General features: G+C 58.2%; 51 protein-coding genes and 1 pseudogene (1 of these 52 only partly in view). 6 read left to right on the forward strand and 46 right to left on the reverse strand.

Annotation, left to right across the window (positions count from 1 at the left end; translation table 11 throughout):
• The 11 genes from QZ177_RS02825 to QZ177_RS02875 all read right to left on the reverse strand — a co-directional run.
• Positions 1–323 carry the 5' portion of a DUF1934 domain-containing protein gene (locus tag QZ177_RS02825; RefSeq protein ID WP_265071696.1) on the reverse strand. It extends 121 nt beyond the left edge of the window, so the window shows 323 of its 444 coding nt (coding positions 1–323); it begins with the start codon at positions 321–323; its stop codon lies off the left edge, out of view.
• Positions 324–399: 76 nt separating this feature from the next.
• On the reverse strand, positions 400–882 hold the full coding sequence (locus tag QZ177_RS02830; RefSeq protein ID WP_294175464.1) for a hypothetical protein: 483 nt from the start codon (positions 880–882) through the stop codon (positions 400–402).
• On the reverse strand, positions 875–1,918 hold the full coding sequence (locus QZ177_RS02835) for a cupin domain-containing protein (RefSeq protein ID WP_265071697.1): 1,044 nt from the start codon (positions 1,916–1,918) through the stop codon (positions 875–877). The genes QZ177_RS02830 and QZ177_RS02835 overlap by 8 nt, the downstream gene beginning before the upstream one ends.
• A 60-nt stretch (positions 1,919–1,978) precedes the next feature.
• The gene (locus tag QZ177_RS02840; protein ID WP_265071698.1) at positions 1,979–2,929 is read right to left on the reverse strand and encodes a patatin-like phospholipase family protein; all 951 of its coding nucleotides are present in this window, start codon (positions 2,927–2,929) and stop codon (positions 1,979–1,981) included.
• Positions 2,930–2,944: 15 nt separating this feature from the next.
• A complete protein-coding gene (locus QZ177_RS02845) occupies positions 2,945–3,166 on the reverse strand; it encodes a DUF5348 domain-containing protein (RefSeq protein WP_265071699.1) in 222 nt (73 codons plus the stop codon).
• A gap of 93 nt (positions 3,167–3,259) precedes the next feature.
• Positions 3,260–4,966 (reverse strand): proline--tRNA ligase, encoded by a 1,707-nt coding sequence (locus tag QZ177_RS02850; RefSeq protein WP_265071700.1) that lies wholly within the window; start codon positions 4,964–4,966, stop codon positions 3,260–3,262.
• A 93-nt stretch (positions 4,967–5,059) separates the two neighbouring features.
• Complete coding sequence (gene ispG / locus QZ177_RS02855; RefSeq protein ID WP_265071701.1) at positions 5,060–6,127, reverse strand: flavodoxin-dependent (E)-4-hydroxy-3-methylbut-2-enyl-diphosphate synthase; 1,068 nt, start codon at positions 6,125–6,127, stop codon at positions 5,060–5,062.
• Between the two features lie 30 nt (positions 6,128–6,157).
• Positions 6,158–7,195 (reverse strand): RIP metalloprotease RseP, encoded by a 1,038-nt coding sequence (gene rseP / locus QZ177_RS02860; RefSeq protein ID WP_009645685.1) that lies wholly within the window; start codon positions 7,193–7,195, stop codon positions 6,158–6,160.
• Position 7,196: 1 nt separating this feature from the next.
• On the reverse strand, positions 7,197–8,354 hold the full coding sequence (locus tag QZ177_RS02865) for a 1-deoxy-D-xylulose-5-phosphate reductoisomerase (RefSeq protein WP_009645627.1): 1,158 nt from the start codon (positions 8,352–8,354) through the stop codon (positions 7,197–7,199).
• Between the two features lie 3 nt (positions 8,355–8,357).
• Positions 8,358–9,188, reverse strand: a complete 831-nt coding sequence (locus QZ177_RS02870) for a phosphatidate cytidylyltransferase (RefSeq protein ID WP_294175465.1) — start codon at positions 9,186–9,188, stop codon at positions 8,358–8,360.
• Positions 9,189–9,218: 30 nt separating this feature from the next.
• Positions 9,219–9,995, reverse strand: coding sequence for an isoprenyl transferase (locus tag QZ177_RS02875; protein WP_294175466.1), 777 nt, complete (start codon positions 9,993–9,995; stop codon positions 9,219–9,221).
• A 442-nt stretch (positions 9,996–10,437) separates the two neighbouring features.
• On the opposite strand from QZ177_RS02875, the gene QZ177_RS02880 reads away from it, so the two are divergent.
• From QZ177_RS02880 to QZ177_RS02890, 3 genes are all read left to right on the forward strand, one after another.
• Positions 10,438–10,866 (forward strand): transcriptional repressor, encoded by a 429-nt coding sequence (locus QZ177_RS02880; protein WP_294175467.1) that lies wholly within the window; start codon positions 10,438–10,440, stop codon positions 10,864–10,866.
• 92 nt (positions 10,867–10,958) lie between these two features.
• The gene (locus QZ177_RS02885) at positions 10,959–11,891 is read left to right on the forward strand and encodes a metal ABC transporter substrate-binding protein (RefSeq protein ID WP_294175468.1); all 933 of its coding nucleotides are present in this window, start codon (positions 10,959–10,961) and stop codon (positions 11,889–11,891) included.
• Positions 11,892–12,059: 168 nt separating this feature from the next.
• Entirely contained in the window at positions 12,060–13,040 is a 981-nt protein-coding gene (locus QZ177_RS02890; RefSeq protein WP_009645647.1) for a site-specific integrase, read from the forward strand.
• 105 nt (positions 13,041–13,145) lie between these two features.
• Here QZ177_RS02890 and pyrR read toward each other — a convergent pair whose 3' ends face one another.
• From pyrR to QZ177_RS02970, 16 genes and pseudogenes are all read right to left on the reverse strand, one after another.
• A complete protein-coding gene (gene pyrR / locus QZ177_RS02895; protein WP_294175497.1) occupies positions 13,146–13,700 on the reverse strand; it encodes a bifunctional pyr operon transcriptional regulator/uracil phosphoribosyltransferase PyrR in 555 nt (184 codons plus the stop codon).
• A gap of 76 nt (positions 13,701–13,776) precedes the next feature.
• On the reverse strand, positions 13,777–14,682 hold the full coding sequence (locus QZ177_RS02900; protein WP_294175469.1) for an RluA family pseudouridine synthase: 906 nt from the start codon (positions 14,680–14,682) through the stop codon (positions 13,777–13,779).
• 1 nt (position 14,683) lies between these two features.
• A complete protein-coding gene (gene lspA, locus QZ177_RS02905) occupies positions 14,684–15,130 on the reverse strand; it encodes a signal peptidase II (RefSeq protein ID WP_009645640.1) in 447 nt (148 codons plus the stop codon).
• A gap of 45 nt (positions 15,131–15,175) precedes the next feature.
• Positions 15,176–15,961 (reverse strand): YlmH/Sll1252 family protein, encoded by a 786-nt coding sequence (locus tag QZ177_RS02910; protein WP_294175470.1) that lies wholly within the window; start codon positions 15,959–15,961, stop codon positions 15,176–15,178.
• 7 nt (positions 15,962–15,968) lie between these two features.
• Positions 15,969–16,766 (reverse strand): pyrroline-5-carboxylate reductase, encoded by a 798-nt coding sequence (proC, locus tag QZ177_RS02915; protein WP_294175471.1) that lies wholly within the window; start codon positions 16,764–16,766, stop codon positions 15,969–15,971.
• Between the two features lie 10 nt (positions 16,767–16,776).
• Positions 16,777–17,256: a cell division protein SepF gene (sepF, locus tag QZ177_RS02920; protein ID WP_006192948.1), complete on the reverse strand. Its 480-nt coding sequence runs from the start codon at positions 17,254–17,256 to the stop codon at positions 16,777–16,779.
• 12 nt (positions 17,257–17,268) lie between these two features.
• Complete coding sequence (locus QZ177_RS02925) at positions 17,269–17,961, reverse strand: YggS family pyridoxal phosphate-dependent enzyme (protein ID WP_294175472.1); 693 nt, start codon at positions 17,959–17,961, stop codon at positions 17,269–17,271.
• Positions 17,962–17,980: 19 nt separating this feature from the next.
• A complete protein-coding gene (gene pgeF, locus QZ177_RS02930; protein ID WP_294175473.1) occupies positions 17,981–18,790 on the reverse strand; it encodes a peptidoglycan editing factor PgeF in 810 nt (269 codons plus the stop codon).
• Positions 18,771–20,531, reverse strand: coding sequence for a TIGR03960 family B12-binding radical SAM protein (locus QZ177_RS02935; protein WP_294175474.1), 1,761 nt, complete (start codon positions 20,529–20,531; stop codon positions 18,771–18,773). Before QZ177_RS02935 ends, pgeF begins: the two co-directional genes overlap by 20 nt.
• The gene (nrdR, locus tag QZ177_RS02940) at positions 20,528–20,992 is read right to left on the reverse strand and encodes a transcriptional regulator NrdR (RefSeq protein WP_009645711.1); all 465 of its coding nucleotides are present in this window, start codon (positions 20,990–20,992) and stop codon (positions 20,528–20,530) included. The genes QZ177_RS02935 and nrdR overlap by 4 nt, the downstream gene beginning before the upstream one ends.
• A complete protein-coding gene (locus QZ177_RS02945; protein WP_294175475.1) occupies positions 20,993–22,843 on the reverse strand; it encodes a YgiQ family radical SAM protein in 1,851 nt (616 codons plus the stop codon).
• A gap of 3 nt (positions 22,844–22,846) precedes the next feature.
• Complete coding sequence (locus tag QZ177_RS02950) at positions 22,847–23,641, reverse strand: RodZ domain-containing protein (protein ID WP_294175476.1); 795 nt, start codon at positions 23,639–23,641, stop codon at positions 22,847–22,849.
• Between the two features lie 168 nt (positions 23,642–23,809).
• Positions 23,810–25,879 (reverse strand): polyribonucleotide nucleotidyltransferase, encoded by a 2,070-nt coding sequence (locus QZ177_RS02955; RefSeq protein WP_294175477.1) that lies wholly within the window; start codon positions 25,877–25,879, stop codon positions 23,810–23,812.
• A 109-nt stretch (positions 25,880–25,988) separates the two neighbouring features.
• Positions 25,989–26,255 (reverse strand): 30S ribosomal protein S15, encoded by a 267-nt coding sequence (gene rpsO / locus QZ177_RS02960; protein ID WP_006192940.1) that lies wholly within the window; start codon positions 26,253–26,255, stop codon positions 25,989–25,991.
• Positions 26,256–26,337: 82 nt separating this feature from the next.
• Positions 26,338–26,487: pseudogene (locus QZ177_RS02965) on the reverse strand (secretion protein HlyD).
• A gap of 95 nt (positions 26,488–26,582) precedes the next feature.
• On the reverse strand, positions 26,583–27,434 hold the full coding sequence (locus QZ177_RS02970) for a pyridoxamine kinase (protein WP_294175478.1): 852 nt from the start codon (positions 27,432–27,434) through the stop codon (positions 26,583–26,585).
• Between the two features lie 491 nt (positions 27,435–27,925).
• On the opposite strand from QZ177_RS02970, the gene QZ177_RS02975 reads away from it, so the two are divergent.
• Together QZ177_RS02975 and QZ177_RS02980 are read left to right on the forward strand one after the other, a co-directional pair.
• Positions 27,926–28,156 (forward strand): hypothetical protein, encoded by a 231-nt coding sequence (locus QZ177_RS02975; protein WP_264919271.1) that lies wholly within the window; start codon positions 27,926–27,928, stop codon positions 28,154–28,156.
• Positions 28,149–28,406 carry a Txe/YoeB family addiction module toxin gene (locus tag QZ177_RS02980; protein WP_009645629.1) on the forward strand — a complete coding sequence of 86 codons (258 nt, stop codon included), beginning with the start codon at positions 28,149–28,151 and terminating at the stop codon, positions 28,404–28,406. Before QZ177_RS02975 ends, QZ177_RS02980 begins: the two co-directional genes overlap by 8 nt.
• A gap of 85 nt (positions 28,407–28,491) precedes the next feature.
• On the opposite strand, the gene QZ177_RS02985 is transcribed toward QZ177_RS02980, so the two are convergent.
• The 15 genes from QZ177_RS02985 to QZ177_RS03055 all read right to left on the reverse strand — a co-directional run bounded on the left by QZ177_RS02985 (position 28,492) and on the right by QZ177_RS03055 (position 40,766).
• Complete coding sequence (locus QZ177_RS02985) at positions 28,492–29,052, reverse strand: 3'-5' exonuclease (RefSeq protein ID WP_294175479.1); 561 nt, start codon at positions 29,050–29,052, stop codon at positions 28,492–28,494.
• A gap of 113 nt (positions 29,053–29,165) precedes the next feature.
• Positions 29,166–30,572: an NADPH-dependent glutamate synthase gene (gene gltA / locus QZ177_RS02990; RefSeq protein WP_294175480.1), complete on the reverse strand. Its 1,407-nt coding sequence runs from the start codon at positions 30,570–30,572 to the stop codon at positions 29,166–29,168.
• A gap of 1 nt (position 30,573) precedes the next feature.
• Complete coding sequence (locus QZ177_RS02995) at positions 30,574–31,416, reverse strand: sulfide/dihydroorotate dehydrogenase-like FAD/NAD-binding protein (protein ID WP_294175481.1); 843 nt, start codon at positions 31,414–31,416, stop codon at positions 30,574–30,576.
• 56 nt (positions 31,417–31,472) lie between these two features.
• The gene (locus tag QZ177_RS03000) at positions 31,473–32,219 is read right to left on the reverse strand and encodes a methylenetetrahydrofolate reductase (protein ID WP_006192933.1); all 747 of its coding nucleotides are present in this window, start codon (positions 32,217–32,219) and stop codon (positions 31,473–31,475) included.
• A gap of 5 nt (positions 32,220–32,224) precedes the next feature.
• Positions 32,225–32,626 (reverse strand): HI0074 family nucleotidyltransferase substrate-binding subunit, encoded by a 402-nt coding sequence (locus QZ177_RS03005; protein WP_006192932.1) that lies wholly within the window; start codon positions 32,624–32,626, stop codon positions 32,225–32,227.
• Positions 32,613–32,924, reverse strand: a complete 312-nt coding sequence (locus QZ177_RS03010; protein ID WP_294175482.1) for a nucleotidyltransferase domain-containing protein — start codon at positions 32,922–32,924, stop codon at positions 32,613–32,615. Before QZ177_RS03010 ends, QZ177_RS03005 begins: the two co-directional genes overlap by 14 nt.
• A 48-nt stretch (positions 32,925–32,972) precedes the next feature.
• Complete coding sequence (locus QZ177_RS03015) at positions 32,973–34,640, reverse strand: formate--tetrahydrofolate ligase (protein WP_294175483.1); 1,668 nt, start codon at positions 34,638–34,640, stop codon at positions 32,973–32,975.
• Between the two features lie 12 nt (positions 34,641–34,652).
• A complete protein-coding gene (gene folD, locus QZ177_RS03020; protein ID WP_294175484.1) occupies positions 34,653–35,516 on the reverse strand; it encodes a bifunctional methylenetetrahydrofolate dehydrogenase/methenyltetrahydrofolate cyclohydrolase FolD in 864 nt (287 codons plus the stop codon).
• A gap of 14 nt (positions 35,517–35,530) precedes the next feature.
• Positions 35,531–36,379, reverse strand: coding sequence for a 4-hydroxybenzoate octaprenyltransferase (locus tag QZ177_RS03025; protein WP_294175485.1), 849 nt, complete (start codon positions 36,377–36,379; stop codon positions 35,531–35,533).
• Positions 36,372–37,832 (reverse strand): menaquinone biosynthesis decarboxylase, encoded by a 1,461-nt coding sequence (locus QZ177_RS03030; RefSeq protein ID WP_009645724.1) that lies wholly within the window; start codon positions 37,830–37,832, stop codon positions 36,372–36,374. The genes QZ177_RS03025 and QZ177_RS03030 overlap by 8 nt, the downstream gene beginning before the upstream one ends.
• Before the next feature lie 12 nt (positions 37,833–37,844).
• Entirely contained in the window at positions 37,845–38,687 is an 843-nt protein-coding gene (tatC, locus tag QZ177_RS03035) for a twin-arginine translocase subunit TatC (protein WP_294175486.1), read from the reverse strand.
• Positions 38,684–38,887, reverse strand: a complete 204-nt coding sequence (locus QZ177_RS03040) for a twin-arginine translocase TatA/TatE family subunit (RefSeq protein ID WP_009645737.1) — start codon at positions 38,885–38,887, stop codon at positions 38,684–38,686. Before QZ177_RS03040 ends, tatC begins: the two co-directional genes overlap by 4 nt.
• A gap of 3 nt (positions 38,888–38,890) precedes the next feature.
• Positions 38,891–39,211: a twin-arginine translocase TatA/TatE family subunit gene (gene tatA / locus QZ177_RS03045; RefSeq protein ID WP_009645664.1), complete on the reverse strand. Its 321-nt coding sequence runs from the start codon at positions 39,209–39,211 to the stop codon at positions 38,891–38,893.
• 56 nt (positions 39,212–39,267) lie between these two features.
• Positions 39,268–40,242 (reverse strand): polyprenyl synthetase family protein, encoded by a 975-nt coding sequence (locus QZ177_RS03050; RefSeq protein ID WP_265071730.1) that lies wholly within the window; start codon positions 40,240–40,242, stop codon positions 39,268–39,270.
• A gap of 92 nt (positions 40,243–40,334) precedes the next feature.
• On the reverse strand, positions 40,335–40,766 hold the full coding sequence (locus QZ177_RS03055) for an Rrf2 family transcriptional regulator (protein WP_009645666.1): 432 nt from the start codon (positions 40,764–40,766) through the stop codon (positions 40,335–40,337).
• 198 nt (positions 40,767–40,964) lie between these two features.
• Here QZ177_RS03055 and deoD point away from each other — a divergent pair, with 198 nt between their 5' ends.
• Positions 40,965–41,678 (forward strand): purine-nucleoside phosphorylase, encoded by a 714-nt coding sequence (deoD, locus tag QZ177_RS03060; RefSeq protein WP_294175487.1) that lies wholly within the window; start codon positions 40,965–40,967, stop codon positions 41,676–41,678.
• Positions 41,679–41,743: 65 nt separating this feature from the next.
• Here the strand turns inward: deoD and QZ177_RS03065 are convergent, their stop codons facing one another.
• The 4 genes from QZ177_RS03065 to QZ177_RS03080 all read right to left on the reverse strand — a co-directional run bounded on the left by QZ177_RS03065 (position 41,744) and on the right by QZ177_RS03080 (position 45,065).
• Complete coding sequence (locus QZ177_RS03065; protein WP_294175488.1) at positions 41,744–42,580, reverse strand: hypothetical protein; 837 nt, start codon at positions 42,578–42,580, stop codon at positions 41,744–41,746.
• 144 nt (positions 42,581–42,724) lie between these two features.
• Positions 42,725–43,978: a helix-hairpin-helix domain-containing protein gene (locus tag QZ177_RS03070; RefSeq protein ID WP_294175489.1), complete on the reverse strand. Its 1,254-nt coding sequence runs from the start codon at positions 43,976–43,978 to the stop codon at positions 42,725–42,727.
• Positions 43,979–44,245: 267 nt separating this feature from the next.
• Entirely contained in the window at positions 44,246–44,839 is a 594-nt protein-coding gene (locus QZ177_RS03075) for a 4Fe-4S single cluster domain-containing protein (RefSeq protein WP_294175490.1), read from the reverse strand.
• Complete coding sequence (locus QZ177_RS03080; protein WP_294175491.1) at positions 44,829–45,065, reverse strand: DUF2997 domain-containing protein; 237 nt, start codon at positions 45,063–45,065, stop codon at positions 44,829–44,831. The genes QZ177_RS03075 and QZ177_RS03080 overlap by 11 nt, the downstream gene beginning before the upstream one ends.
• Between the last annotated feature and the right edge of the window lie 200 nt (positions 45,066–45,265).

A 45,265-nucleotide genomic window follows, 5' to 3' on the forward strand; every position in this document is an offset into this window, starting at 1 on the left:
CCGTAGGCGATGTCGAGACGCTGCGTCGCAACGCAGAGGTCGAGATCGCCGAAGGGCGTGCGGTAGCGGCTGCGGCTCTCGCTCTGCGGTGAGAAGCGCTGCTTCTGCTCGACGGCGCCGCGCCGCGTCAGCGTCAGGGAATCTGCCGCGACCTTAAGCATCGTCGAGGCGGGCGCGCCTTCGGCAAGGGATGTGTCCTCATAGATGATGTAGTGCTTGCCGTTGCGAAAGTAATGTTCGCCCATGGCCGTCATCTCTATGCGGCTGACATCGCCTGCCGCATCCTTCTGCTCTCCCGTGACTTTTACGATCACCCTGTTCACGCTGTCTCTCCTCTTCCCGTCGATTCTTAAATCCAAGTATAAAGGCTACCATGTCTGCCAGATTTTTTCCATAAGACTAAGGAAGTACTTTCGCCTCCGCATCGATTGTGACCGCATTCTCACGCGCCAAGCGTGCAAGCTCGTAGCAGTCCTCGATATACTGGCGTGCGAACCAGCGCATCATGCCATACCCAGCGGTCGCTGCGATTCCCTGTCCGATGAAAGGCACATACTTCGCCGTCGTCTTGCCGAGGTAGCGCTTGCCGAAGCTTTTCAAAACGATCATCACGCCCTCCTTCGTCGCGAAGTCAAACACCTTCTTGACGAGCGGTACGAGGACATCGTAGTGGCGCAGCTTGCTCTCGGCTTCCTTGGACAACCCGAAACGTGCGCGCATATCCGCCATCATGCGCAGGCAGAGTCCCGCATCAACGCCGATGTCGAGTCCAGGAATCGGATTGACCGCATTCGCCGCACCTAGCACGGCATACCGCTTGACACTCTTATGGCAGCCTTCGCGGATCTCTTCCAAAGTTTCCATGCGCACCATTTCAGCCATGAATATCGCCTCCCGCCTGTGCCGTCTCCTGCGTCCGAGCCGCTCCCCATGGCGCATCGGTGTAGCGCTCGATCGCTTCCTTCGCCTGCGGATACCTTGCCAAAAGCTCCTCACGCTGCCAGACGCGGATTCCCGCCGTCTCCAAGGCAGGAATCGTCATGCAGCTGATGAAGCTGTAGCCCGCAGAGTCAACATTCTCCGCTGCGAAGATCTGTCCCTTGGGAATCAGAACCATCGGCATAGCCGCGCCGCCCACGCCAAGCTCGAAGGTGCGCACCGTGCCGTCGGCGCCGAGCACCGTCAGCCTCATGCCGCAGCCTTCATGAAAGTACCATACTTCATCGCAGTCAAAGGACTGGAAGCGCAGGTTTTCCGAGCCGGCGAGCAGGAAGTAACTGCTGCCCGCCGCCGGGCGGCTGATGGCTTCCGCCGTCCACGTCGGCGACGTGTAGACCCAGCTGTAGGCACCGCTTCGCGGATTGCCCGAGAGTCGGAACTTCTGCATGATTTCCTGCACGCGTGCTGGCGCATTCGGAACTGCCGTCGTCTTTGCTGCCTGAACCTCGGGCGGCGTCATCTGTACGACCGCGCTTTCCTGCTGCATCTGCTGCGCAGGCTGCACCTGCTGCATCGCTGCGCCTCCATCGGACGTCACCGCCGCCTGCGCTGCATCAGACTTTTCATTTGCTGTCGGTGACTCAGCAGGACGCTCCGCTTGAGCTGCGCCCGCATTTGCCGCTGGCGTAACATCCGCCTTGCCAGCGGCCGCACTCGCATCCGGCGTCGCTTGCGCTGCAGCCGGATCCGGCGTCACCGTCCCATGCACAGCACTGACCGTCGCGCCTGCAGCCAAGGCGGCTTCCCACGCCGCCTCATCCATCGCCGTCCCCGCAGTATTCGTCTTGCCGTCCGCACCTTGGGCAGCGGACGAAGCCGGCGGCTTCGACTGAGCCGCCGCATCAACCGTCTGCACCGTCGGCGACATCCCTGCCAAGATTCCCGTCAGAAGCCAGACCGCAGCCTTTTCATACCGCATGCGCCTCCACCTTTCACACAAATTCAAAAGAAAAGCGGCAGCAGAAAAGCGCCGCCCGCCTCATTTTTCCGTCAAAAGTTCCATGATCTCACTGCGCTTTCGCTCGGCTTCGCGATCCTCCGTCCGCTTCGCCTGCTTGAGGAAGTCCCCTTCTTTCGCCTTGACCTCCTTGATCTTATCACCGATGGGGCAGCTTACGACGCCCTCCTTCATGAGCTTCTGAATCAAGTCGACCATATCGCCGTAGCCTTCCTTCATGCGCTTTTCGACAGCGAGGCGTGTGAAATCGACGCAGCCCGGGCGATCGGAGAAATCGGGGCGCGGAAAAAGCTCGTAAATCTTCGCATCGGGATAAAGGTTCTTCTGCACAGTGCTCCTCTGTGACAGGTGCAGCACGAAGATCAACCGCACGCCCGCCTCGTAGACGGGCAGGAGCGGCGAGAGATCCGTGAAGCTTCCCTCCCAGAGCACGACGCCGTTGGAAAAACGCAGCTGCGAGTAGAGGATCGGCAAAGCATTCGCCGCAGTCAGAAGAACCTTGCGCATCTTCTCCGGATAGCGCAGGATATCGTAGTAAGAAGGCTCGACCGTCGGAAACTTCGTTGCTCCGATAAAGATGTGCTCGATGCTTTCACGCACCTTGGAAAGATCCAGATGCTCTTCCAAGAACGCAGCGAAACTCTTTTCATCGAAAAGACCATGCCCGAAAAGTGCGAGAAACTGCTCGAACGATACGCCGGAAAGCCCGCTCGTCACGATGATGTCGTAGATTTCCTTGAGCTTCGTGATCGGCACGTTGGAAATCTTGAGCTTCGCGGCATTCTGCCACATGTCTTCCGCCTTCTCGTAGCCGTCGCTCGCGAACATCATGGCGTTCAGTGCACCGAAAGACGTTCCGGAGACGACGCTGACGGAAGACTCAAGCTCGTAGCTGCGCAACGCCTTCCATGCGCCCATCTGATAAGCGCTGTTGCCGTTGCCGCCGGCGAACACTATGCCCATCTTCTCCATGCTCATCGCCTCCGGCTACTTCTTCTCAAAACGCGCCTGGCAGCCGATACCGTCGCCATAGCCGACGCCGACGAGAACCGGCTCGCCGTTCTTCGCCTCCACCTTCACCTTTTTCCATGCGTCGTTGACGAGGACCTCGATCTCATCGCCCAATGCCAGCGACTGCAGATGTTCATCGCCATCCTCGAAGTAACGTATGGCGTAATGATCCTTCTTCCAGAGGATTTCTCCTTCCATGATGTTCCCTCTCCTTTCTCAGCAGTCTCCCATGTCAAAGAAGCACTAATAAATTCAGTCGCCCATCTTCACACATCTGCGCTTCCTAAAAATTCAAAGATCTTTCAAAAGCTCCTGCACCTTCGCCAAGCACTCCGCCTTCGTGCAGTCGAAGCTCTCGCCCGAGCGGCGCACCTTCAGCTCGATCTTTCCCTCTTCCAAGGCTTTCGGTCCGATCGTGATGCGCAGCGGATAGCCGATGAGGTCGGCGTCTTTGAACTTCACGCCCGCGCGATCCTTGCGATCATCGAGAATCGCGTCGACACCTGCGGCCAGAAGCGTCTCATACACCTCTTCAGCAAGCGCCAGCTGCTCGGACGCCTTCGCATTGACGGGAACGACCACGACCTCGTAGGGCGCAATGGCACGCGGCCAGATGATGCCGTGCTCGTCATTGTGCTGCTCGATGGCCGCCGCCATCGTTCTGCCGACGCCAATGCCGTAGCAGCCCATGAAGAGCGCCTTCTCCTTGCCGTTCTCATCGAGGAAGGTCGCGCCGAGCGCCTCGCTGTACTTCGTGCCGAGCTTGAAGACCTGTCCCGCCTCGATGCCTCTCGTGATCTCAACGGGCGCACCGCAGTGCGGGCAAGGATCGCCCGCCGTCATCAAGCGGATATCTGTGGTGAGGACATCCGTGAAATCGCGCACGGGATTCACGCCCGTATAATGCACGTCGACCTCGTTCGCACCCGCAACGGCATTCTTTATCTTCATGACCGTGCTGTCGACGACGATCTTCGTGCCCTTCTTGATGCCGATGGGACTCATGAAGCCCGCGACGCCGCCCGCTGCCGAAATCGCCGCCTCATCCGCCATGCGCAGTTCAAGCGCCCCCACGGCATTCTGCAGCTTCACATCGTTGACTTCATGGTCGCCGCGCACGAAAGCGAGCACGAGGGCGTCATTTTCATCCTGAAAGGCGACCGCCTTGATCGTCTTTTCGAGCGGCACGCGCAGGAAATCGGCAACAAGCTCGATGGTCTTGCAGGCAGGCGTCTCGACCTTCTTCAAAGGCTGCGCCTCTTCTTCGGATGCGTCGATAGGAAGAAGCTCCGCCTTTTCCACGTTCGCCGCGTAGTCGCACGCCGTGCAGCACGCAATTTCTGACTCGCCGGCGGCAGCGAGCACCGTGAACTCATGCGTGTGATTGCCGCCGATCGCACCCGCGTCCGCCTCGACGGGACGGAACTTCAGGCCACAGCGCGTGAAGATGTTTGTATAGGCGTCGTACATTTTCTTGTAGGACACATCGGCTCCCGCCTCGTCCTTGTCGAAGGAATAGAGATCCTTCATGATGAACTCGCGGCTGCGCATGAGTCCGAAGCGCGGACGAATCTCGTCGCGATACTTGTTTTGAATCTGGTACAGAAGGAGCGGCAGCTGTTTGTAGGAGCGCACCTCATCGCGCACGAGCGTCGTGATCATCTCCTCGTGCGTCGGGCCGAGGCAGAATTCACGGCCATGGCAGTCCTTCAGGCGGAACATCTCCTGTCCGAATACGCTCCAACGCCCCGACTCCTGCCAGATCTCCGCCGGCTGCATGATCGGCATGCACAGTTCCTGCCCGCCCGCCGCATCCATCTCCTCGCGGATGATCTGCTCGATCTTTTTGATCGTGCGCCACGCCAGAGGCAGATACGTATAGACGCCGCCCGCCGCCTTGCGGATCATTCCCGCACGCAGCATGAGACGATGACTCGTGATCTCAGCGTCGGAAGGCACCTCGCGCAACGTCGGCGCGTATAACTTCGATGTAAGCAATGAAAACTTCCTCCTCTTAGGGCGTGCGCTTCGTTCGCTGCATTCCCCATCTATGAAAGCACTTTGCCGCTCAAGGCAAGCGGACGCTTTTATTCAAACCTGCTCTTCCTCCAAGATACTGTCTATCTCGCGGAACAGTTCTTCAACCAGCTCTTCTTCCTTGACTCGCCGCACGACCTCGCCCTTTCTGAAGACGAGGCCGACGCCCTTGCCGCCCGCGATGCCGACATCGGCGCCGCGCGCTTCGCCCGGGCCGTTGACGACGCAGCCCATGACGGCGACCTGGATGGGACGCGCGATGCCGCTGAGCCTTTCCTCCACACGCTCGGCAATCGAAGGAAGGTCGATGGCCGTTCTGCCGCACGTCGGACAGGAAATCAGCGTCGGGCCATAATCCCTGAGCCCCAGGGACTTTAAAATCTCTCGCGCGACGCGCACCTCGACTATCGGATCGCCCGTCAAAGATACGCGCAGGGTGTCGCCGATGCCTTCAGCGAGAAGTGCACCGATGCCGACTGCCGATTTGATGATGCCCGAGCGTACGGTGCCCGCCTCCGTGATGCCGAGATGCAACGGATAGTCGCATCTCTCACTCATCAGGCGATATGCCGCGAGCGTCAATGGTACGTCATGCGCCTTGAGCGAAATTTTCATATCATGAAAATCCTGCTCCTCCAACAGGCGCACATGCTCCAATGCGGATTCTACGAGAGCTTCCGCCGTGACGCCACCGTACTTTGCCAGAAGACGCTTGTCCAACGAACCCGCATTGACGCCGATGCGGATCGGTATGCCGCGCGCCTTTGCCGCCTCAGCGACGCGGCGCACGTTCTCCGCTCCGCCGATATTGCCGGGATTGAGTCGGAGCGCATCAATGCCCTGCTCGATGGCCTGAAGCGCCAAGCGATAGTCAAAATGGATGTCGGCGACGAGCGGCACCTTCGTCTGCGCCTTGATCTTTCCGATGTTCGCTGCCGCTTCCTTGTCGGGCACGGCAAGGCGCACGATGTCGCAGCCTGCAGCCGCGAGCGCCTCGATCTGGCGAACCGTCGCCTGTGCGTCCTGCGTCTTCGTATTCGTCATGGACTGCACGGAGACAGGAGCCCCGCCGCCGATGGCGACAGCGCCGATATGAATCTGCCGCGTGATCTTCCTCTGCATGGTCTACCCTTCTTTTTTCAACAAAAAATATCAACCGCCAACGAAGATGCGCATGATGTCATTCTTCGTCGCGTAGAGCATCAAGAGCACGAGAAGCGATACACCAAACATCTGCGCGTAGTGCATCGCCTTCGCTGAAAGGGGCTTGCCGCGCACGGCCTCGACGACGAGCGTCAGGAAGTGACCGCCGTCGAGCGCCGGAATCGGGAACAAGTTGATGATCGCGAGATTGAGGCTCAAGAGAGCCGTGAGACTCAAAAGCGGCACGACGCCGATCTGCGCCGCCTCGCCTGCGATCTGCGCGACACCGATGGGCCCCGCGAGATCGGCCTGCTGTGCGCCTGTGACCATCTGCCCGAGCATCGAGAGCATCATCATGAGCGTCGTGCCCGTGCGCGTGACGGCAAGCTCAGCGGCTTCGAAGAAGCCCGGCATGCGCGTCGTGACGGACGAACTGACGCCGATGAGCGAGCGCTTCTCCTGCGCGTTGTAAGCAGGAATGACGCTCACCGTCTGATGCTCGCCTGCGCGTTCGTACTCGACGTGCAGGACCTTGCCGTCCGCGTCCTTAATGAGGCTCGTAATGTCCTGCCACGAGTTCACGGGCGCACCCTCGATGGCGACGATGCGATCGCCCGCAAGGAGTCCCGCATTGGCAGCAGGATGCCCCGGTACCACCGTGCCGAGCACAGGCTCGCTCGAAGGCGTAGAAACGCCGGCGAAAAAGAAAATGCCGAAGAAAAGGAAGATCGGCAGGATGAGATTCATGAAAGAGCCGGCAAGGATGACGATCATGCGCGCGGGAATCGACTTCGCGCAATAGCCGCGCTCACCCGCCGTATTGTTCGCGGCATCCATGCCCGCGATATCGTTGAAGCCGCCCAGCGGAAGCGCACGCAGGGAGTATTCCGTCTCGCCGTGCGTGTACTTGACGATCCTCGGCCCGAAGCCAATCGCGAAACGATCGACGCGCATATCCGTGAGCTTCGCCGCCACGAAATGCCCGACCTCATGCACGAGGACAAGGATGCCGAAGACGAAAATGGATGCTAGAAGCGTTACGACCATCTCAACCCCCTATTTCCTGCAGGAAGCCCTGCGCCACGCGCCGCGCCTCGCCATCGGCGGCGAAGAGATCGTCCAGCGTCGGCGCCTTCTGCACGGCGCACTTCTCCATCGTGCGCTCGATGATCGCATAGATGTCGAGGAAGTGGATTCTCCCCGCCAGGAATGCCGCGACGGCCACCTCGTTCGCTGCGTTCATGATGCACGGCATCGTGCCGCCCGCACGCCCCGCCTCGTAGGCGAGAGGAAGTCCGCGAAACGTCGCTGTGTCGGGCTTTTCAAAAGAAAGATGCGCGAGCTTGGAAAAGTCCAACCGCTCAAAAGTCGAAGACTGACGCTTCGGATACGTCAGCGCGTACTGGATCGGCAGGCGCATGTCGGCCGGTCCGATCTGTGCTATGACGGCGCCGTCCTTGAAGCCAACCATCGAATGGATGATGCTCTCAGGATGGACGACGACCTCGATCGCATCGTATGGCGCATCGTAGAGCCAATGCGCCTCGATGACCTCAAGCCCCTTATTGACGAGCGTAGCAGAGTCGATCGTGATTTTCTGCCCCATCTGCCACGTCGGGTGCGCAAGGCACTCCTCGACCGTCGCCTTCTTGAGCGCGTCCTGCGTCTTTCCTCGGAAGGGGCCGCCCGAAGCCGTGAGGATGATGCGCTCGACGCATCTTGCCTCCTCGCCCTGCAGGCACTGAAAGAGCGCCGAGTGCTCGCTGTCGACGGGCAGGATCGCCGCGCCCATCTCACGCGCCTTCGCCATGACGAGTTCGCCCGCGACGACGAGCGTCTCCTTGTTCGCGAGCGCGATATCCTTCCTCGCTTCGAGCGCCTTCATCGTCGGTGCAAGCCCCGCAAACCCCATCATGCTCGTGACGACGATGTCCGCCGCCGGATATGCCGCCGCCTCGATGAAGGCGTCGCGACCACCTTCGATGCGCGTCTTGCCGCCGTACCGCGCCTTGAGCCTCGCCGCCGCCGCCTCATCGGCAAGCACGGCAAGCTCAGGGGAGAGCGCTTCGATCTGCTTCTCCAACAATTCGTCGCTAGCGTTCGCCGCGAGCACGGAAACAGTAAAAAGCTCCGGATGTGCAAGTGCCACATCAACCGTCTGGCGTCCAATCGAACCCGTAGAACCCAAGATTGCAATATTCTTCATACATCAAACTCCTGCCAAGCCGAAGACCTGAATAAAATAATAGACGAAAGGTGCTGTGAACATCACGCTGTCAAAACGGTCGAGGACGCCGCCGTGCCCCGGGATGAGCCGCCCCGAATCCTTGACGCCCGCATAGCGCTTGATGACGGATTCGGCGAGATCGCCGACCGTTGCCACGAGCGCGAGAAGCACACCGAGCAGCGCCATCAACGGCACGGAAAAGCCAAGAGCACAGCCGAGCGCCGCGACGACTGCCGTCGTGCCGACAAGGCCGCCAAGAAATCCTTCGACCGTCTTCTTCGGACTGATTGCGGGGCACAGTTTACGCCTGCCGAAGAACGAGCCGGCGAAGTAAGCGAACGTGTCGCTCGACCATGTGCCGAGGAACATGATCCAAAGGAACGCGCAGCCAAGCGTCATATCGCCGGCGGGCGTTGCGAGAACGACATCCTGCGCCAGGAAGCGCAGCAGGATCAGATGCGCGAAAGAAAAGCCGACATAGACGATCCCTGCGATGGAAAAGCAAGCCTGATCGACGGCAAAAGCCTCATGGCGAAAGACAGCCTCGGCAAAAACGAGGAGCACAGCAAACGTCGCGATTGCGACGAGCCACGCGCTTCCCCACAGCCAGGCGGCAGTGCCGAAGAGCGAGATAGCGATGAAGCCGACAAGTCTCGCGAGAGGCTTTCCTAAATGATCGAACGCCGACGCGTACTCGTGCCATGCAGCGAACGAAAGCACAATGGCAAAAACGGCATAGAGCCAGCCTCCCTGCATAATGACGAAGGCTGCGAGCGCTATGCCGACAACGCCCGTGATAATCCTTGTAAGCAAATCAAGCACCTCTTTGTTGGAGCAATCCTTTTATTTCCCCTTAATTCCGCCAAAGCGCCGCTCGCGGCTCGCGTAGTCGCGAAGTGCCTCCATGAAGCATTCAGGCTTGAAATCCGGCCAATTCGTCTCCGTGAACCAGAACTCCGCATACGCCGCCTGCCACAACAGGAAATTGCTCAGGCGCATGTCGCCGCTCGTGCGGATGACAAGGTCAACGGGCGGCAATTCCTTCGTATCGAGCGACGCCTGAAAAAGCTCTGGCGTGATTTCCTCCGGCGAAAGCTCTCCCGCCTGTACCTTCTCAGCCAGCCCCTGCACGACGCGGCAAATCTCGTCCTGCCCGCCGTAGTTGACAGCGACGCAGAAGTGTACGCCCGTATTGTTCTTCATCAGTTCTTCGGCATGGCGCACGCGCCGAATCAGCTCGGGCGTCAATTCATCGACGCGTCCGATGAAGCGGATGCGCACATTTTTCTCGTGCATCTCTCTTTCTTCCTTATCGAGATACTCAGAAAAGAGCCGCATAAGGAAATCGACCTCGTCATTCGGCCTCTTCCAGTTTTCCGTTGAAAACGCATAGACCGTCAGAACTTCCAACTTCAAATCGATCGCCGTATCCAAGATATCATGCAGCGTATCTACGCCCGCGCGATGACCGACTGTGCGCAAGAATCCCTGCCCCTTCGCCCAACGTCCGTTGCCGTCCATGATGACGGCAACATGGCGCGGCAGACGCGAGCGCTCGATATCGACAGGAGTCACTTCATTCTTCTTTGTTGCGGACTTGCCAAAAATCTTCTTCCACATATACGCTCCCCTTACCAGTCATGGGTTCTCATCATGTCCACATTTTTATTACAGAGATCTCACGAAATCATTATAGCATGGAATCATTATAGCATGGAAAAAGAAGCATATCCATAGTATATTTTAGCAGCTGTCAGCGAAGGGATGCAACCAATGAGATCACGATGTTATCGTTTGCGCTTGACAACAGAAAACAGACACGAAAATCTAATTCCAACTCCGTCGATGTACCTGTTCCCAGCTTTTTGAGGTTCTCTGGGAAGGCTCTGTTACGTGTGCCCTTTTCTGAGCGTCTGTACGATTTCATTTCCATATTATCAAGTTTCTATCACACAGAACAAAGCATCTGCCCAACGATTCTTTCTTCCGCACTCTATCCCTTTCCGCCTTCCTATGGTATGATGAGAAAAACCGTGTATACCCTCGACAAAAGGAGGATGTCATGACTGAAGATCATCTGGAACTCCTACGCTCCAAAGGCTACAAGCTGACCCCGCAACGGCGCGCCGTCCTCGACGCTTTCCATGAATGCGATCCCTTCCCCACGGCGCAGCAGCTTCTTGCCACCGTGCGCAAGAAGCATTCCAATGTTTCTCTCGATACGATCTATCGCAACCTCGCGCTCCTCTCGAATCTCGGCATTATTCATGAAATCTATCGCGCAGCGGGAAACGTCTACGAGATCGTCGAGCCAGGTCATCACCATCACCATCTCGTCTGTACGGAATGCGGCAAGACGGAATGCATCGATATCTGTCCCATGCAGGAAGCCTACACGAAGGAAGCCGAGAAAAAAGGGTTCCTCATCACGGGGCACATCTTTGAATTCTACGGCATCTGCCAAGAGTGCCGTGAAAAGAAAGGCCTTTGATACTTTCTTCCCAACAAAAACAAGCTTGCCAAACAAGCTCTCCTGTGCTATTCTATCAAATAGTAAAATTACTATTCAAAGGGAAATCATTCATGTTGTTTCCCCACGCACAGGAGGTCATTCTTTTGAAACGCAAAAACATGCTCTTTTGCCTTCTCGCCTCTCTCTGCCTGCTCCTCACAGGATGCGGCAGCACGAACACGGCGGGAGGCGGCAAGGACGGATCTTTCCACATCGTCACGTCCTTCTACCCCATGTACGTCGCCACCATCAACATCACGCAGGGCGTCGACGGCGTGACCGTCACCAACATGACGAAGCCGCAGACAGGCTGCCTGCACGACTACCAGCTCATGACCGAGGACATGAAGACGCTCGAAAAGGCCGATGCCTTCGTCATCAACGGCGCAGGCATGGAGAGCTTCCTCGACAAGGTCGTCGAGCAGCAGAAGAACCTCAAGATCATCGACGCCTCCAAGGGCATCGAGCTTCTGAAAGACGACGATGAGGAAAATCCGCACGTTTGGCTCAGCGTCACCGACGCCATCCTGCAAGTGAAGAACATCGCCGAGCAGCTCAAGGCAGCCGACCCCAAGCACGCCGACGCCTATGAGAAGAACGCCGCCGCCTACATCAAGAAACTCGAAGCGCTCAAGGCCGAGATGCACGCCGAACTCGACACGGTGCCGAACAAGGACATCGTGACCTTCCACGAAGCCTTCCCCTACTTCGCCAAGGAATTCGGCCTCAACATCATCAGCGTCGTCGAGCGCGAGCCGGGCACCGAGCCGACGCCCGCCGAGCTGCAGGCGACGATCGAACAGGTCAAGAAACTGCCCGTCAAGGTTCTCTTCACCGAGCCGCAGTACTCGCCAAGCGCCGCTGAAACCATCGCGCGCGAGACAGGCGCGAAGATCTACACGCTCGATCCCGTCGTCACAGGCGAGGCGAACGAGCAAGCGCTCAACGCCTACATCGACACCATGAAGAAGAACATGGAAACGCTGAAGACGGCGCTGCAGTAAGCCTGCCGTTGCAAAAGAAGAACCCGATTTCACAAACTTTCCCGAAAAGAAAGCGGATGCACCTCGAAGCCATCGAGCTGCATCCGCTTTTTCCATCTGGAAAAAATCCAAGATTCTTGTATAATGGTGATACTGCTGAATGAATTTTGACACATGAGGTGTTTTGTGATGGATGTACGCGACGATTTCCTGCTCGCCAAGAACCAGCAGGTCGAGCAGAATGAGAAACTTTCCGCCAAGAGCAAGCGGCGCATGCAGAAGAGCAAATCGTTCAATACGATCAAATCATACGCGAGCGATTGGAACGATTTCGCCGACTGGTGCGAGCATCACCAGACTGCTTCCCTGCCCGCAGAGCCCGAGACCATCGTCAACTACATCAATGACCTCGCGGACAATGCGAAGGCGAACACGGTCTCGCGCCGCGTCACCGCCATCTCGGAGAACCACATCGCCGCCGGCTACAAGCGCGACAATCCCGCCCACTCGGGACTCGTGCGAAACGCCATGTCAGCCATCCGCAGGGAGAAGGGAACGTTCCAGCACGGCAAGGCGCCGATCCTCCTGGAGACGCTCTATCTGATCGCCGACGGCTTCGGCACGGACGAGGCCTCGATTCGTGACAAGGCGCTGCTCCTCCTCGGCTTTGCAGGAGCGTTCCGCCGCTCGGAACTCGTCGCGCTCACGGTCGAGGATGTCAGCTTCTCCGCCGAAGGCATGGTCGTCTTCATCGGCAAATCGAAGGGCGACCAACTCGGCAAGGGAAGCTATATTGGCATTCCCTATGCGCCCGACAAGGAAATCTGCGCCGTGCGTGCGCTGCGTGCGTGGCTCTCCCTCAGCGGCATCAAAAAAGGGCCGCTCTTCCGCCCCTTCAAGCGCAATCATGAACTGCGCGATACGCAGCTTTCGGACAAGTCCGTGGCGCTCATCGTCAAGAAGTACATCAAAAAAGCCGGCCTCAGCGAGGAGGATTTTGCCGGGCACAGCCTGCGCCGAGGCTTCGCGACGAGCGCCGCGCAGCACGATGTCGACGCCTTGACCATCATGCGCCAGACGCGCCACAAATCGGAGAAGATGGTGCACCGCTACATCGAGCAGGGAAACATCTTCAAGGACAATCCGCTCGCTCGCATGTACGGCAAATGAGGAACAAGCGCGATACAAGGCGATGCTGTGACCGATACGATACGAAAAAGAGAAGAGGCTGCAGGCAAAAGTGCTACGGCCTCTTCTCTTTTTCGTATGCAGATGTCATGCCTCCTGCCTCTCGGCAAGCACGACGCGCTCCTCTGCGTCGTGCTCTTCGAGCATGACGCGAATCTCCTCCTTGGAGGAGGTCGGCACGTTCTTTCCCACGAAGTCGGCGCGGATCGGCAGCTCCCTGTGACCTCGGTCGATGAGGACGGCGAGCTGGATGCTCTTCGGACGCCCCATGTCGATCAGGGCGTCGAGCGCCGCGCGGATCGTCCGCCCCGTGTAGAGCACATCGTCGACGAGCACGATGGTCTTTCCCGTGATGTCGACGGGAATCTCTGTCTCGCGCACGACGGGCTGATACGCGAGGGTCGAGAGATCGTCGCGGTACAGCGTGATGTCGAGGACGCCGATGGCAGGCCTCGTTCCCTCAATCTTCTCAATCGCCGCCGCGATGCGCTCCGCGAGCGGAATGCCGCGGCTTCGTATGCCGACGAGGACGATTCCCGCCGTGCCCTTGTTCCTCTCTACGATCTCGTGCGAAATGCGCGTGAGTGCGCGGCGGATCGCATCTTCATCCATCAGAACCGTCTTGTCGACCAAGGTCGCCATATCATCCCGCCCCTTTCCGTTCTTCGATGGCATTTCGTCCATCAACTGCCCTGCCTTCTCCATGTGTTCAGCCACTTCAGCGCCCTCGCCGCAAGGCATGAAGGATCGCTTTCATATCCTCGGGCATTTCTGCCGCGAATGTCATGCGCTCTTTCGTGCGCGGATGCGTGAACGAGAGCTCGCAGGAATGAAGCGCCTGCCCCGCTATATCGGGCGTCTTCCTGCCGTATTTCGGATCGCCGAGCAGCGGATGGCCGATATATGCCATGTGGACGCGAATCTGGTGCGTGCGCCCTGTCTTCAAGCGGCACTCGACAAGCGTGTGCGCAGGGAAGCGCTCGACGACGCGAAAGAGCGTCGTCGCTTCCTTGCCGCCCGGCACGACTGCCATCTTCTTGCGCTCTGTCGGATGGCGGCCGATCGGCGCACGAATCTCGCCTCTGTCCTCGGCGATAGTGCCGCAGACGATCGCCCGATAGATGCGCTGCGCCGTCTTCTCCCGAATCTGCTCGGCGAGGTCGACATGCGCCCGATCGTTCTTCGCCGCCATCATGACGCCCGACGTATCCTTGTCGAGCCGATGCACGATGCCCGGCCGTATGACGCCGTTGATGCCCGACAAGTCCTCGCAGTGATGGAGCAGCGCATTGACGAGCGTGCCGTCCGCTACTCCCGCCGCCGGATGGACGACCATGCCGCGCGCCTTATTGATGACGATGACGTCCGAATCCTCGTAGAGGATGTCCAAGGGGATGTCTTCCGGCAGGATCTCCAACTCCTGCGCTTCGGGAAGTTCCGTCTCCACGGCATCCCCTTCGCGCAGCTTGGCGTTCGCCTTCGCCGTTCTGCCGTTGACGAGGACGCAGCCGCTTTCGATCAGCTTTTGGATATGAGAGCGCGAAACCTCCAGTTCCCTGCCGGCGAGAAAGCGGTCGAGGCGTTCTCCCGCAGCCCCTTCGTCGACGATCAGCCGTTCCTTCATGTCAAGCGTCCTCCGCAGGGTGCATCTTGAAGAGGATGGCGTAGATGATGGCCGCGACGCCGACGACGATGGCGATGTCCGCGATATTGAAGACCGGCCATATACGGAAATCAAAGAAGTCGATGACATGCCCGAAGCGCACGCGGTCGATCAGATTGCCCAGGGCGCCGCCGAGCAGGAGTGCCGTGCCGCAGCGAAAGATGCGGCACTGGCGGCGGATGTAGGGCGAGAAAAGGCCGCCCAAGATGACGATGACGATGCCCATGACGATAAAAAAAGAGCGCTGATGGGCGAGGATGCCGAAGGCAGCGCCGGGATTCAAAACGAACGTGATATGAAAGACATCTTGTATGACGGGGATTGACATTCCCGGAAACATCTCATGGGCGACAAGGAATTTCACGACTTGATCCAAGACTACGATGCAAATGCTCAAAAAAATCGGCACGAGAACCGCCTCAGTCCTTTCTCTTAGAGAAACCTCGTTTCGTCATCACAGATAGCGGTGCAGGAGCACGCTGATGCGCCCCTTCTTCGTCTGACCGCGAATCTCCTTCACTTCAAGCCGTCCCCTGCCGCGCATGGAAAGCACATCGCCCTCCTTGACGGCTTGGGAGGCGCTCTTGACGGACTGCCAGTTGAGCTTGAGCTTTTCCGCCGCGATGTCCGCTGCAGCCCGGCTGCGCGACATGCCGAAGCCCGCTGCCGCAATCGAGTCGGCGCGCAGGGAGGCGACCGTCGCGCGAATCTCCTTGCAGCGCTCCTCGCGCGGCAGGAGGGCGGAAAGTTCGCCGAGCGAGCACGTCACATGCGCTGCGCCGAACTGCACGCAGTTCGTCAGCAGGAAATCCGCCATGTTCTCTGCCGTGACGATACGCGCCGTGCCCTGCTGAATCTGGATGTCGCCGATGATCTCGCGCTCGACGCCGAGCCCCATGATCGCGCCGAGAACGTCTCGATGCGAGATGTGCGCGAACGCATCCTTCCATACCGCCTTCACGACGGCAATTTCCCAAGAGGGCGTGCCGCAAAAATCTTCATGCTGAAAGACGGCACGCTGGCGCTCCGCCCCCGCATAGCCGCCGTTGAAAGAGACGGCGAGACCTTCGAAGTTCGCCGCCACAACCTCGGCGATTTCCTGCCCGAAGGGGTCGAGGAACGCCGTCAGGCGGAACTTTTGATTCTTCATCGCCTTTTCTGCGGCATCGACTAATTTCACTGCCGTTTCTTCGCCTTCCGAGCCGCGATAGAAACGCAGGATTTTTTCCCGATTCGACATAGTGCTCCTATTCCCCTAAAGACTTCGATTTTTCCGCCGCGCTCAAGACGGCGTCAAGGAATGCGCCGCGCACGGCACGCTGTTCAAGGACGCGCAGTCCTGCGATGGTCGTGCCCGCAGGCGACGTGACCTGATCGCGCAGCTCGTCGGGATGCCTGCCCGTATCGAGCGCCATCTTGGCGGAGCCGAGCAATGTCTGCGCCGCCAGAAGACGCGCGTCCTTGCGTGAAAGCCCCGCCGCCACGCCGCCGTCCGCGAGCGCGTCGATGACGAGGAAGGCGAAGGCCGGTCCGCTGCCCGAAAGCCCCGTGACGGCGTCCATCAAGGACTCCTTGACGCAGACGACCTTTCCCGCCGCCGCGAGAATCGTGCGAATCGCTTCCTCGTGAGCTGCGCCCGCACGCGAGCCGAGCGCGTAGGCAGACATGCCCTCGCCCACGGCGAGCGGCGTATTGGGCATGACGCGGGCGACGGGCTGACCGGGAAGCAGCGCTTCGAGTTTAGGAAGCGGCAATCCTGCCACGATGGACACAAGGACGGCATCCGAGCGCAAAGCCCCGCGAATTTCCAAGAGAGCCGCTTCCGCCGCATTCGGCTTGACGGCGAGAATGACGACGTCCATATCGCCGAGGAACGACTCCGCGCTGCAGAACGCCTGCACGCCGTACGTTTCCTTCAATTCCTCGGCGCGCGCCGCCTTGTGCTCGGAGACGAAGACCGCCTCCGCAGGAAGCACTGCTTCGCGCAGGACGCCGGCGATGACGGCCTCCGCCATCATGCCGCCGCCGATCAATGCAAGTTTCATCGCCGCCGCCCTACTTCTTCAGCCACGGCATCTCCGTCGACACCGACTTCTTGTCCTCCGAATAGGAGATATTGACGTTGCTCGGCGCACAGAAGAAGACGTTGTTGCTGACCTTCTTGATCTCGCCGTTCAGCGCGTAGATCGTGCCGCTGATGAAGTCCGTGATGCGCTTGGCGTCCTCCTCGATGGTGTTCTCAAAGTTGATGACGACGGGGCGCTTCTCGCGCAGACAGTTCGCCACCTGCTGCGCATCATCGAAGGACTTCGGCTCGATGACGACGACCTTCATCTTGTAGGCAGCGACATTGTTCATCGCAGCGTTCGCCGCTGCCGCTTGGAAGTTCACGACGTTCGACGCCGGCGCTTCCTCGCGCTCCATCTCGTCAAACTCTGCAAAATCGTCGTCTTCGTCGCGCAAATCCCTTTTATCGTTGATGTCTTCCGGATCGATCAGGCCGATTTTTCCGCACACTTTATCAATGAAGCCCATCTTGTTCCCTCCTCAATATTGACGTGGCCCGAAAATGGCCGTGCCGACACGAACGATATTGGCGCCTTCTTCCACAGCGATCCGATAATCATGTGTCATACCCATTGACAAATAACTTATATTCGCCGTTTTCCACGGAAACTCCTTCGTCCTTTGAAAAATTTCATACATGCGGCGAAAGAGCGGCCTCGTCTCCTCGACCTCGTCGTAGTTGGGCGCTATGCACATCAGACCGCGAAGGCGCAGATGCGGCAGTGCGTCGACAGCTTCGAGCAAAGGCTGCAAGTCTTCTTCGTAAATACCGGACTTCGACGCTTCTTTGGCAAGGTTGACCTGCACGAGGACGTCCTGCCGCTTGCTGATCTTGCCCGCTTCCTTGTCCAAGGCCTCGGCAAGCTCCAAGGTGTCGACGGAATGAATGAGGTCGAAGAGCTTCACGGCGTACTTCGCCTTGTTCTTCTGCAAGTGACCGATGAGATGCCATACAGCCGTGCGCTCAAGCGTCTCGAACTTCTCCCGCGCTTCCTGTATGCGGTTTTCGCCGATGTCCGTCACGCCATGCGCGATCGCCTCGCGCATCTCGGCGACGCCGTGGTTCTTCGTCACCGCCACGAGGCGGACAGGCTCTTTCGCATCGGCAATCGTCCTCTTCGCCCTGCTCTCCTCGATGGAGCGCAAGACTTCATGCAGATTCTCTTCGATCAACTTGCTTACCTCCTGCAAACTACTTCAAAGCGATCCACGCGGCGAAGCGTCCCGTCGTCCCGTGCTCTTCGCGATAGGAAAAAAAGAGTCCGGCATTGCACTTCGTGCATACGTCAGCACTGTCGATGTGCGCGGGAAGGAGTCCCGCCGCTTCGAGCTGCAGGCGGTTGGCCACCCACAAGTCGATCGTCCACTTCCCCTCGGGCGAGTGCGAAAGAAGTCCAGGCGCTTCAGGAAATGCCGCGCGAAAAGCTGCCGCGACCTCCTCGCCGACCTCGAAGCAGCACGCGCCGATGGAAGGGCCGATGCCCGCGAGGATGTCCTGCGGGCGCGAGCCGAACGTCTCGCCCATGCGCTGCACGGTCTTTCGCCCGATCTCGGCAACCGTCCCCTTCCAGCCCGCATGAGCGGCAGCAATGACGCAGCGCACAGGGTCGAAGAAGAGGAGCGGCACGCAGTCGGCGAAGCACAGCAGCAAGGGCAGTCCCGACTCCGCCGTCATCAAGGCGTCGCAGGCAGGCACGGACTCGTCATAGCGGCTCGCGCCCATGCCCGCATCGCTGGCGCGGACAAGGCGCACTTCATCGCCGTGCACCTGGCGCGGCGTGACGATCCGCGCAGCGTCAAGCCCCAGAGCCTCGGCAAAGAGACGGCGATTCTCCAAGACGTCCGCGGCGCAGTCGCCGACGTGGAGCGCCATGTTCAATGCGACAAACGGCGGCTTTGATACGCCGCCCAAGCGCGTGGAAATGCCGTGCGCCAACCCCTCCTCGGGAAAGAGCGAGAACGAGCCGCGCCAAAGGCCGCCGCTATGTCTGAGCTGAAACATGTCTCTCCTCCATTGTATCACAAACGCCGCAGCGTGTGCATCCCGAAAAGCAAGGTTTCGTATATTGCAGCGCCGCCGCTCTCTGCAGCTCGCGGTAGAGGTATTGCTTGGGAAATCCCATGTCGAGCGCATCCCACGGGAATACCGCATCTTCTGCGTGCCGCACCTGCAGAAAGTCCGCAAAGGAAAGCCCCTCTTCCTTCAGCGCGCGCTTGAACGATTTCGCGCCGCCCGCGAGGAAGGCGCGGTGCAGGGCGCGAGCGACGCGGCGGTCGCCGCGCGCGAGCACGCCCTGCACATAGGCGCTCTTGGGCGATTCGGCGATGATGCGGATGCTCCTGTAGGACGCCAGCCCCTTGCGGATCGTCTTCATCGCATCCTTGACCCATTTCTCGTCCGCCATAGGCAGCCACTGAAAGGGCGTGAATGGCTTGGGGATGAACGGATTGATGCTCAAGGTGATCTGCGCATGCTCCTTCTTCGCCCGGATGTGCTCATGCAGGCGCACGGTCATATCGACGATGGCCTTGATGTCCTCTTCCTCCTCGTAGGGCAGGCCGATCATCAAGTAGAGACGGAACTGGCGGATGCCCGCCTGCAGAGCAAGATCGACCGTATGGTGCAGATGCTCCTCCTCGATGCCCTTGTTGATGATCTTCCTCATGCGCACGCTTCCCGCCTCGGGGGCGAGCGTGATCGTGCGCAGACCGCTCCTCGAAAGGGACGCGACAAGCTCCTCGGTCACGGAATCGGCGCGGAAGGAGGCGACGGACATGCCGAGATTTTCTGCCAGAATGTCGCGGCACAAAGCGTCGATCTCGGGATAGTCCGAGATGGCGGCTCCCATGAGTCCGATGCGCTTTTCGTACTTCTTCGCCTCTTGGACTTCCTTTTCCAAGACCTTCAGCGAGCGGTTGCGCGGCTGTCGAAAGCAGTAGCCCGCCATGCAGAAGCGACAGTGCCTGCCGCAGCCGCGTGCCGTCTCGATGAGGTAAAGGTTGAATTCCGTATCGTCGGTGACGACGACGGTGTGCGCGGGAAAATCATCGAGATCGCGCACCCATTGGCGCGTGACGCGCGAAGGAGCGCCCGCCGCAGGGCGAATGGCGCACAGGCGGCCCGACTCATCGTAGTCGTGCGCGTAGAGCGAGGGCACGTAGACGCCCTCGACCTTCGAGAGGGCGCGCAGAAGCTCGGCACGCGAAAGACCCTGCCGCACGGCGTCGTCGTATGCGTCCATCAGAGCCGGCATGACGACCTCGCCCTCGCCGATGACGAAGGCGTCGACGAAGAGACTCAACGGCTCGGGATTGAACGTGGCGCAAGGCCCGCCCGCGAGGACGATGGCGTCCTGCTCGCCGCGCTCCGCCGCCAGAAGTTTGACCTTGCCGAGCTGCAGGATGCGCAGCAGGTTGAAGTAGTCCATCTCGAAGGAGACGGCAAAGCCGATCAAAGAGAAGCGATGGAGCGGCTGCTGGTTCTCCAGGCTCAGAAGCGGCGTGCCCGTACGCTCATGCTCGCGCTGTTCCTCGTCGCTCGGCAGGAAGAAGCGCTCGCACGCCGTGTCGGGACGTCGGTTCAAGAGGTCGTAGATGATGTGCAGCCCGAGGTTCGACATGCCGACGAAGTAGGAATTAGGGTATACGAGCGCGAAGGCGCGCCGCGTGCCCGTCGGAAACGAAAAATAGCCGTGCTCGCGTTCCAACTGCTCGCGCAGCCGCCGCTTGATCTTCCAGCTCAAGACGGGTTCTTCTCCCTGAGCAGCGCTTCCAACTCCTCGCGGAAGCCGCTGATGTCGGCAAACTTGCGGTAAACCGAGGCGAAGCGGATGTAGGCGACCTCATCGAAGTTCTTGAGCTTCTCCATCACGAGTTCGCCGATGTCGCGCGTGTAGACCTCGCGATCCATCGTGTTGCGAAGCTCCTTTTCGATCTCATCCGCCAGGGCGACGATGCGCTCTGTCGGAATGTCGCGCTTGTCGCACGAGCGTATGAGGCCGTTCAGCAGCTTGTTGCGGTCGAAGACGACGCGCCTGCCGTCATTTTTAATAACCATCAGCGGAATCTTCTCCACTGTCTCGTATGTCGTAAAGCGCTTGCCGCACGATGTGCACTCCCTGCGGCGGCGAATGGTATTGCCGTCGTCAGCTGCACGCGAGTCGACGACGCGGCTGTCCTCCTCTTTGCAAAATGGGCAACGCATCTATATCCCCTTCTCTTTCCTTCGTTTTCTTCTCGTTTTTTCTACCGTCTCGCGCCGCTTCGGACGCAGCAGACACTTCTTCCCATAGCCAATGAGGTCGCTCCTGCCCGCCAGATGCAGCGCCTTGCGCACGATGGCGTCGTTCTCGGGCAGCCAATATTGCAGAAGCGCGCGCTGCATCCTCTTCTCCTCCGCCTTTTTCGCCGTATAGACCTTCTCGCCTGTCAGAGGATTGATTCCCGTGTGGTACATGCAGGTCGAAAGCGTGCCGGGCGTCGGGATGAAGTCCTGCACCTGCTCTGGATGGTAGCCGCGCTCATGGATGAACTCCGCAAGCTCGACGGCATCTTCGAGGTGCGCGCCCGGGTGGCTTGACATGAAGTACGGCACGAGGTACTGCTTCTTGCCGAGCTTTCGGTTCATTTCCTCGAACGCCTTGACGAAGCGCAGGTATACGGATTTTCCGGGCTTTCCCATGAGTCGCGTGACGCGCCTCGATACATGCTCGGGCGCGATGCGCAGCTGTCCGCTGATGTGATGGCGGCACAGCACTTCCAGAAAATCATCGTGCGCCTGCTGCAAGTAGTCGAAGCGAATGCCCGAGCGGATGAAGACCTTCTTCACGCCGGGCAGCGTGCGAAGGCTCTCTAGGATAGCCAAGTATTCTCTGTGATCGGCTCGCAGGTTCTCGCACAAGGGCGAAAGACACGCCTTGCCGCGGCATGTCCCGCGCACAAGCTGGGCGCTGCACGACGGCTCATAGAAGTTCGCCGTCGGCCCGCCGACATCGTGAATATAGCCCTTGAAATCGGGCAGGGCGATGAGCCGCTTCGCCTCGCGCAGCAGGGACTCCTTGCTCCTATGCTGGATGATGCGCCCCTGATGCGACACGATGGCGCAGAAATGACAGCCGCCGAAGCAGCCCCTCTGGCTGACGAGGCTGAACTTGACCTCGGCGATGGCGGGCACGCCGCCCGCCTTGTCGTATACGGGATGCCATGTATAGCGATACGGCAGTTCGTAGATCTCATCCATCTCTTCCGTCGTCAAGGGCAGCGCCGGAGGATTCTGCACGACGCAGATCTCTTCGTTCTGCTGGATGAGCCTGCGCCCGCGCAGGGGGTCCTGCTCCAGATATTCGACGCGGAAGGCGTCGGCAAACTGCGCCTTGTCCTTCGCGACCTTCTCATAGGGCGGCAGTTCCACATAGTCCCATACATAGTCGCGGTTCGGTACGCGGTAGCAGGTACCGCGCACATCCTGCACGTTCTCGATCGCGACGCCCGCATGAAGTTCGGCGGCGATCTCGACGATCTGCTTCTCTCCCATGCCGTAGATCAAGAGGTCTGCGCCGCTCTCTAAGAGGATGGACGGGCGCACCTCATCGCGCCAATAGTCGTAATGCGCCATGCGGCGCAGGCTCGCCTCGATGCCGCCGATGATGACGGGAATCTCACCCCAAGCCTCACGCAGCCGCTTCACATAGACGCTGACAGCGCGCTCAGGCCTGCAATTCATGCGTCCGCCAGGTGAATAGGCGTCCTGCCGGCGCAGTTTCTTCGCCGCCGTGAAGCGTGCGAGAACGGAATCGAGATTGCCGCTCGATACAAGAAAGGCAAGCCGAGGCTTGCCTAAACGTCGAAAATCTTTTGCACTGTGCCAATCGGGCTGGGCGATGATGCCGACGCGATAGCCGTGCGCTTCGAGCACGCGGCAGATGATCGCAGTGCCGAAGCCCGGATGGTCGACATAGGCGTCGCCCGAAACGAAGATGAAATCAAGCTCGTCCCAACCTCTTGCCTCCATGTCCGCCCGGCTCATCGGCAAAAAACCCTTCACGCTTCCAACCATCGATCACTTCGCCGTATTCTCTTTGGTAAAGGTCTTCTCCACCACTTCACCCTTCTGCCCGATCGCGCCCATGTCCTTGCCATTCAGAGAATAGTTGAGCGCTCCGGCATTGCCCGCCGTGATGCGCACCTTGTCCTTGCCCTTGAGCGTCAAGACCTTGCCCTTTTCAGCCGTCCCCTCGAACTCCGTCTTGCCGTCAACGACAACTTCCGTCCAGCAGCGATCGGTGAAACTGAGCTTCACCTCTACACCGTCAGCCGCCGCCTTCGGCGCGGCCTCCGTCTGCTTCTGTCCCGGCTTCTGCCCCTGCTGCGTCTGCGTCTTTGCACGCGGCGCGGGAGCGCTCGGCTCTTCGTCCCCGCCGAAGGCGATGAGCGCCGCGAAGGCAACGACGAAGACGGCCACCGCCACCATCAGAGCCTTGCGAACGCCATGGGAGCTCTTCTCCATCGGATAACTTTCAAGCGAGGTGATCTTCGGCCCTCGGTATTCCTCCCTGTTCCTTTCTGTAGACTGCTCCTGTCTTGCTTCTTCCACAGAAGAAGACCCCGCCGCTTGCATCTCTTCCTGCGGATGCATCTCTTCATTGAAAGCGTTTACAATCTCGTTGGCATTAAGCTTCAAATAGTTTGCATAATTGCGGACAAAGCCCTTCGCATAGACCTCACCGGGCAATGTCTTGTATTCGCCTTTCTCGATTGCATCTATATATAAAGCGCGTATGCTCGTAGCCTTTTCAATATCCTTGATCGATAAATTCTGCCTCTCGCGTTCCCTGCGCAGAAGATCGCCTATCATCGAAATTCATCCTTTCCGAAAGCTTCCCAATAAAACTTCCCATTCCATTATACCGTTATGGAAGAGAAAAGACAATAAGCACGAAAAGCACGCGGTGCAAGAATAGGAAATGAGTCTCAACAAAAGACTCGCGCCGCAGCAAGCAGCGCGAGTCTTCGATTCCTATACTCAGAGAAGAACCTTGTGCGAGAGGTTCACACGTCCCTGCTTGTCGATCTCGACGACCTTGACTTCAAGCTCATCGCCTTCATGCACGACGTCCTCGACCTGAGCGACACGATGGCGTGCAAGCTGGGAGATGTGACAAAGCCCCTCCTTGCCCGGCAGGATCTCAACGAAGGCGCCGAAGTTCATGATGCGCGTGACCTTGCCCTTGTAAACAGCGCCGACCTCCACATCGCGCACGATATCCTCGATGATCTGCTGCGCCTTCTTTGCGCCCTCGCCGTCCGCCGCCGCGATGAAGATCGTACCGTCCTCCTGGATGTCGATCTGCGCACCCGTCTCGTCAATGATCTTCTTGATCGTCTTGCCGCCCGAGCCGATGACCTCGCGGATCTTGTCGACATGGATCTTCATGACCGTGACGCGCGGCGCATAGGGCGAGAGATCGGCCGCCGGCTTGTCGATGACGGCGAGCATCTTCTCTAAGATGAAGGCGCGGCCGCGCTTCGCCTGCGAGAGCGCCGAAAGGAGAATGTCGCGCGTGATGCCGGCAATCTTGATGTCCATCTGGATCGCCGTCACGCCCTTCTCCGTGCCCGCGACCTTGAAGTCCATATCGCCGAGCGCGTCCTCCATGCCCTGGATGTCCGTCAGGATCGTATAGTGGTCGCCGTCCTTGACGAGTCCCATGGCGACGCCCGACACGGGACGCTTGATCGGAACGCCCGCGTTCATCAGAGAGAGCGTGCTGCCGCAGACGCTGCCCATGGAGCTTGAGCCGTTCGACTCCAAGACCTCCGACACGAGGCGGATCGTATAGGGGAACTCATCAAGTGAGGGAATCATGGGCAGGAGCGCACGCTCCGCCAGAGCGCCGTGACCGATCTCGCGCCTGCCGGGACCGCGTGCGGGACGCGCCTCACCGACGCTGTAGCCGGGGAAGTTGTACTGATGAATGTAGTGCTTCGACTGCTCGGGACCAAGACCGTCGATGATCTGCTCGTCGCCGACAGAGCCGAGCGTCGTGATCGTGAGTACCTGCGTCTGCCCGCGCGTGAAAAGCCCCGAGCCGTGCGTGCGCGGCAAAAGGCCGACCTCGCAGCTCACGGGGCGCACCTCATCGAGCGCACGCCCGTCGGGACGGATCTTCTCGTGCGTGATCATGCGGCGCACGCTCTCCTTGACGATCTTGTGCGTGACAGCGGCGATCTCCTTGGCGTTCTCGGGATAGTCCGCAAGGAAATGCTCCAGAACCTCCGCGCCGATGGCGGCGATATGCTCGTCGCGGTCGAGCTTGTCGGGATTGCGCACAGCTTCGTCGAGACGCGAAGAAGCGTAGTCGCGAATCGCCCGATCGAGTTCTTCCGGCGCGAGGAAGAGCTTGACTTCGCGCTTCTCCTTGCCGCAGGCAGCGGCGATCTCCTGCTGGAACTCGACGATGCGCTGAATCTCCTTGTGCCCGAAGAGGATCGCTTCGAGGATGACTTCCTCGGGAAGCTCATTCGCTCCCGCCTCGACCATCATGACGGCGTCGTGCGAGCCGGCAACCGTCAGATTCAAGTCGGAAACTGCACGCTGCGCCTCCGTCGGATTGATGACGAGTTCGCCGTCGACGCGGCCGACCTTGACGCCTGCGATTGGTCCGGCAAACGGGATGTCCGAGATGCAAAGAGCGCACGAAGCGCCGATCATGCCTGCGATCTCGGGAGCATTGTCCTGGTCGACGCAGAGCACCGTCGCGATGATCTGCACATCGTTGCGGAAACCCTCGGGAAACAGCGGGCGGATCGGACGGTCGATGAGACGGCTGCAAAGAATCGCCGATTCGCTCGGGCGGCCTTCGCGCTTGATGAAGCCGCCCGGAATCTTGCCGGCAGCGTACATCTTTTCTTCGAAGTCAACCGTCAGCGGAAAGAAGTCGATGCCCTCGCGCGGCTCTGCCGACGCAGTCGCCGCGACGAGCACCGCCGTATCGCCGTAACGGACAAGAACGGAGCCGTTCGCCTGCTTCGCCATCTTTCCCTGCTCGATGATCAGCGGACGGCCTCCAACCTGCATTTCAAAACTCTGCATTTGAGTTCCTCCTAAATTTTCACTCTTTGATTCATGACCTTATTCGACAAAAAAACGCATTATCCTTGCCACATGCAAAAAAAGGCGGGGAAAAATCCCCGCCTCTCTCTTACTTCCTCAAGTTCAGTTTTGCGATAATCGCGCGATAGCGCTCGATGTCACTGTTGTAGAGGTAGCTCAGAAGCCTCCTGCGATGACCGACCATCTTCAAAAGGCCGCGTCTCGAATGGTGATCCTTCTTGTGCTCTTTCAGATGCTCCGTGAGGTAGACGATACGCGCCGTCAAGAGCGCGATCTGCACCTCGGGCGAACCCGTGTCGCCTTCGTGTACGGCATTTTCCTCGATGATCTTCTGCTTTGCTTCCTGTGTCAGCATGAATAAGCCCTCCTAAGCGTCTTTCTTTTCTCCTGCAGCCACGGCGTCGTCGGAGAAATCGGCGTCGTAGCTGCGGAATTCCTTAAGGAATCACTGATAAATTCAGCTACCCATCTTCACACATCTACACTGCCCTGTCGTCGTCGCCAAATCCTCGACGTAGCCACTGCTACGCCTGCGGTTTGTCTCCTTGACAGGAACAGCGTATCTGTGCAAATCTGGGCAACTTCATTTTATCAGCGTTTCCTTAAAACTTCTCTGGCATTATAGCACAGTTCCCTCGCCCTTGCAAGCCTTCGACATGCGCGTTCCGGCATATATCCGGCCTCAAAGACCAAGTTTCCTGCTGTAGTCTCCGAGGTAGCGCTCGAAGTTGACGCCGTAGCGGATGTCCGTGCCCGCCTCCTTCGTCCAGGCGATGCACTCCACTGTATAGTCGACGGCGATGCGTGCGGCCTCCGCGATCGGCTTGCCGCCGACCGCCGCGCCGACGAAGGCGCTGCCGAACACATCGCCCGTGCCGTGGTAACTGCCCGGAATGTTCTTGCCGAGGACATAGCAAACATCGTCCGCCGCCGCATCATAAACCGCCGCGCCAAGTTCCTTGTCGTCAAAATAGACGCCCGTCAGCACGATATGCTTGACGGGAATCGCCTTCGCCAAGCGGCGCAGCAAACCTTCCACATACTCGCGCGTGTAGGGACCTTCCGCGTAGTCCTCGCCGAGCATGAACGCCGCCTCCGTCATGTTGGGCAGAATGATGTCCGCCTTGGAGCAAAGCCCCTTCATCGCCGGCGGGAATGTCTCGTCGAAAATGGAATAAAGCTTGCCGCCGTCCGCCATCACAGGGTCGACGACGAGCAACGTATCCTTGTCCGCCAAGGCGGAGAAAGCATCGCCGACGAGCTTGATCTGCTCGAAAGAGCCGAGAAAGCCCGTGTAGATGCCGTCGAATTTCAGACGAAGCGACTGCCAATGCGCGACCATCGGCGAGATGTCCTCGGTCAGGTCACGATAGGTGAAGCCCGTGAAGCCGCCCGTATGCGTCGACAAGACCGCCGTCGGCAGCACCGAGCACTCGACGCCCGCCGCCGATATGATCGGCAGAGCTACCGTCAGCGAGCACTTCCCCACGCCCGAAATATCATGAATCGCCAAGACTCTCTTCTGTCTTTCCATTTTTATAGCCTCTTTTCAATCTTCAAGTGGGAGAGGTATTTGAGGAAGCGTTGATAAATTCAGCGCTTCCTTGATGACTGCTTCCACATCATCCCCCTCAAGGTCTTTTCATTCTACCACGAAACCCCAAGAAGTCAAACCCAAAGGGTGCAGGCTGATTGGCTAGGTTTCTGGTAAGGGCGGCGCACTATGTCCACAAAGTGGACGTTTGTGCGTGTAGTTTACCACGAAACCCCAAGAAGTCAAACCCAAAGGGTGCAGGCTGATTGGCTAGGTTTCTGGTAAGGGCGGCGCACTATGTCCACAAAGTGGACGTTTGTGCGTGTAGTTCGCCGTGAACGTCCATGAAGTCAAGCAGAAGGCGCAAATCATCGCCTTATTTCAGGCAGGGAGCATGGAAGAATCGCGCTTCTCGCTCGGCTTGACGCAAGGAAATGGAGAATGATATACTCAAGAAAACGAAAGATTCTCTGGAAAGGAGCTTGATTTCCATGACCACGCTTGCCATACAGATTGATGATGCCAATGCCCGCATACTGGAAGATTATGCACGATCGAACAAGATCACGATTGACAGCTGCATCAACAAATTGATTGCCGAACTTCACCAGCGAGAAAGAACCGCCTACCTCAAGATGCTTGAAGAAAGCAACCAAGCGCTTCGCGAAGGCCGCACGATCACGAAGACGTTTGCTGAGCTTAAGGCCATGGAACATGAGTAATATCACCTTTACAGAACCCGCATTTGCACAATATCTCTATTGGCAAACGCAAGACAAGCGTACGCTGAAAAAAATCAATCAACTTCTGCAGAGCATCGACCGCGACGGCGTCTTGAACGGACTTGGCAAGCCTGAAGTGCTGAAGCACCTCGGCGGCGATTTCAGCAGACGCATCGACGAACAAAATCGTCTCGTATACACCGTCGAAGGCGATAATATCATCGTAAAAGCCTGCAAAGGGCACTATTGAAACCAAAGAAAAAACTTCAAACACATATCAAAAGAGGCAGCACCGACTCACAAAGGGTCGGTTGCTGCCTCTTTTATTCCTTATCTCACACGCCGAAATGGCCGATCCCTACGCCGATTTTCTGCGCAAGCTCTTCTATGTCATCGGTGCCCGTTTCCATTCCTGCAAAAAGCGGGATGGCGGCGCACGTTCTGGCATCGTCCAAGGCGCGGTGATGGCGGAAGTTGATATTGAGGTGTGCGCCTACGGTGTTGAGTTTGTGATCGTCAAGAGCAGGCCAGACCTTGCGTGCGATACGCACGGTGCAGCATGTGCGAAAATCTGGTGCCTGCAGGCGATTGGCAAGGAGCGATGCCTTGAGCACGCCCATGTCGAAGGACGCATTGTGCGCGACGACGATCTTGCCAGCAAGGCGCTCCTTCAGCTCTTCCCAGACCTCGGCGAAGGTCGGCGCATCTGCCACATCCTTAGGGCTTATGCCGTGGATGCCGATGTTGAAGCTGTCGAAGCGAAGTCCGGGCGGCTGAATGAGCGTCGTCCACCCTTCCTTTAGCTGTCCGTCCCGCACCTCTACGGTAGCCACACTGCAGGCGGAGTTCATGCTGCCCGTCGCCGTTTCAAAATCAATCGCGATATAGTTCATCATGGCGATCACCTCGCAAAACACTTTCTGCGGCACTGCCGCGCCGTACACACGCCGAGGGACGCTCCCTTCCCGCGTCCCCCGAACACGCCTGCCGCTTCGGTCTTCTTCGAAGCTCAGGCGTTCTTTTTCTTCTGCAGATACTCGTCGATGGCGGCGGCCGCCTTCTTGCCCGCGCCCATCGCCAGGATGACGGTCGCCGCGCCCGTCACGATGTCGCCGCCCGCGAATACGCCTTCCTTCGTCGTAGCGCCCGTCTCCTCGTCAGCGACGATGTTGCCGCGCTTCGTCGTATCCATGCCGGGCGTCGTCGTCGCGACGATGGGATTCGGCCCCGTGCCGATGGACATGATGACCGTATCGACGGGAAGCTCGAACTCCGAGCCTTCGATGGGCACGGGACGACGGCGTCCCGAATCGTCCGGCTCGCCAAGTTCCATCTTGATGCAGCGGATCGCATTGACCCAGCCGTCTTCGTTGCCCAAGATTTCGACGGGATTGTTCAGCAAGCGGAAGTCGATGCCCTCTTCCTTCGCATGGTGCACTTCCTCGCGCCTTGCGGGCAGTTCTTCCTCGCTGCGGCGGTAGACGATGTAGACTTTCTCCGCGCCGAGCCGCAGCGCCGTGCGCGCCGCGTCCATGGCGACGTTGCCGCCGCCGACGACGGCAACGCCCCTGCCGACGTGAATCGGCGTCGCAAAATCGGGGAAACGGTATGCCTTCATGAGGTTGCAGCGTGTCAGGAACTCGTTGGCGGAATAGACGCCGTTGAGGTTTTCGCCGGGAATGTTCATGAAATGCGGCAAGCCCGCGCCCGTGCCGACGAAGACGGCGTCGAATCCCTCTTCTTCCATGAGTTCGTCGATCGTATAGAGCCTGCCGACGACGGAATTCAGCTCGATCGTCACGCCAAGCTTTCTGAGGTTTTCGACTTCCTTCTGCACGACGCCGTCCTTCGGCAGGCGGAACTCGGGAATGCCGTAGGAGAGCACGCCGCCCGCGACATGCAGCGCCTCAAAGATCGTCACGCGGTAGCCCTTTTTCGCGAGATCGCCGGCGCACGAAAGTCCCGCAGGACCTGCGCCGATGATTGCGACCTTCTGCGCGTCCGGGGCGAACTCGACGGGCTTGACCTCTTCTTCCTGCGCGAGCTGCCAATCCGCCGCGAAGCGCTCAAGTCTGCCGATGCCGACAGGCTCGCCGCGCTTGCCGAGGATACAGAGCTTCTCGCACTGGTTCTCCTGCGGACAGACGCGGCCGCAGACGGCGGGCAGCGCATTGTCGCCCTTGATGATGTCGATCGCCGCCGCAAAATCGTGCGCCTTGATCTTCTGGATAAACTCGGGGATGCGCACGGACACAGGACAGCCCTTGCGGCACTGCGGCACCTTGCAGTTGAGACAGCGCTCAGCCTCGGCGATCGCCGTTTCCTCATCGTAGCCCAACGCCACTTCTTCAAAGTTGTGGGCGCGAACCTTCGGGTCTTGCTCAGGCATCTTATGTTTTTCCAGCACCAACGCCATGTCAATTCCTCCCCAAGCCGATGTTGCAGATGTGATCCTTCTCCTTCGCTTCCTGCGTGCGGTACATCCTGCCGCGCGCCATCAATCCGTGGAAATCGACGAGATGACCGTCGAACTCAGGGCCGTCGACGCAGGCGAACTTCGTCTCCTCGCCCACCTGCACGCGACAGCCGCCGCACATGCCCGTACCGTCAACCATGATGGGATTGAGGCTCACGATGGTCTTGATGCCGTAGGGCCGCGTGGCTTCGGCGACGCTCTTCATCATGACGCCCGGGCCGATCGCCGTGACCTGGTCGATCTTCTCGCCGCGCTTCACGAGTTCTTCGATGGCGTTCGTGACGAACCCCTTGATGCCGTAGGAGCCGTCGTCCGTCGTGATCAGAACCTCGTCGGAAATCGCCCTCATGCGCTCTTCAAAGATGAGGATGTCCTTCGTCTTCGCACCGAGAATCGAGATGACCTTGTTGCCAAGCTCATGCGCCGCGCGTGCGATCGGATAGACGGGCGCGACGCCGATGCCGCCGCCAACGAAAACGACGGTTCCCATGTGATTGGAAAGCTCCGACGGCTGCCCCAGAGGGCCGACGAAGTCAAGAATAGAATCGCCCTCCTGGAGAGAGGCGAGAAGCCCAGTCGATGCGCCAACGACCTGGAAGAGGATCGTGACGATTCCCTTTTCACGATCGAAGTCGGCGATCGTCAGCGGTACACGCTCGCCTTCCTCATTGACGCGCAGGACGATGAACTGCCCCGGCAGAGCCTTCTTCGCCACGCGGGGCGCCTCGATATCGTACTCAAGGATGCCCGGTGACAACTCTTGCTTCTTTAAGATTCTGTACATTCCAATGCCCCTCCTCTGCATTAAAAAAACAAAGAATCAGATTTCTGACACGCCCTTTATCCTTCGGCAAATATGCCGCCCAAATACTCGTCAATCCCCGTGCGAATCGGCATGAGATAGACGTGTTCGCCCTTTGCCCGCGCTTCTGCCAAAACATCGCGCGCGAACGCGATGCTCCATGCAAGCGTCGGTTCGAAGTCCTTCGGGAACACGACCTGATTCTTCGTCTCCCAATAGCTCTCAGAGCGCTGCGAGGTCACGGGCGAGAGCCCCCAGTAAACCTCGATGCCTTCGAGCATGTCCGCATACATCGCGAGGAAGCGGCGATCGAAAAATGGCTGTGTGAAGAAGCCGACAGCGCCCGCCTGCAGTTTGCGGCGGATGCGGTAATCTTCCTGCCTCATGCTGCCGCGATACTGGTCGATGCCCGCAAAGACTCGAATCTCGGGCATTTCCTCGCGGAACTTCCGTATGACGTCGATGCTCTCCGTCGGATAGACGGTGTGCGCCATGTTCTGCGGCGCATCTCCCTCGATGACGAGGACTTCTCGAATCGCATGTTCGCGCAGGTAGTCCGCCATGGGCAGCGGCTTCGTGATGTCGATGTCCATGGCGCGGATGTGCGGCACAGCGGGGAAAGTCTCGCCCGCAATCGCCGCGCCCTCCCAACTGCGCACAGGAAGCCGCAGGAGGTCGGGGACGTTGATGAGATCGATCTTTCCCTCATATTTTTTCGTCTGCGCGAGTTCTTCACGCAGCGCCGCTTCATCGCGCGGCACAAGTTCAAGCGATACTTTGCTCATATCAATCACCTGCTCAACTCTAAAGGATACGCTTCTCGCACAGCCTCATCCATCGTCTCGAATGCCGGAATGAAGCGGGTCAAAATCTCCGTCACCAAAGCCCTTGCACGCGCACTGTCATAGATATGCGTCAAATCGTTGCGCGTGCGCAGCATGTCGAGCCACACGTCTTCCTCAAGAAAATCAAAGCAGCGGTATGCCGCCTTGATAATCTCCCTTGGCGACCCCGAAGCGGCAGTCGCCTTTCCCTCGTAACGCAGAAGCTCTTTCAGCACCTTCCAGCCAAGTTCAAACTGAATGAAAAACTTGTCGATGATGCCGCTGATGATGAACTCATTCTCCAAATCCTGCAACGGAGCCTGCGCCAATACATGCAGATGACGGGAAAATTCTTTATACTTTTTCATACAAGATCACCCCATCGCGCAAAATCTCTGCGACAAGCTCCGCCGACGGCGATTCATTCATGTTGACGATGTCAAACGTCAGCAGCGTGTCCACTTTCTCCTCCACATCGAACGCGAAATCACGAAAATCGGCACAATCATAGACAGCGATATCTACATCACTTTTCTCCGCTTGCAACCTGCGCGCCCGTGAGCCAAAAAGCACCAGTTTTCCTACATCATAGCGCTTTGCCAGATCTCGAAGCTGAGCGAAGATTTTTTCCTCGCGCACCGTCCAACGAATTTGCGGCTCAGCCATCGTTTTCATTCGCATGACCTTCCCTTGTGCTCCAAGCGCCTTGCTTCCTCAGAACAATCCCGTGATTCTGCCGTCTTCCGTGATGTCCATATCCATCGCCGCCGGATGCTTGGGAAGCCCCGGCATCGTGAGGATGCTGCCCGTCAGGGCGACGACGAAACCCGCGCCCGCCGCGAGGCGAAGCTCTCGCACCGTGATGCGAAAGCCCTCGGGCCTGCCGAGAAGCGCGGCATCGTCGGAAAGCGAATACTGCGTCTTCGCCATGCACACGGGCATCTTGTCGAAGCCCAGCGTTTCCAATTCCTCAAGCTCTCTTTGCGCTTCCTTCGTGAAGTCGACGCCTGCCGCGCCGTAAATCTCACGCGCGATCTTGCCGATTTTTTCAGGAATCGTCTCCTTCTCATCGTAGATATAGCGAAAGTCCGCCTTCTTTTGAAGCGCCGCCTCGACCTTCTCGGCAAGCGCCTCGCCGCCCTCGCCGCCCTTCGCCCAAACTTCGGACAGAGCGACCTCGGCGCCGAGCGCCTCGCACTCGCGGCGCACGAAATCAAGCTCTTCGGACGTATCGGTCGGGAAGGCGTTGACGGCGACGACAGCGGGCAAACCGAACTTCTGCACGTTCTCGATGTGCTTGGCGAGATTCGCCATGCCCTTTTTGAGTGCCGTCATGTCAACCCTCTCCAATTCCTTCTTGGGGAGTCCGCCGTGCATCTTGAGCGCACGCACCGTCGCGACGATGACGACGGCGTCGGGTGAAATCCCCGCAAAGCGGCACTTAATGTCGAGGAACTTCTCCGCACCGAGGTCGGCACCGAACCCCGCCTCCGTCACGACGACGTCGGCGAACTTCAACGCGAACTTCGTCGCCATGATGCTGTTGCAGCCGTGCGCGATGTTGGCAAAAGGACCGCCGTGGATGAAGACGGGCGTGCCTTCGAGCGTCTGCACGAGATTCGGCTTGATCGCGTCCTTGAAGAGCAGCGTCAGTGCGCCCGTCGCGCCGAGCTCGTCGGCACGCACAGCTCTGCCCGAGCGCGTGTAACCGATGACGATGCGTCCGAGACGCTCCTTCATGTCCATGAGGTCGCGCGAGAGACAGAGGATCGCCATCATCTCCGACGCCACCGTGATGTCGAAACCCGTCTCACGCGGCACGCCGTGCGCCTTGCCGCCCATGCCGATGACGACGTGGCGCAGTGCGCGGTCGTTGAGGTCGAGGACGCGCTTCCATGTGATGCGGCGCACGTCGAGGTCGAGTGCGTTGCCCTGCTGGATATGGTTGTCGATGATGGCAGCGAGGAGGTTGTGCGCCGTCGTGATGGCGTGAAAGTCTCCCGTGAAATGCAGGTTGATGTCCTCCATCGGCACGACCTGCGCATAGCCGCCGCCCGCCGCGCCGCCCTTCATGCCGAAGCACGGCCCCATCGACGGCTCACGAAGCGCCGCCGCCGCCTTGCGGCCTCGGCGAGAAAGCGCATCGGCCAGCCCGACGCTCGTCGTCGTCTTGCCCTCACCCGCCGGCGTCGGATTGATCGCCGTGCAGAGGATGAGCTTGCCGTTCGACCTGTCCTTGACGCGCTGCCAGGCGTCAAGCGTAACCTTCGCCTTGTATTTGCCGTAAAGCTCCAAATCATCGGGCGCAAGGCCGATCTTCGAAGCAATCTCCTCGATCGGCTTCATCTTCGCCGCCTGTGCGATTTCCACATCAGATTTCATGGCTGCTCCTCCTTACTTTTCCACTCGCATCTTCGCCGCCTGCACCGTGTTCGCCATGAGCGTGGCGATGGTCAGGAGTCCGACACCGCCGGGCACGGGCGTGATCGCACCCGCGACTTCCTTCACGGCGTCAAAATCGACGTCGCCGACAAGCTTCTTCTCGGCGATACGGTTGATGCCGACGTCGATGACCGTCGCGCCGGGCTTCACCATATCCGCCGTCACGAAGCGCGGCTTGCCGACGGCAGCGACGAGGATGTCCGCCTCGCGTGCGACAGCGGCGAGATCTTCCGTGCGCGAGTGACAGACCGTGACCGTCGCATTCTCTGCAAGCAAGAGATGGCTGATCGGCTTGCCCACGATATTGCTCCTGCCGATGACGCAGGCGCGTTTGCCCGCGACAGGAATCCCCGCGAGCTTGAGCATCTTCATGCAGCCTGCAGGCGTGCACGGCACGAGCGCGGTTTCCCCCGCCACGAGGCGACCGATATTGATCGGATGGAAACCGTCGACGTCCTTTTTCGGGTCGATGCGCTCGATGATCTCTGCCGCGCTCTTCGCGAGGTGCGCGGGCAGAGGAAGCTGCACGAGGATGCCGTCGATGCGGCGACTCGCATTGAGCCGGTCGATCTCGGCGAGAAGATCCTCCTTCGTCGTCGTTTCGGGCAAGGCGATCAGAGCGGAAAAAAAACCGAGCGCCTCGCACGCGCGCTCCTTGTTGCGCACATAAACCTCAGACGCCGGATCTTCGCCGACGATGACGACGGCAAGCCCCGGCATCCTGCCGAGTACGGTGCGCAAAGCCAGCGCCGCCTCCCGCGCCTCGTCCTTGATCTTTTGGGCAAAGACCTTGCCTTCGAGCAATCGGGCTGTCATATTTCACTCCCCCATCAAACGTACAAGCTCGCCACGGTAAAGATGAGCATGGCGATAGAAACGATGCCGTTGCGCATGAAGTAGCGCTGCGTGACGCGGCTGTAGTCGTCAGCACTCACGATGCGGTGCTGGTAGACGAGCGTTCCTGCCGCGACGCCGACACCGATGAAGTACGGCCACTGCAGTTCCATGAGGATGCCGAGGCCATAGAAGCACGCGATGCTCGCGGCGTGCACGAAGCGACAGATGACGAGCGCACCGTGCGCCGTGAACTGCGTTGCCAGCGAGTGAAGCCCCTCCGAGCGGTCGAACGCCTCATCCTGCGAGCCGTAGACGGCATCGAACGCGCCGATCCAGAGCGCCACGGCGACGCAGAGAACGACGGCGGGCAGAGGAAGCTCTCCCGCCACCGCGACCCAGCTGCCCGCCGGCGCCATGGCGATGGCGATTCCCAGCACCAAGTGACACAGGAATGTGAAGCGCTTCGTATACGGATAGATCAAGAACGGCACGACGGCGACGGGCAGAAGCCAAAGACAAATCGGTCTGAGCTGCGCCACCGCCAAGATACAGACGATGAGATAAAAAACGATCGAGAGCTTCGCCTCGCGCGGCTTCAAGTCGCCGCGCACCATGGCGCGTGAGGCGAGCCGCGGCTGCTTCTTGTCGTACTTCAAGTCGGCGAGGTTGTCCAAGGCGAGCGCCGCGCTCCTCGCGCCCGCGATGGCGACCGTGATCCAGACGAGATCCATCACGGGCGGCATCCCTCCCGCCGCCAGAAATGCGCTCATGTAAGCAAACGGCAGGGCGAAGACGATATGATGGAGCGCGATGTTGTTGATGTGCGCACCGAGTTTAGCCAAGTCCGAGTTCCCTCCACTTCGCATCGACACGCGCCTTGACCTCGTCCGTCATGACGATCTCGTCCGGCCATTCGCGCGTATGCCCCTCTTCCGGCCACGACTTCGTCGCATCGATGCCGAGTTTCGTGCCCCACTTCGCCATCGGCGAGGAGTGATCGAGCACGTCGAGAGGTCCTTCGACCATCTCAAGGTCGTACTTCGCGTCGATGTTGTTGAAGACGCGCCACCAGACTTCCTTCATATCCTGCACGTTCACATGCGCGTCGACGACGATGATCATCTTGCAGAACATCATCTGCCCCATGCCCCAGATCGCATGCATGACGCGGCGCGCCTGCATCGGGTACGTCTTCTTGATGGAGACGACGCAGCAGTCGTGGAACACGCCTTCGAGCGGCATATTGATGTCGACGATCTCGGGCACCATCTGCTGCAAAAGAGGCAGGAAGATGCGCTCCGTCGCCTTCGCGAGGAAGCAGTCCTCCATCGGCGGCTTGCCGACGATCGTCGCCGGATAGATCGGATTCTTGCGGTGCGTGATGCAGGTGATGTGAAACACGGGGTAATCGTCCGCCAGAGAATAATAGCCCGTGTGATCGCCGAACGGCCCTTCGCGGCGGCGTTCGCTTTCCAGCACATAGCCCTCCAAGACGATCTCGCTCGTCGCAGGCACCTCGATGTCGACCGTCTTGCACTTGACAAGCTCGACCGACTTGTGGCGCAGGAAGCCCGCGAAAACCATCTCGTCGATGTCGCGCGGCAGGGGCGCCGTCGCGGCATACGTGAGGACGGGATCCGTGCCGATGGCAACGGCGACCTCGATGCGGTCCTTGCCCTGCTCTTTCGCCGCGCGGAAGTTCTCCGCGCCGTTTTTATGAATATGCCAGTGCATACCCGTCGTATTCTTGTCGTATTTTTGCAGACGGTACATGCCGACGTTGCGCTTTCCCGTCTCGGGATTCTTCGTAAAGACGAGCGGCAGCGTGATGAAGGGCCCGCCGTCCTCGGGCCAGCACTTCAAGATCGGCAGGATGTCGAGCGACGGATTATCCATTTCTACGACTTCCTGGCACGGCGCTTTCTTAACGTACTTGGGGAAGTTCACCGCCTTGCGCATCTTCGGAATGAGCGTGACGAGATCCATCTTGTTCGCGAGCGAGATCTTCGGCAGACGCATGAAATCGCGCAGATCATCGGCGATCTCGTCAAGACTCTCGACACCCAGAGCGATGCTCATGCGTTCCATGCTGCCGAAAGCGTTCATGAGCACGGGCATGTCGTAGCCCTTGACGTTCTCGAAGAGCAGCGCGACGTTCTTCTCGCCCTCCATCTTGGAAACACGGTCGGTGATCTCGGTGATTTCGAGTTCGGCGTCAACCTCCGTCTTGATGCGGCGCAAAAGCCCGCGCGATTCCAGTTCCTCGATAAACTCGCGTAAATCCTTGAAAGCCACGAATATTCCTCCTTATTTGCGCAAAATAAAACGAACGATGACGTAGCTGATCTCATAGAGGAGGATCATGGGCACGGCGATCATCGTCTGAGAAAAAACATCGGGTGTCGGGGAAATGACAGCGCCGATGACGAAAGACAAAAACACCACGATGCGCTGCTGCTTCCAGAGAAAGGCAGAGCCGACGAATCCGAGCTTCGCGAGAACCACGATGATAAGCGGCAATTCAAAGATGCAGCCAAACGGCAGGATGAACGCCAGCACAAAGTCAAGATACTTTCCTAAGGAAAAAAGCGGCTCCAGATTGTCCGTGCCGAAGCCTATGAAGAAGCGGATGGCGGCGGGCAATACAAGGGTGAAGGAAAAGGCGATGCCGACGACGAAGAGCACGACGGAAAGCGGCACGATGAGGAGCAGCGCCTTTCTCTCGCGCACGGTCAAGGCCGGCAGGATGAAGCGCCAAATCTCGTAAAAAATGACAGGCAGAGCGAGCAAAAAGCCGCCAAAGACCGCAATCTTCAGATAGGTGAAGAACGCCTCTGCCGGCTGCATGTAGTAGAGTTTTCCCGCAGGCGCCGTCAAGCAGCGCATGATCTCGTCGATGTAGAAGTAGGCGACGCCGCTTCCGACGGCGACGGCAGCAATCGAATAGATCAGCCGCTTCCGCAGTTCTTCGAGATGCGCGATGATGGACATGCTGCCGTCCCTGCGCTCTTCCGGCGCCTGCTGCCCCGCTTGCTCTCGCGGCTCAGACAGCTGCTGCATCGGCGACTCGGGCGGCTGCTGCATCGGCGGCTCGTACCCTGCCTGTCCATCGTTCAAGCCTTGCGGCTGCTCATGCTTTTCGTACGTCATTTTTCGCTCTTCTCATCTTTTTTAGCAAGCGTCGACGACTCGGGCGTGACGTCGACGGTGCTCTTTTCGCCCTCGTCCTTGCCTTCCTTGAACTCCTTCACGCTCCTGCCGAGCGCCTTGCCGATCTCAGGCAGTTTGCGCGGGCCGAAAATGATGAGTGCAACGAGGAGAATGGCTCCAAGCTCATAAAGGCTCAGCATTTTCTATCTCCCCTCGCTTTCCTGCTTCTTCGCTGCATCGCCTTCTGCGGCAGTCGTCTGCGCCCCATTCACCGGCTCGGGTGCAAGCGGCTGCTGCCCCGCCGGTGGTTCGGCAATCGTCTGCATCGGCGGCTGCTGCACACTCGGCGGCGCGGCGCTTTCGATCGGCTTATTCACGTCGGACATCAGATTGTTCGTCGCCTTTTTGAACTCGCTGAGACCCTTGCCAACGGCACGGCCGATCTCGGGCAATTTGCCCGGACCGAATACCACGAGCGCAATGATGAGAATGAGGATGAGCTCAGGAAAGCCCAAATTAAACATAGCTTTTCCCCCTTAAAGAACTGCACAAAGCAGAACTTGCATATTTCAAGCAAAACTTACGATTCGCGCTTCGCGATGTAGTCCGCCGCCTTGCAGAAGGTATCACGCACCTTGTCGGGCAGAACGGCAGGCAGAGCCTCCTTCGCCTCGATCAGGAACTCGCGCACCTTGGCACGCGCATATTCAATGCCGTCGGAAGCACGCACGATGGCGAGTGCGCGCTCGACGTCTTCGCGCGTCATCGAAGGATTCGTCACGATGGAAAGAAGTTCTTCGCGTTCGGAGCTGACCTCAAGCGCACGAATCACGGGCAAAGTCACGATACCCTCATGGATGTCGTTGCCCGCAGGCTTGCCGATCTTCTTCTCGTTCGAGGTCAGGTCGAGAAGGTCGTCCGTGATCTGGAACGCCATACCGACGTACTTGCCGTAGGCATGAAGCCCCCGTTCCGCCTCCGCGCCGAGATTCGTCGCGATGGCGCCAAGCTCGCAGCAGATGGCGAGGAAATTCGCCGTCTTCTTCGCTATGCGCTCATAATACTCCTCGACATCACGCGAGGCGCGATAAAGTTCCTTGTTCTGGATGATCTCGCCCGAGCTGAGATCCATGATGAGCTGCGCGATACGCCTCGAAACGCGCTCGCCGAAGCCGTTCTCAACGATGAGAAGAAACGCTCTCGCGAAGAAGTAGTCGCCCGAGAGAATCGCCTGTTGATTGCCCCACATGGCATTTGCCGTCACCGCGCCGCGCCGTGTATCGGCATGATCGAGCACATCGTCATGGACGAGCGACGCCATGTGGATCAGTTCGAGTGCAACGGCGAGCGGCATCATTTTTTTCGCGTCAAAATCCTTGCTGGAGCGTGCCGCAAGCAAAAAGAGCGCAGGGCGCAGCCTCTTGCCGCCGGACTTCACAAGATGCGTGCCGATCTCCGTGATGCGATCTACAGGCGAGACGACCGCCTGCAGAAGCTCTTCTTCAAGCAAGGCAAGGTCTTTCTTTATCAAGAGAAACATCGAATGGATGAACATCCCATCACCTACATGCCTACAATTTCATAATGCTCTCATAAGTGTACACCATTCAAGCATTTTTGTCATGAATTTTCTTTTTGGGAGCAGTGCTAATCGATTTTCTCATCGAGTTCCCTTTGCTTCTCGATGAGATCGGCAAGCGAGACATGATCAATGACGTCCTTCATTGCCTCATGCAGCTTTTGCCACAGAAGAAGCGTTGCACATCGTTCGTGCCTTGGACAGTCGTTCTCCTCCATGTCCATACAGGCAACGGGGGCGAGACTGCCCTCAATTAAATGCAGGATGCTGCCCGCCGTATATTCCTGCGGTGAACGCATCAAGCGATAGCCGCCCTGCGGTCCGCGGCTGCTCTTGACGAAGCCCGCTTTGTTCAGCACGGAGACAATCTGCTCCAGATACTTTTCCGAGATCTCCTGTCTTCGCGCAATATCCTTGATGCGCACAGGCTCGTTCTGCCCGTTCATGGCGATATCCATCATGAGCCGTAGCGCATATCGCCCTCTCGTCGAAATCTTCATTTCTTTTCCTCCGCTTGGATTTTTCCTGCGTTTCTCGTGGAAGCACGGATAAACTCAGAACTCTCTTGTATATCGTTCCTATATGATATGTTTATGCACGTTCTATTATAGCGCATTTTCTTCTCTCTGTCTCCCTTGCAAATTCCTGTGCATCCCTTATAATATTCTTATGAATACCATTCCAAGGAGGAGTCCATCATGCCAACACCACACAACTCCGCTGAAGTCGGCGATATTGCCGAGCGCATTCTGCTGCCTGGCGATCCCCTGCGTGCGAAGTACATCGCTGAAAACTTTCTCACGGACGCTAAAGAATACTCGCATGTGCGCAATGTGCTCGGCTATACGGGAAGCTACAAGGGCACGCCCGTTTCCGTGCAGGGCACGGGCATGGGCATGCCGTCCATCGCCATCTATGTGCATGAGCTGATCAACGTCTACGGTGTAAAGAAGCTCATCCGCGTCGGCAGCTGCGGTGCGCTCGCCAAGGATCTCCACATCCGCGATGTCGTCATCGCGCAGGGAACGACGACGGATTCTTCCATGCCGAAAAACATCTTCGGCACATCCGTCAACTTCGCACCGCTCGCCGATTTCTCGCTGTTAGAAAGTGCCGTACATCATGCGCGCGAAAAACATCTGCCCGTGCGCGTCGGCAACGTGCTGTCGCAGGATCGCTTCTACGACGACGAGATCGACTTCGCCAAACTCCTCAGCTACGGCGTGCTCGCCGCCGAGATGGAAACGGCGGCGCTCTACCTGATTGCAGCCAAATTCGACGTACAGGCGCTCGGTATCTTCACGGTCAGCGACCACATCACCTGCGACGAGCCGCGCGCGACGCCCGAAGAGCGCGAACGCTCCTTCAACGACATGATCGAGCTTGCCCTGGACAGCATCATCGAAGGATAGGGCTTGCCAAAAACTGCCGCACGCTGACCGCGTGCGGCAGTTTTTGATTTCCACATCAAGCGCCGTTACTCATTCACAGCTTCTCCCCTGTCGAATTTCATATTGCGGACAGTCGGTTTCTCTTCGCCCTCAACTCTGTAATAAATGAAGTTCCCATCCTTCTTCCCGTCGATGAATTCACCGCTGAAGACTTCAAATCCGCTCTTTCTTATATCATATCGAGAATTTTTTTCCTCAAGCCTGAATACGTCATTATATAGATTTCCTTCGCCATTGAAGTTCCCTTTGGAAAACATCCCTTCATAACGCAAAATCAAGGGCCATATGGCGGGTTCTTTTTCATACTCCTTCACAGACATATTATACCCGCTATATAAAATACCATAGCCATCATATCTACCTTCGGAGAAATATCCCTGATAAAGCATGTAGAAATAGTCTTCATCTTTGAATTTCCGTTCCTGCATCTTTTTCTCTATATCGAAAATGTAGCTCTCCTTTCCTTCTTTTGCCGCTTTTGCCACCTCGTTGGTTATCCGCACTATTCCAAGATGGTTCTCCACCAATATGATACCAAAACCATCCGGCATATCATCTTTCATTTCGCCGATATAGACTAACGCCGGACGTCTTCCTTCCCCTTGCAGACCAACATTCTTTCTTTCGATTCTCTTTCTGAATTGATCCGGACTAAAAAAATTAAATTCTATTTCCAGACGAACTCCGCCATTTTCCAAAGACGCATTTTCCAGGAGCTTATCTGTCTTCTTCTGCATATCCAATCGTTTCTTTACGAATTGATGAACCTGAGGCGTTTTTTCAATCGTCGCCCAGAACAAATAGCCGTTGACTCCCTGACTGCCATCCTTGCAAGCCTCGTAAGGATTTTTCTTTTCTTCCACAGACAGCGCATCTCCTGCATCCAACATACAGCCGCTAAGAAAAAAGGCGAGTCCTAACGCAAGAAATCCACTCCATATGATTCACGCTTTGAAATTTACGATATTCACTGCTTCCGCCTCCTCTGCCTAATCCTGTCCTTCTGTCTAGAAATCAATGATACGCCCTACATTCCGCTCCCTTCCTCTGGCTGCAGGCAGCGGCAGGTCATTGACGCAGCATTTTTCTCGAATTTCTGCAATGGTGTTCTTTGTAACGTTCATACGGGCAACAAAATCCTCAATCGATCGGAAGCCGCCGTTCTTTCCGCGTTCTGCGACGATCCGCTTTGCCAGGATCCGGTTCACGAAGAACAACTCCGCCAGAGTGTTCTCCGTGGCTTGATTCAGATCAATCAAGGGCGCATGTGCTTTGGCATGTGCTTCTTCGGGGAAACTGGCCGAAGGTCGCTGCATCACCTTCTCGGACTTCGCTTCCTCAGACTTTTTCTGCAATGTTAAAAAGTACTGCCTCGTTTCCTGCAAGAGGGACAGCAGTCGCCTCGTCTCATCCTTGGAGAACAGCGGGCGGACTCTCTCCCCACAGATTACAATTACATCGTCGTCCAGATCCAGATGTTCGAGCTTCGCGTAGGGAACGAATCGATACGAGCCGGATGTTCCGCGCACATGCACACCGTTTGTCGTCACCAGAAATCCTTCGTCCCCAGCGCCGAAGAGCGTCACATCCAAGCAGAACAGTGGCAGCTCTCCACTAGCCAATGCAGCGTAAGCGGCAGTCGCGAGGTTTATCTTCTTATCAGCCTTCTCGCCACCCCCCCAGAAATACACTTCTGAGGAAAACGAATATCTGCTTCGCAACCGATCCGCAAATTCTTTCGTGGAACCGTAATGCGGCGCCGCGATATACTGCCTTATTCTCTCCAGGACGGAAAGCAGCATCCGGCTTTCACTGTTCGAGAGGGTGAGCCGGGCGCGTACTCCTTGCACCGCGATCTTGCTTCCTTCCAATCTTATGTGCTTGATGGAAGCATACGGGAAAAAGTGGTATGTTTCGAGGTATTCTTGTATATGTATGCCGCGAGTCGTCACCAGGAGGCCGTTGTCTGCACTGCCGAATACCGTGGTATCTACGCACAGTATGGGAATCTCTCCGTCAGCCAGTGCAGCATAAGAAGCGCTCGCCATCTTTATTTTCCCTTCCGCCTTCTCGCCGCCGCCCGTGAAATACACCTCTCTGGAGAACACATACCGGCTCTTCAAGTCATTCGCAAGCGCCTGCACCTCTTCCCTCGTCGGTCCCTTCGGAGGTTTTGCCGCAGCTTGCAGTTCCGCCCCGCAATTCGTACAGAAACGAATCGCGTCATGATATGCGATGTTGCATCTCTTGCACTTTTTCATAGACTCTCCTCACTCCCATGGATCATGCAGGATCAACCCTCGAACCTTATGCAGCTCGGGTTTTATGTTGGCGGATGAATTCCAAAAAGTCACCTCATCAATATCGATGAATCCTGCGGGCGAAACCAGCTCCCCGCCGCAAGAAGGACAGAACCGCATATCGTCCGCACAATCTTTACCGCATACATCACAACACCTCATCAAATCAACTCTTTCCCCATGCAGTCGCATCCAAGGCATCTCTGCCCAGCCAAAGTCCTCGCGCACTCACAGCAAACCCTTCATGGAATCCGCCCACAGCATTCCATTGACGGAGATCCTTCCATCGGGCATGATCCGAACTTCTGCCTTGTTCTTTCCTCCCCGCCACAACTCTTCAAGGAAGGCGTAGCGCTCCGTCAGAAAGTGATATTCCTGATTCGACGAGCCGACCAACGGACGGTCTTGACAGGCAAGCTCCTCCATGTACGGGCCATCAATGAGCACATCCGTCACGGACAGCAAGCCTGTCACATCATCCTCGTGCCTATCGCGCAGATCCGCCAGAGTATAGCCGGAAAACGTAATGATGGAAAGCCCCTCTCGCTGCAGCTGCCGCCCCAGAGAGGCCAGAGCGCGGGCCTGGCAGAACGGCTCTCCTCCCACAAAGGTGACGCCTTCCAGATGCGGCACGGCAAGGATCTCGTCTGCCAGGTCGCCGACACGCTTTTCATATCCTTCTGAAAACGACCATGTATCAGGCGAAGCGCATCCCGCGCAGTGATTCGGGCAGCCCTGCACCCAGATCGCCGCGCGAACGCCCGGCCCTTCCGTCCGTGTGCACAGGATGCAATGATGCAACCGCAGGAATTCATCGTTCATGGTGAGACGCTTTCACGACCGGCTCGCTTTCAGCAATGGATTGCTCTTCCTGCAGCCTAACCATGGAATGCTCATAAAAATCCTCGGTATAGTGCGATTCCCACGTTCTGCTTGCCGTGAGCTCTTCAATGATCTCCACATAGTCTGTGCACTGCTTCCCCTTGATGCCATCGACCGTCCCCTGCACCTTCCCATCGGGGAAAATGCGCAGTTGAATTGTCGCCATGTCGTCACCCCCTGAAAGAATCACGAATCGATCCAATGCTCCTTAAAAATCAATCACTCGCGCAGAAAGGTCCGCCTCATAACGAACCACCACCTTTTTTCCGATCGCCGCATAATGATGCGGCGATACGCCGAAGCGGACGAGAAGATCCATGAATTCAGCAAACGACGAAAACCCTCCCCGTCTGCTGCGCTCCGCAA

Source organism: uncultured Selenomonas sp. (assembly GCA_905372355.1).
Classification (GTDB): domain Bacteria; phylum Bacillota; class Negativicutes; order Selenomonadales; family Selenomonadaceae; genus Selenomonas.

Excerpts from the sequence above, each read along its gene's own strand:
- pgeF (WP_294175473.1), bottom strand. The coding sequence starts at position 18,790 with ATGTTTCAGCTCAGACATAGCGGCGGCCTTTGGCGCGGCTCGTTCTCG.
- gltA (WP_294175480.1), bottom strand. The coding sequence starts at position 30,572 with ATGGCGTTGGTGCTGGAAAAACATAAGATGCCTGAGCAAGACCCGAAG.
- QZ177_RS02865 (WP_009645627.1), bottom strand. The coding sequence starts at position 8,354 with ATGAAGAATATTGCAATCTTGGGTTCTACGGGTTCGATTGGACGCCAG.
- QZ177_RS02890 (WP_009645647.1), top strand. The coding sequence starts at position 12,060 with ATGGATGTACGCGACGATTTCCTGCTCGCCAAGAACCAGCAGGTCGAG.
- QZ177_RS03005 (WP_006192932.1), bottom strand. The coding sequence starts at position 32,626 with ATGAAAAAGTATAAAGAATTTTCCCGTCATCTGCATGTATTGGCGCAG.
- tatC (WP_294175486.1), bottom strand. The coding sequence starts at position 38,687 with ATGACGTACGAAAAGCATGAGCAGCCGCAAGGCTTGAACGATGGACAG.
- QZ177_RS03000 (WP_006192933.1), bottom strand. The coding sequence starts at position 32,219 with ATGAGCAAAGTATCGCTTGAACTTGTGCCGCGCGATGAAGCGGCGCTG.
- QZ177_RS03015 (WP_294175483.1), bottom strand. The coding sequence starts at position 34,640 with ATGAAATCTGATGTGGAAATCGCACAGGCGGCGAAGATGAAGCCGATC.
- QZ177_RS02945 (WP_294175475.1), bottom strand. The coding sequence starts at position 22,843 with ATGGTTGGAAGCGTGAAGGGTTTTTTGCCGATGAGCCGGGCGGACATG.
- nrdR (WP_009645711.1), bottom strand. The coding sequence starts at position 20,992 with ATGCGTTGCCCATTTTGCAAAGAGGAGGACAGCCGCGTCGTCGACTCG.
- QZ177_RS02900 (WP_294175469.1), bottom strand. The coding sequence starts at position 14,682 with ATGAAGGAACGGCTGATCGTCGACGAAGGGGCTGCGGGAGAACGCCTC.
- rpsO (WP_006192940.1), bottom strand. The coding sequence starts at position 26,255 with ATGCTGACACAGGAAGCAAAGCAGAAGATCATCGAGGAAAATGCCGTA.
- QZ177_RS02985 (WP_294175479.1), bottom strand. The coding sequence starts at position 29,052 with ATGATGAACTATATCGCGATTGATTTTGAAACGGCGACGGGCAGCATG.
- QZ177_RS03010 (WP_294175482.1), bottom strand. The coding sequence starts at position 32,924 with ATGGCTGAGCCGCAAATTCGTTGGACGGTGCGCGAGGAAAAAATCTTC.
- QZ177_RS03080 (WP_294175491.1), bottom strand. The coding sequence starts at position 45,065 with ATGGCGACAATTCAACTGCGCATTTTCCCCGATGGGAAGGTGCAGGGG.
- tatA (WP_009645664.1), bottom strand. The coding sequence starts at position 39,211 with ATGTTTAATTTGGGCTTTCCTGAGCTCATCCTCATTCTCATCATTGCG.
- QZ177_RS02950 (WP_294175476.1), bottom strand. The coding sequence starts at position 23,641 with ATGATAGGCGATCTTCTGCGCAGGGAACGCGAGAGGCAGAATTTATCG.
- QZ177_RS03070 (WP_294175489.1), bottom strand. The coding sequence starts at position 43,978 with ATGAAAAAGTGCAAGAGATGCAACATCGCATATCATGACGCGATTCGT.
- QZ177_RS02830 (WP_294175464.1), bottom strand. The coding sequence starts at position 882 with ATGGCTGAAATGGTGCGCATGGAAACTTTGGAAGAGATCCGCGAAGGC.
- QZ177_RS03040 (WP_009645737.1), bottom strand. The coding sequence starts at position 38,887 with ATGCTGAGCCTTTATGAGCTTGGAGCCATTCTCCTCGTTGCACTCATC.
- folD (WP_294175484.1), bottom strand. The coding sequence starts at position 35,516 with ATGACAGCCCGATTGCTCGAAGGCAAGGTCTTTGCCCAAAAGATCAAG.
- pyrR (WP_294175497.1), bottom strand. The coding sequence starts at position 13,700 with ATGGCGACCTTGGTCGACAAGACGGTTCTGATGGATGAAGATGCGATC.
- QZ177_RS02885 (WP_294175468.1), top strand. The coding sequence starts at position 10,959 with ATGTTGTTTCCCCACGCACAGGAGGTCATTCTTTTGAAACGCAAAAAC.
- QZ177_RS02840 (WP_265071698.1), bottom strand. The coding sequence starts at position 2,929 with ATGGAGAAGATGGGCATAGTGTTCGCCGGCGGCAACGGCAACAGCGCT.
- QZ177_RS02910 (WP_294175470.1), bottom strand. The coding sequence starts at position 15,961 with ATGTCGAATCGGGAAAAAATCCTGCGTTTCTATCGCGGCTCGGAAGGC.
- QZ177_RS02835 (WP_265071697.1), bottom strand. The coding sequence starts at position 1,918 with ATGCGGTATGAAAAGGCTGCGGTCTGGCTTCTGACGGGAATCTTGGCA.
- QZ177_RS02845 (WP_265071699.1), bottom strand. The coding sequence starts at position 3,166 with ATGGAAGGAGAAATCCTCTGGAAGAAGGATCATTACGCCATACGTTAC.
- proC (WP_294175471.1), bottom strand. The coding sequence starts at position 16,766 with ATGAAACTTGCATTGATCGGCGGCGGCATGATGGCGGAGGCCGTCATC.
- rseP (WP_009645685.1), bottom strand. The coding sequence starts at position 7,195 with ATGGTCGTAACGCTTCTAGCATCCATTTTCGTCTTCGGCATCCTTGTC.
- sepF (WP_006192948.1), bottom strand. The coding sequence starts at position 17,256 with ATGGGCTTCATTGATAAAGTGTGCGGAAAAATCGGCCTGATCGATCCG.
- QZ177_RS02970 (WP_294175478.1), bottom strand. The coding sequence starts at position 27,434 with ATGGAAAGACAGAAGAGAGTCTTGGCGATTCATGATATTTCGGGCGTG.
- QZ177_RS02980 (WP_009645629.1), top strand. The coding sequence starts at position 28,149 with ATGAGTAATATCACCTTTACAGAACCCGCATTTGCACAATATCTCTAT.
- QZ177_RS02975 (WP_264919271.1), top strand. The coding sequence starts at position 27,926 with ATGACCACGCTTGCCATACAGATTGATGATGCCAATGCCCGCATACTG.
- QZ177_RS02995 (WP_294175481.1), bottom strand. The coding sequence starts at position 31,416 with ATGTACAGAATCTTAAAGAAGCAAGAGTTGTCACCGGGCATCCTTGAG.
- deoD (WP_294175487.1), top strand. The coding sequence starts at position 40,965 with ATGCCAACACCACACAACTCCGCTGAAGTCGGCGATATTGCCGAGCGC.
- QZ177_RS03055 (WP_009645666.1), bottom strand. The coding sequence starts at position 40,766 with ATGAAGATTTCGACGAGAGGGCGATATGCGCTACGGCTCATGATGGAT.
- QZ177_RS03075 (WP_294175490.1), bottom strand. The coding sequence starts at position 44,839 with ATGAACGATGAATTCCTGCGGTTGCATCATTGCATCCTGTGCACACGG.
- ispG (WP_265071701.1), bottom strand. The coding sequence starts at position 6,127 with ATGCAGAGGAAGATCACGCGGCAGATTCATATCGGCGCTGTCGCCATC.
- QZ177_RS02880 (WP_294175467.1), top strand. The coding sequence starts at position 10,438 with ATGACTGAAGATCATCTGGAACTCCTACGCTCCAAAGGCTACAAGCTG.
- QZ177_RS03050 (WP_265071730.1), bottom strand. The coding sequence starts at position 40,242 with ATGTTCATCCATTCGATGTTTCTCTTGATAAAGAAAGACCTTGCCTTG.
- QZ177_RS02955 (WP_294175477.1), bottom strand. The coding sequence starts at position 25,879 with ATGCAGAGTTTTGAAATGCAGGTTGGAGGCCGTCCGCTGATCATCGAG.
- QZ177_RS02875 (WP_294175466.1), bottom strand. The coding sequence starts at position 9,995 with ATGTGGAAGAAGATTTTTGGCAAGTCCGCAACAAAGAAGAATGAAGTG.